At 41.0% G+C, this 56,880-nt stretch carries 62 protein-coding genes and 1 pseudogene (2 of these 63 cut by a window edge); 35 read left to right on the forward strand and 28 right to left on the reverse strand.

All coding sequences use genetic code 11. The features are described 5' to 3' along the window. The 18 genes from pnp to AN389_RS02965 all read left to right on the forward strand — a co-directional run. Positions 1–817 carry the 3' end of a polyribonucleotide nucleotidyltransferase gene (pnp, locus tag AN389_RS02880; RefSeq protein ID WP_055017204.1) on the forward strand. Its footprint begins 1,310 nt before the window's first position, so the window shows 817 of its 2,127 coding nt (coding positions 1,311–2,127); the start codon falls outside the window, past its left edge; its stop codon occupies positions 815–817. Positions 818–957: 140 nt separating this feature from the next. Then, positions 958–1,836, forward strand: a complete 879-nt coding sequence (gene nlpI / locus AN389_RS02885) for a lipoprotein NlpI (RefSeq protein ID WP_055013986.1) — start codon at positions 958–960, stop codon at positions 1,834–1,836. Further along, positions 1,820–2,953, forward strand: a complete 1,134-nt coding sequence (locus AN389_RS02890; protein ID WP_055019212.1) for a hypothetical protein — start codon at positions 1,820–1,822, stop codon at positions 2,951–2,953. The genes nlpI and AN389_RS02890 overlap by 17 nt, the downstream gene beginning before the upstream one ends. 154 nt (positions 2,954–3,107) lie before the next feature. Next, positions 3,108–5,900, forward strand: a complete 2,793-nt coding sequence (locus AN389_RS02895) for a monovalent cation/H+ antiporter subunit A (protein ID WP_055019213.1) — start codon at positions 3,108–3,110, stop codon at positions 5,898–5,900. After that, the gene (locus AN389_RS02900) at positions 5,900–6,253 is read left to right on the forward strand and encodes a Na+/H+ antiporter subunit C (RefSeq protein WP_055013983.1); all 354 of its coding nucleotides are present in this window, start codon (positions 5,900–5,902) and stop codon (positions 6,251–6,253) included. The genes AN389_RS02895 and AN389_RS02900 overlap by 1 nt, the downstream gene beginning before the upstream one ends. Further along, positions 6,250–7,767 (forward strand): monovalent cation/H+ antiporter subunit D, encoded by a 1,518-nt coding sequence (locus tag AN389_RS02905; RefSeq protein ID WP_055013982.1) that lies wholly within the window; start codon positions 6,250–6,252, stop codon positions 7,765–7,767. Before AN389_RS02900 ends, AN389_RS02905 begins: the two co-directional genes overlap by 4 nt. Continuing rightward, complete coding sequence (locus AN389_RS02910; protein ID WP_055013981.1) at positions 7,767–8,303, forward strand: Na+/H+ antiporter subunit E; 537 nt, start codon at positions 7,767–7,769, stop codon at positions 8,301–8,303. The genes AN389_RS02905 and AN389_RS02910 overlap by 1 nt, the downstream gene beginning before the upstream one ends. Beyond that, positions 8,297–8,566, forward strand: a complete 270-nt coding sequence (locus AN389_RS02915; protein ID WP_055013980.1) for a K+/H+ antiporter subunit F — start codon at positions 8,297–8,299, stop codon at positions 8,564–8,566. Before AN389_RS02910 ends, AN389_RS02915 begins: the two co-directional genes overlap by 7 nt. 9 nt (positions 8,567–8,575) lie before the next feature. Then, complete coding sequence (locus tag AN389_RS02920; protein ID WP_055013979.1) at positions 8,576–8,908, forward strand: Na+/H+ antiporter subunit G; 333 nt, start codon at positions 8,576–8,578, stop codon at positions 8,906–8,908. A gap of 284 nt (positions 8,909–9,192) precedes the next feature. Next, a complete protein-coding gene (locus AN389_RS02925; RefSeq protein WP_055013978.1) occupies positions 9,193–9,690 on the forward strand; it encodes a DUF2059 domain-containing protein in 498 nt (165 codons plus the stop codon). A 157-nt stretch (positions 9,691–9,847) separates the two neighbouring features. Then, complete coding sequence (locus tag AN389_RS02930; protein WP_055013977.1) at positions 9,848–10,285, forward strand: MerR family transcriptional regulator; 438 nt, start codon at positions 9,848–9,850, stop codon at positions 10,283–10,285. Further along, positions 10,282–12,525 carry a heavy metal translocating P-type ATPase gene (locus tag AN389_RS02935; RefSeq protein WP_055013976.1) on the forward strand — a complete coding sequence of 748 codons (2,244 nt, stop codon included), beginning with the start codon at positions 10,282–10,284 and terminating at the stop codon, positions 12,523–12,525. Before AN389_RS02930 ends, AN389_RS02935 begins: the two co-directional genes overlap by 4 nt. A 10-nt stretch (positions 12,526–12,535) precedes the next feature. Then, entirely contained in the window at positions 12,536–12,886 is a 351-nt protein-coding gene (locus AN389_RS02940) for a cupredoxin domain-containing protein (protein ID WP_055013975.1), read from the forward strand. Positions 12,887–12,988: 102 nt separating this feature from the next. Beyond that, positions 12,989–13,204 carry a TIGR02450 family Trp-rich protein gene (locus AN389_RS02945; RefSeq protein WP_055017208.1) on the forward strand — a complete coding sequence of 72 codons (216 nt, stop codon included), beginning with the start codon at positions 12,989–12,991 and terminating at the stop codon, positions 13,202–13,204. 535 nt (positions 13,205–13,739) lie between these two features. Continuing rightward, positions 13,740–13,952: a calmodulin-like protein gene (locus tag AN389_RS02950; protein ID WP_004585903.1), complete on the forward strand. Its 213-nt coding sequence runs from the start codon at positions 13,740–13,742 to the stop codon at positions 13,950–13,952. A 422-nt stretch (positions 13,953–14,374) separates the two neighbouring features. Next, positions 14,375–14,575 carry a hypothetical protein gene (locus tag AN389_RS02955; RefSeq protein ID WP_055013973.1) on the forward strand — a complete coding sequence of 67 codons (201 nt, stop codon included), beginning with the start codon at positions 14,375–14,377 and terminating at the stop codon, positions 14,573–14,575. 72 nt (positions 14,576–14,647) lie between these two features. Then, on the forward strand, positions 14,648–14,863 hold the full coding sequence (locus tag AN389_RS02960) for an EF-hand domain-containing protein (protein ID WP_055013972.1): 216 nt from the start codon (positions 14,648–14,650) through the stop codon (positions 14,861–14,863). A 242-nt stretch (positions 14,864–15,105) separates the two neighbouring features. Continuing rightward, on the forward strand, positions 15,106–16,050 hold the full coding sequence (locus tag AN389_RS02965) for a PDC sensor domain-containing protein (RefSeq protein ID WP_055013971.1): 945 nt from the start codon (positions 15,106–15,108) through the stop codon (positions 16,048–16,050). A gap of 52 nt (positions 16,051–16,102) precedes the next feature. Here AN389_RS02965 and AN389_RS02970 read toward each other — a convergent pair whose 3' ends face one another. Next, the gene (locus AN389_RS02970) at positions 16,103–17,725 is read right to left on the reverse strand and encodes a M28 family metallopeptidase (RefSeq protein WP_055019214.1); all 1,623 of its coding nucleotides are present in this window, start codon (positions 17,723–17,725) and stop codon (positions 16,103–16,105) included. 155 nt (positions 17,726–17,880) lie between these two features. Between AN389_RS02970 and AN389_RS20520 the strand changes: the two genes are divergently transcribed. Beyond that, positions 17,881–18,033, forward strand: coding sequence for a hypothetical protein (locus AN389_RS20520; protein WP_162838338.1), 153 nt, complete (start codon positions 17,881–17,883; stop codon positions 18,031–18,033). Between the two features lie 110 nt (positions 18,034–18,143). Here AN389_RS20520 and AN389_RS02975 read toward each other — a convergent pair whose 3' ends face one another. Beyond that, positions 18,144–18,383: an RNA recognition motif containing protein gene (locus AN389_RS02975; RefSeq protein WP_055013969.1), complete on the reverse strand. Its 240-nt coding sequence runs from the start codon at positions 18,381–18,383 to the stop codon at positions 18,144–18,146. A 161-nt stretch (positions 18,384–18,544) separates the two neighbouring features. Between AN389_RS02975 and AN389_RS02980 the strand changes: the two genes are divergently transcribed. Further along, on the forward strand, positions 18,545–18,799 hold the full coding sequence (locus tag AN389_RS02980) for a hypothetical protein (RefSeq protein WP_055013968.1): 255 nt from the start codon (positions 18,545–18,547) through the stop codon (positions 18,797–18,799). A 214-nt stretch (positions 18,800–19,013) separates the two neighbouring features. Beyond that, the gene (locus tag AN389_RS02985) at positions 19,014–20,291 is read left to right on the forward strand and encodes a VCBS domain-containing protein (protein WP_055019273.1); all 1,278 of its coding nucleotides are present in this window, start codon (positions 19,014–19,016) and stop codon (positions 20,289–20,291) included. Positions 20,292–20,366: 75 nt separating this feature from the next. Here AN389_RS02985 and lipA read toward each other — a convergent pair whose 3' ends face one another. The 13 genes from lipA to leuS form a co-directional block, all read right to left on the reverse strand. Further along, positions 20,367–21,332, reverse strand: coding sequence for a lipoyl synthase (gene lipA / locus AN389_RS02990; protein ID WP_004585911.1), 966 nt, complete (start codon positions 21,330–21,332; stop codon positions 20,367–20,369). Beyond that, a complete protein-coding gene (lipB, locus tag AN389_RS02995; RefSeq protein WP_055017212.1) occupies positions 21,329–21,982 on the reverse strand; it encodes a lipoyl(octanoyl) transferase LipB in 654 nt (217 codons plus the stop codon). The genes lipA and lipB overlap by 4 nt, the downstream gene beginning before the upstream one ends. 19 nt (positions 21,983–22,001) lie before the next feature. Further along, entirely contained in the window at positions 22,002–22,280 is a 279-nt protein-coding gene (gene ybeD / locus AN389_RS03000; RefSeq protein WP_055013966.1) for a DUF493 family protein YbeD, read from the reverse strand. A 179-nt stretch (positions 22,281–22,459) separates the two neighbouring features. Continuing rightward, positions 22,460–23,620 carry a serine hydrolase gene (locus AN389_RS03005; protein ID WP_004585914.1) on the reverse strand — a complete coding sequence of 387 codons (1,161 nt, stop codon included), beginning with the start codon at positions 23,618–23,620 and terminating at the stop codon, positions 22,460–22,462. A gap of 308 nt (positions 23,621–23,928) precedes the next feature. Then, the gene (locus AN389_RS03010; RefSeq protein ID WP_055019215.1) at positions 23,929–24,693 is read right to left on the reverse strand and encodes a septal ring lytic transglycosylase RlpA family protein; all 765 of its coding nucleotides are present in this window, start codon (positions 24,691–24,693) and stop codon (positions 23,929–23,931) included. Then, on the reverse strand, positions 24,693–25,799 hold the full coding sequence (gene rodA / locus AN389_RS03015; RefSeq protein ID WP_055013964.1) for a rod shape-determining protein RodA: 1,107 nt from the start codon (positions 25,797–25,799) through the stop codon (positions 24,693–24,695). Before rodA ends, AN389_RS03010 begins: the two co-directional genes overlap by 1 nt. Beyond that, positions 25,796–27,676: a penicillin-binding protein 2 gene (mrdA, locus tag AN389_RS03020; RefSeq protein WP_055013963.1), complete on the reverse strand. Its 1,881-nt coding sequence runs from the start codon at positions 27,674–27,676 to the stop codon at positions 25,796–25,798. Before mrdA ends, rodA begins: the two co-directional genes overlap by 4 nt. 9 nt (positions 27,677–27,685) lie before the next feature. Continuing rightward, positions 27,686–28,156: a 23S rRNA (pseudouridine(1915)-N(3))-methyltransferase RlmH gene (gene rlmH / locus AN389_RS03025; RefSeq protein ID WP_004585918.1), complete on the reverse strand. Its 471-nt coding sequence runs from the start codon at positions 28,154–28,156 to the stop codon at positions 27,686–27,688. 36 nt (positions 28,157–28,192) lie between these two features. Continuing rightward, on the reverse strand, positions 28,193–28,510 hold the full coding sequence (rsfS, locus tag AN389_RS03030) for a ribosome silencing factor (protein WP_024033760.1): 318 nt from the start codon (positions 28,508–28,510) through the stop codon (positions 28,193–28,195). Between the two features lie 54 nt (positions 28,511–28,564). Then, positions 28,565–29,200 (reverse strand): nicotinate-nucleotide adenylyltransferase, encoded by a 636-nt coding sequence (gene nadD, locus AN389_RS03035; protein ID WP_055013962.1) that lies wholly within the window; start codon positions 29,198–29,200, stop codon positions 28,565–28,567. An 11-nt stretch (positions 29,201–29,211) separates the two neighbouring features. Next, positions 29,212–30,249, reverse strand: a complete 1,038-nt coding sequence (gene holA, locus AN389_RS03040; protein WP_055019216.1) for a DNA polymerase III subunit delta — start codon at positions 30,247–30,249, stop codon at positions 29,212–29,214. Beyond that, positions 30,249–30,740, reverse strand: a complete 492-nt coding sequence (gene lptE, locus AN389_RS03045; protein WP_055013960.1) for an LPS assembly lipoprotein LptE — start codon at positions 30,738–30,740, stop codon at positions 30,249–30,251. The genes holA and lptE overlap by 1 nt, the downstream gene beginning before the upstream one ends. Then, the gene (gene leuS / locus AN389_RS03050; protein WP_055013959.1) at positions 30,741–33,329 is read right to left on the reverse strand and encodes a leucine--tRNA ligase; all 2,589 of its coding nucleotides are present in this window, start codon (positions 33,327–33,329) and stop codon (positions 30,741–30,743) included. A gap of 174 nt (positions 33,330–33,503) precedes the next feature. Between leuS and AN389_RS03055 the strand changes: the two genes are divergently transcribed. The 3 genes from AN389_RS03055 (at position 33,504) to AN389_RS03065 (ending at position 36,940) form a co-directional block, all read left to right on the forward strand. Then, positions 33,504–33,962, forward strand: coding sequence for a zinc ribbon-containing protein (locus AN389_RS03055; RefSeq protein ID WP_055013958.1), 459 nt, complete (start codon positions 33,504–33,506; stop codon positions 33,960–33,962). A 77-nt stretch (positions 33,963–34,039) separates the two neighbouring features. Beyond that, the gene (locus AN389_RS03060; protein WP_235575941.1) at positions 34,040–36,463 is read left to right on the forward strand and encodes a Lon protease family protein; all 2,424 of its coding nucleotides are present in this window, start codon (positions 34,040–34,042) and stop codon (positions 36,461–36,463) included. Continuing rightward, positions 36,464–36,940, forward strand: coding sequence for an FKBP-type peptidyl-prolyl cis-trans isomerase (locus tag AN389_RS03065; protein ID WP_055013956.1), 477 nt, complete (start codon positions 36,464–36,466; stop codon positions 36,938–36,940). A gap of 136 nt (positions 36,941–37,076) precedes the next feature. On the opposite strand, the gene AN389_RS03070 is transcribed toward AN389_RS03065, so the two are convergent. Then, the gene (locus AN389_RS03070) at positions 37,077–37,529 is read right to left on the reverse strand and encodes a DUF302 domain-containing protein (RefSeq protein WP_055013955.1); all 453 of its coding nucleotides are present in this window, start codon (positions 37,527–37,529) and stop codon (positions 37,077–37,079) included. Positions 37,530–37,773: 244 nt separating this feature from the next. Here AN389_RS03070 and AN389_RS03075 point away from each other — a divergent pair, with 244 nt between their 5' ends. Next, on the forward strand, positions 37,774–39,909 hold the full coding sequence (locus AN389_RS03075; RefSeq protein WP_055019218.1) for a TonB-dependent siderophore receptor: 2,136 nt from the start codon (positions 37,774–37,776) through the stop codon (positions 39,907–39,909). 29 nt (positions 39,910–39,938) lie between these two features. Here AN389_RS03075 and AN389_RS20770 read toward each other — a convergent pair whose 3' ends face one another. Then, positions 39,939–40,061, reverse strand: coding sequence for a hypothetical protein (locus tag AN389_RS20770; RefSeq protein ID WP_268796240.1), 123 nt, complete (start codon positions 40,059–40,061; stop codon positions 39,939–39,941). 100 nt (positions 40,062–40,161) lie between these two features. After that, positions 40,162–41,586 carry a sugar porter family MFS transporter gene (locus AN389_RS03080; protein WP_055019219.1) on the reverse strand — a complete coding sequence of 475 codons (1,425 nt, stop codon included), beginning with the start codon at positions 41,584–41,586 and terminating at the stop codon, positions 40,162–40,164. Positions 41,587–42,015: 429 nt separating this feature from the next. Here AN389_RS03080 and AN389_RS03085 point away from each other — a divergent pair, with 429 nt between their 5' ends. Both AN389_RS03085 and AN389_RS03090 read left to right on the forward strand, forming a co-directional pair. Beyond that, positions 42,016–42,381 (forward strand): hypothetical protein, encoded by a 366-nt coding sequence (locus AN389_RS03085; protein WP_055019220.1) that lies wholly within the window; start codon positions 42,016–42,018, stop codon positions 42,379–42,381. A gap of 245 nt (positions 42,382–42,626) precedes the next feature. After that, positions 42,627–43,262 carry a hypothetical protein gene (locus AN389_RS03090; RefSeq protein WP_055019221.1) on the forward strand — a complete coding sequence of 212 codons (636 nt, stop codon included), beginning with the start codon at positions 42,627–42,629 and terminating at the stop codon, positions 43,260–43,262. Positions 43,263–43,364: 102 nt separating this feature from the next. On the opposite strand, the pseudogene AN389_RS20635 reads toward AN389_RS03090, so the two are convergent. Next, positions 43,365–43,505: pseudogene (locus AN389_RS20635) on the reverse strand (protein phosphatase); the annotation flags it as partial. 169 nt (positions 43,506–43,674) lie between these two features. Between AN389_RS20635 and AN389_RS03095 the strand changes: the two are divergent. Beyond that, positions 43,675–44,094: an N-acetyltransferase gene (locus AN389_RS03095; protein ID WP_055019222.1), complete on the forward strand. Its 420-nt coding sequence runs from the start codon at positions 43,675–43,677 to the stop codon at positions 44,092–44,094. A gap of 350 nt (positions 44,095–44,444) precedes the next feature. On the opposite strand, the gene AN389_RS03100 is transcribed toward AN389_RS03095, so the two are convergent. After that, the gene (locus tag AN389_RS03100; RefSeq protein WP_055019223.1) at positions 44,445–44,939 is read right to left on the reverse strand and encodes a dual specificity protein phosphatase family protein; all 495 of its coding nucleotides are present in this window, start codon (positions 44,937–44,939) and stop codon (positions 44,445–44,447) included. Positions 44,940–45,029: 90 nt separating this feature from the next. Here AN389_RS03100 and AN389_RS03105 point away from each other — a divergent pair, with 90 nt between their 5' ends. The 3 genes from AN389_RS03105 to AN389_RS03115 all read left to right on the forward strand — a co-directional run bounded on the left by AN389_RS03105 (position 45,030) and on the right by AN389_RS03115 (position 49,312). Then, on the forward strand, positions 45,030–47,267 hold the full coding sequence (locus AN389_RS03105; RefSeq protein ID WP_055019224.1) for an exonuclease domain-containing protein: 2,238 nt from the start codon (positions 45,030–45,032) through the stop codon (positions 47,265–47,267). Between the two features lie 135 nt (positions 47,268–47,402). Then, positions 47,403–48,296, forward strand: coding sequence for a hypothetical protein (locus AN389_RS03110; protein WP_055019225.1), 894 nt, complete (start codon positions 47,403–47,405; stop codon positions 48,294–48,296). 62 nt (positions 48,297–48,358) lie between these two features. Beyond that, complete coding sequence (locus tag AN389_RS03115) at positions 48,359–49,312, forward strand: hypothetical protein (protein ID WP_055019226.1); 954 nt, start codon at positions 48,359–48,361, stop codon at positions 49,310–49,312. Here AN389_RS03115 and AN389_RS03120 read toward each other — a convergent pair. Further along, the gene (locus AN389_RS03120) at positions 49,296–50,642 is read right to left on the reverse strand and encodes a S8 family serine peptidase (protein WP_055019227.1); all 1,347 of its coding nucleotides are present in this window, start codon (positions 50,640–50,642) and stop codon (positions 49,296–49,298) included. The two genes, AN389_RS03115 and AN389_RS03120, sit on opposite strands and share 17 nt — an antisense overlap. Before the next feature lie 140 nt (positions 50,643–50,782). On the opposite strand from AN389_RS03120, the gene AN389_RS03125 reads away from it, so the two are divergent. From AN389_RS03125 to AN389_RS03135, 3 genes are read left to right on the forward strand one after another with little or no spacing between them, the layout of a single operon-like run. Further along, positions 50,783–51,274: an RNA polymerase sigma factor gene (locus AN389_RS03125; RefSeq protein ID WP_055017227.1), complete on the forward strand. Its 492-nt coding sequence runs from the start codon at positions 50,783–50,785 to the stop codon at positions 51,272–51,274. Further along, entirely contained in the window at positions 51,271–52,011 is a 741-nt protein-coding gene (locus AN389_RS03130) for an anti-sigma factor (protein WP_055019228.1), read from the forward strand. Before AN389_RS03125 ends, AN389_RS03130 begins: the two co-directional genes overlap by 4 nt. Before the next feature lie 25 nt (positions 52,012–52,036). Beyond that, on the forward strand, positions 52,037–52,549 hold the full coding sequence (locus AN389_RS03135) for a CC0125/CC1285 family lipoprotein (protein WP_055017229.1): 513 nt from the start codon (positions 52,037–52,039) through the stop codon (positions 52,547–52,549). A gap of 30 nt (positions 52,550–52,579) precedes the next feature. Here the strand turns inward: AN389_RS03135 and AN389_RS03140 are convergent, their stop codons facing one another. Further along, the gene (locus AN389_RS03140) at positions 52,580–53,464 is read right to left on the reverse strand and encodes a DMT family transporter (protein ID WP_055017230.1); all 885 of its coding nucleotides are present in this window, start codon (positions 53,462–53,464) and stop codon (positions 52,580–52,582) included. A 105-nt stretch (positions 53,465–53,569) separates the two neighbouring features. Here AN389_RS03140 and AN389_RS03145 point away from each other — a divergent pair, with 105 nt between their 5' ends. Further along, complete coding sequence (locus tag AN389_RS03145; RefSeq protein ID WP_055019229.1) at positions 53,570–54,094, forward strand: hypothetical protein; 525 nt, start codon at positions 53,570–53,572, stop codon at positions 54,092–54,094. 2 nt (positions 54,095–54,096) lie between these two features. On the opposite strand, the gene rsmS is transcribed toward AN389_RS03145, so the two are convergent. The 6 genes in view from rsmS to dinG are tightly spaced (at most 49 nt apart) and all read right to left on the reverse strand, a layout consistent with a single transcriptional unit that may run on beyond the window. Continuing rightward, on the reverse strand, positions 54,097–54,249 hold the full coding sequence (rsmS, locus tag AN389_RS20125) for a pleiotropic regulatory protein RsmS (RefSeq protein WP_024033713.1): 153 nt from the start codon (positions 54,247–54,249) through the stop codon (positions 54,097–54,099). Beyond that, a complete protein-coding gene (locus AN389_RS03150; RefSeq protein WP_055013926.1) occupies positions 54,233–54,514 on the reverse strand; it encodes a late competence development ComFB family protein in 282 nt (93 codons plus the stop codon). The genes rsmS and AN389_RS03150 overlap by 17 nt, the downstream gene beginning before the upstream one ends. A 49-nt stretch (positions 54,515–54,563) precedes the next feature. Continuing rightward, positions 54,564–55,460 carry a histone deacetylase gene (locus AN389_RS03155; RefSeq protein WP_055019230.1) on the reverse strand — a complete coding sequence of 299 codons (897 nt, stop codon included), beginning with the start codon at positions 55,458–55,460 and terminating at the stop codon, positions 54,564–54,566. Then, a complete protein-coding gene (locus tag AN389_RS03160; RefSeq protein ID WP_055019231.1) occupies positions 55,460–56,068 on the reverse strand; it encodes a primosomal replication protein in 609 nt (202 codons plus the stop codon). Before AN389_RS03160 ends, AN389_RS03155 begins: the two co-directional genes overlap by 1 nt. After that, positions 56,069–56,845 (reverse strand): TSUP family transporter, encoded by a 777-nt coding sequence (locus AN389_RS03165; RefSeq protein WP_055019232.1) that lies wholly within the window; start codon positions 56,843–56,845, stop codon positions 56,069–56,071. Next, positions 56,845–56,880 carry the 3' end of an ATP-dependent DNA helicase DinG gene (dinG, locus tag AN389_RS03170; protein ID WP_055019233.1) on the reverse strand. Its footprint extends 2,040 nt past the window's final position, so only the last 36 of its 2,076 coding nucleotides appear in the window; the start codon falls outside the window, past its right edge — the gene reads right to left on this strand; the stop codon is at positions 56,845–56,847. Before dinG ends, AN389_RS03165 begins: the two co-directional genes overlap by 1 nt.

The following is a 56,880-nucleotide window of genomic DNA, read 5'->3' on the forward strand; positions in this document are numbered from 1 at the left end:
CGGTTCGTCTTCAATGGCATCTGTTTGTGGTACGTCACTAGCACTTATGAACGCGGGTGTACCAATTAAAGCATCTGTAGCGGGTATCGCGATGGGTCTAGTGAAAGAAGATGAGAAGTTTGTTGTTCTTTCAGATATCTTAGGTGATGAAGATCACTTAGGTGACATGGACTTTAAAGTTGCAGGTACTACTAACGGTATCACTGCACTACAAATGGATATCAAGATTGAAGGCATCACACAAGAAATCATGCAAATTGCGCTTAAACAAGCAAAAGCGGCACGTTTACATATTTTAGGTGTAATGGATGAAGCGATTTCTGCTCCTTCTGAAGAATTATCAATGTTTGCTCCTCGCATCTACACTATGCAAATTCCTGCTAAGAAGATTGCTGAAGTAATTGGTAAAGGTGGCGCTACAATTCGTCAACTTACCGAAGAGACAGGCACAACAATTGAAATTGAAGATGACGGTACAATTAAGATTGCTGCAACAGACGGTGAAAGCGCGCAAAACGCAATTACACGTATTGAGCAATTAACAGCAGAACTAGAAGTAGGTACTATCTACACTGGTAAAGTGGTACGTATTGTTGACTTTGGTGCGTTTGTAAACATTCTTCCTGGTAAAGATGGCCTAGTGCACATTTCTCAAATCAGCACAGAGCGTGTTAACAACGTAACTGACCACTTAAGTGAAGGTCAAGAAGTTAAAGTTAAAGTATTAGAAGTAGACCGCCAAGGCCGTGTACGTCTAAGCATTAAAGAAGCAATGGAATCAGCAGCACCTGCAGCTGATGAGTCAAAAGACGCATAATTGCTAAACTTTAACCCGTTAATATACGCGGGATAATAAAAAAGGGGCTGTTTAGCCCCTTTTTTTATGCTTTAATGAAACCTTATTAGACAAGGTCTGTCTTATTTTTATTGCGATATATCTTGGTATTAAGGATTTTAATGATACTCAAACACTTAGCTTTGGCATCTTTTGCTATTTTGTCTTTAAGCGCTTGCCAAACCACGACTGAATCAAAACCTACGCCGATTGTTAATGTGCCTTTTACTGCACCCCTTGCATCCGACTTTAGAAGCGAAATTGCGATTGCACGTTACTCTGAGCTATTAAATAGAGCCGATTTAAGTACCGAGCAACAAGCTAAGCTTTATTATGACCGTGGGGTATTATTTGATAGCCTAGGAATGACCACGTTATCGCGCATTGATTTTAACCGCGCTATAAAACTAAAGCCTGATTTAGCTGAGGTGTATAACTTTTTAGGTATTCAGCATACTTTAATGCAGCAATACGAAAAAGCGTATGAGTTTTTTGACTCAGCCTTGGAGCTTAATGAAGAGCATGAATACGCTTATTTAAACCGTGGTATTGCACTGTATTATGGTGAAAGAGCAAACTTGGCGCAAAGTGACTTTGATGAGTTTTTAGCGCGATCACCAAACGATCCTTACCGAGTGCTATGGCTTTACCTTGCACAGTCGCAAGAGGATAAACAACAAGCATTAGCCGCTCTTAAAACAAATGCCGCAGCACTTGATGAATCGCAGTGGGCGTATCAGTTAATTTCGCTTTATACTGGCGATATGAGTGAGCATACGTTTTTATCGGGTATTAGCGAAGGTGTTAAATCTGAGCAAGAATACGCACAGCGTTTGTGCGAGGCGTATTTTTATTTAGCCAAAATGCACCAAGCAGCGGGCGAGCAGTACTTAGCTGCGGATTACTTTAGATTGGCATTATCCACTAATGTGCATGAGTTTATTGAATATAAATATGCGCGTTTAGAGCTTGAGCTTATGGCTGGTGCAGACGCTAGTTAAATACCTGTGTTATTTAAGTGGTTTGCTATTTAGCCTGCTTATTGCGGGCTCTAGCAACCATTTAAGCAATATTGGTTTTTGGCATGTACTTAATACGAAGGCTGATCCGCTGCAAAGCTATTGGCAATTCCCTCGCTACTTTTCAAATAATATCGCGCATCTTCCCAGATTAACCTTGGGCTTTTTAGCACGTGAAAACATCCCATCAGCCCAATACAATTATTCTTTAAAGCTGATAAAAACAAATAAAAACGAGCAAGCTAAGTTATTTTGGCTACAAAGTATAACTTACATTACCCACGCCCAGCGACAGGATTTAGCTAATCTTCTCTTTGCACGATCACGCTGGGACGATTTACTATTATTAAAGCAGCAAGAATTATTGCCCAAAGGGGATGCGTATAACCACTTAGCACTTCATACTTCAAATCATTACAAACGCATCCCAAACGCTTTTTTAAATGATCTTGGGTTCACGGCTTTAAATACCTTACCGGCTAGTAATAGCTCCTGTATCTACAATGTCGTTATGATAGGCGTTCATCGCGAAGGACTTTATAAATTACAAAGCTTCACTAAACAATTTAATGAAGTACCCGAACCGCAAAAAGGGGTGTTTTGCTTTAGCAAACCGGTTTACGCCGCTGGCGCATTGGAGTGTAAAAACACACTTTCTATGGCCAACTGTAAATGGAAAAATAAAGCTTTGAGAGGCAAGGTTGCAAAACAGTTTGACTACAGTGTGATAATGAGTAAAAACGGTACGGCTAATGTTATGGGCAAACAAATGCAGCTAAGTACCAGCGCTAACTATCATGTTTTTTTACACGAGCTTATGCATTTTAGCGGTTTTGAAGATGAATATACGCTCCCGCAGAGCAAACAAAAGTGGCTATGTTTAAAGCAAGGTTATGTTGCGCCTAATTTATATATTTCACAGGGCGAGCCGCCTCCCACAGGTTGGCACAAAAGTGAGAGCTGCCAGCAAGGGGGCGTAGCATATAAGCCTAGTAAGGATTGGTCTATTATGCAGTATCAACAACTAGGTTTATCAAAGAGGTACAGGGCGTTGTGGCAGAAACAAATACAACAACAAGAAACCTTAACCCTTGATTAAAATTAAATCGAATAGGCTTGCTATCTATAGACAAAATGGCTGTTTATAAGTATAACTGTACGTATTAATGTCGTTTAAAAACAGACAGTAAAAGCATCTTTTCGTGATGTATAAAACGTAAGGATAAACTTATGATTATAAAAGGCCCTACATTATGACTTTGCTCTGGATACCTTTGTTATCCTTAATTGGCAGTGTTATTTCTTCATGCACCGGCAAACTATCCCGTACGCAAGCTGCAGCTGTGACTGTGCTTGCGCCTTTAACAGCTTTAGGTATTACGCTATACCACACTCCCGCTATTTTAGCAGGTGAAACAATTCGTTATGCTGTAATGTGGATCCCCGCACTTGGGCTGGATTTATCATTTCGTCTTGATGGCTTGAGCCTACTGTTTATGTTTATGATTTTGGGCATAGGCATACTGGTCATTACCTACGCACGTTACTATCTGAGTAAAAACGACTCCTTAGCTAAGCTGTATAGTTACTTATTGTTGTTCATGACGGCCATGCTAGGCATTGTTATGTCTAACAATGTTATTCAACTTTGGCTGTTTTGGGAATTAACCAGCATTAGCTCATTTTTATTAATTAGCTATTGGTGGCATAAAACAGAAGCGCGAAAGGGCGCGCGTATGGCACTAGCTGTTACCGGTGCCGGTGGTTTAGCATTGCTGGCAGGTTTAATGTTAGTAGCCGATATTGTTGGTAGTTACGACCTGGATGTAATTTTAGCTAGCAAGGCAATTGTACAATCTCATGACTTATACGAAACTGCACTTGTATTAGTTTTGCTAGGTGCATTTACTAAATCGGCACAGTTTCCATTTCATTTTTGGCTTCCTCACGCTATGGCAGCCCCAACTCCAGTAAGCGCGTATTTGCATTCTGCGACGATGGTAAAAGCAGGTATATTTTTATTAGCGCGTTTTCATCCTGTGCTTTCAGGCACAGATACATGGTTTTTACTGGTGGGTTTGACTGGTTTAGCAACGCTTTTGTTTGGTGCTTATATCGCGTTGTTCAAACACGATTTAAAGGGCCTGTTAGCATACTCAACCATTAGCCATTTAGGTTTAATTACGTTGTTACTGGGCCTTGATACTGAGCTCTCTACTGTAGCGGCAATATTCCATATTATTAATCATGCCACTTTTAAAGCCTCATTATTTATGGCGACGGGTATAATCGATCACGAAACGGGCACGCGTGATATGCGTAAGCTTAACGGTATGTGGCGGTATTTACCTTACACGGCAACACTCGCAATGGTCGCAGCAGCCTCAATGGCGGGTGTGCCATTGCTCAACGGTTTTTTATCTAAAGAAATGTTTTTTGCCGAAACCTTACATCAACAAGTGCTGGGCTCTATGTCGTGGTTAATCCCGGTTTTAGCGACCATTGCAGGAGCGCTCTCTGTGGCGTACTCCTCACGCTTTATCCATGATGTATTTTTTAACGGCGACCCCATAGATTTACCACGCCAACCACATGAAGCTCCACGTTATATGCGATTGCCAATTGAAGTGCTGGTTGTGCTGTGTGTGCTTGTAGGTATGTTTCCACACTTCTCTGTTGATGGAATTTTACATGCCGCATCATTGGCTGTCCTTGGTCAACAAGTTCCAGAGTACGAACTGGCTATTTGGCATGGCTTTAACCTTCCTTTATTGATGAGTGCCATGGCTGTGGTGGGCGGTTTATTTATTTATATTAACCGCAAATACTTATTTCAATTTCAAGCCTCGTTACCACCCCTTAATGCTAAAAAAACGTTTGAGGTAATTGTCCTTAGGGCTATTAATTGGTCTCAAAACAGAGTAAGTAGCATCGAAAACGGCTCATTGCAGCGCTACATTTTTGTAATGCTGGCGGTGGTGCTATTGTGTGCGGGGTGGCCATTGTTTGAGATGCAACAGTTAGCCGGCAGTATGGCGAGTATCCCTGTCGATGTGCACAATGCTATTGGCGCTGGGTTATTAATTATTGGCGCATTGGCTACGGTTATTTGGCATCGTTCTCGTGTAGTTGCTTTATTAATGATTTCTATTGTGGGGCTTATGGTGTCAGTTGCGTTCACTCGTTTTTCTGCCCCTGATTTAGCGCTTACGCAACTCACCGTTGAAGTAGCCACCGTAATTTTACTAATGCTAGCATTGTTTTTCCTACCTCAGCATACACCTAAAGAGTCTAGTTCACTTAGGGTATTACGAGATTTAGGCATTGCATCAACATTAGGTGTAGTTGTTGCAAGTATTTGCTATGCACTTCTTACACGACCGCTTGAATCAATATCTGATTTCTTTATCGCTAATGCTAAAACAGGCGGTGGCGGTACGAATGTAGTAAACGTTATTTTGGTCGATTTTAGGGGCTTTGATACCTTGGGTGAGATCACGGTGTTAGGTATTGCAGCATTGGGAATATTTAAAGTGCTGTCGCGTATTCCTCTATTTATGCCTGCAAGTGATGGTGAAGGGCGACCTTGGGCGCGCGAACGCCACCCTATACTACTTGCCAGTATTTCGCATAGTTTATTACCGCTTGCATTATTAGTATCGGCTTATATTTTCCTACGAGGTCATAACTTACCTGGCGGTGGCTTTATTGCAGGTTTAGTAACGTCGATTGCCTTTATATTGCAGTACATGGCTCATGGGTCAGCTTGGATAAGTGAGCGCTTTGCAGTTAACTATCGCAAAATCATCGCTTCGGGTATTGGTATTGCCTTGTTTACTGGTGTAGGCAGCTGGTTCTTCGATAGGCCATTTTTAACAACGTGGTTTGATTATTTTGATATTCCATTTATTGGCAAAACAGAGCTTGCAAGTGCGATTGTGTTTGATTTGGGCGTATACTTAACAGTAGTTGGAGCTACATTAATGATATTAGCAAGCCTTGGCAACATGACAGCAGATACCCAGAAAAAAGAGGTAAATATTTAATGGAGCTATTGTACGCATCTTGCGTTGGAGTGTTAGTGAGTTGTGGTGTTTACTTACTACTTAGGGCGCGTACGTTCCCAGTGGTGCTTGGACTTACTATGATTTCATATGCAGTGAATTTATTTTTATTTTCTGCAGGTCGTTTAACCATAAATAAAGCAGTCGTGCTTGGAACAGGCACTGATTATGCAGACCCGTTGCCTCAAGCTTTAGTGCTAACCGCCATTGTAATCGGTTTTGCTATGACTGCATTTGTGGTTATTTTAGCAATACGTGGTAGAGCCGATTTGGGTAGCGATCATGTTGATGGGCAAATAATAAAAAGCACGGCCGATAGCAAGGAGCAAAAATGATTCAACATTTAAGCTCTTTGCCTATTCTGTTACCTATGCTGGCAGCAGTCATATTGCTTTTGCCGCCATGTGGTAAAAGCTTACGAATTCGTCGTATTGCCTCATCAGTCATGGCGGTGGCCACGTTTATCGCCAGTGCAATGCTGCTAATCCATGTGTATAACAGTGGTATCAATGTATACGCAATTGGTAATTGGTCAGCGCCTTTTGGCATAGTACTTGTTGCCGATATGCTTTCTACTTTATTGGTTGCACTTACATCCTTTTTAGGAATGGGAGTCATTTTATATGGCTGTGCAGGTGATGATGCTAAAGGTAATTTCTTTCATCCTTTAGTACACTTTTTAATATTAGGTGTAAATGGCGCATTTTTAACAGGCGATCTGTTTAATGTATTTGTATTTTTTGAAGTACTCCTTATTGCCTCATACTCATTACTTATGCACGCAGGTGATAAGCAAAATACGCGCGCCGCACTTCAATATGTAATATTAAACTTAGTTGGCTCGAGCGTATTTTTAATTGGGTTGGGTATTTTATACGGCGTACTGGGTACATTAAACATTGCCGATATGGCTCAAAAAGTATCGCTGCTAACAGGGGACGATGTTTACTTAGCCAAAGCGGGTGGCTTGCTATTGTTAGTTGTATTTGCTTTAAAAGGTGCGCTATTACCTTTGCATTTGTGGTTACCTAATACCTATGCAAGTGCAAAACCTGTCGTTGCTGCGTTGTTTGCGATTATGACCAAAGTAGGCGTATACGCTATGTTGCGCGTTTATACCGTTATATTTGGTGAACAAGCCGGCGAGCTTGAGCATATGGCGCAAACTTGGTTATGGGGCTTAGCTATTGCCACCATAGTGGTTGGTGGAATTGGTGTAATGGCAGCACAAGATTTACGCAAGTTAACGGCAAATCTAGTAGTTGTATCAGTGGGCACGTTAGTTGCTCTAATTGCCTTGCAAAACGTCACAGCAACAGCTGCACTGCTTTATTATTTAGTACATTCTACTCTAGTCAGTGCTGCACTGTTTTTATTAGCTGATTTAATTGCCACACAAAGAGGGAAAGTAGGGGATAGACTTGTTGCTGGCCGCGCTGTAAGTCAACCCTATTTGTTAGGGGCGTGCTTTGTAATTGCTGTATTAACCGTTGTAGGAATGCCACCTCTATCGGGGTTTGTTGGAAAAGTTTGGATCCTCAAAACAACCTTGAATAGCGAGCAAGCCTTACTATTTTGGCCTGTTTATTTAATTACTAGTTTTGTTTTATTAGTTGCACTTTCGCGTGCTGGCACTAGTTTGTTTTGGGAGCGAAAAGCAAAGAAAGGCGAAAGTACTGATGGCGTTAATGCCCACCCATTACAAATTTTAATAATTGTCGGGTTATTGGCATGTTCCCCATTGTTAGTTATTTTTGGTGGTCCTATCAGCGATTATATGCTCAGTGCTGCTACGCAACTGCATGACATTAATGGTGGTATTAATGCCGTAATGGGAGGAGGGAAGTAATGAGATTACAAGCCCGTTATCGTTGGTTGCCAACGCCGTTTCGTAGTTTCTTTTTATTTGTAATCTGGTTGCTACTCAATAATAGTGTATCGCCAGGGCACTTGGTATTAGCAACGTTTTTAGCGATATTTATACCCTTATTGAGTTTTTCATTACGTGACCCACAACCACTAATACTAAAACCTGGGTTGGCTTTAAAACAATTACTTATCGTTCTTTACGATATAGTAGTGGCTAATTTACAGGTGGCCTTGTTAATAGTGGGTCCGGCTAAAAAATTACGCCCTGCTTTTGTAAAAGTCCCTATAGATTTGAGCCATGATATGCCGATTACGATTCTTGCCAGTTGTGTATCACTCACACCGGGTACAGTAAGTGCCGAAGTGTACCCTATCCCAGAATCGCTTAACGAAGGTGAAACGCCCACACAGCGTTATTTACTTATACATGTACTCGATTTAAAAGACGAAGAGGCACTTATCAAACAAATTAAACAACGCTACGAAGCTCCCCTAAAGGAGATTTTTCAATGCTAGATACTGTATTACTCATTGTTTTTTCTATGATTGGCTTATCGCTATTACTAAATTTATGGCGACTTATTATAGGCCCATCGGTCCCAGACCGTATTTTGGCGCTGGATACTATGTATATAAACGTCATTGCATTAATTATTTTATACGGTATTAGTATGGGCACAGGCCTGTATTTTGAAGCCGCATTGCTAATAGCTATGCTTGGTTTTATTAGTACAGTTGCTGTGTGTAAGTATTTACTGCGTGGCGACATAATTGAATAGGATTTTAAAATGATAAGCGAATGGGTTGTATCCATACTGTTATTGTTTGGTGGGCTGTTTATTTTAATTGGTTCATTAGGCTTGATTAAATTGCCTGACTTTTACATGCGATTGCATGGACCAACTAAAGCAACAACCTTAGGCATGGCAAGTATACTTATTGCAGCAATGGTGTTTTTTGCGAATTCAGGGCACGGCTTTAGTGTCAAAGAGATATTGATTACCGTGTTTTTATTAATTACCGCCCCGATTAGTGGGTATATGTTAATAAAATCAGCAATTCATCATAAGCTTAAAGCTAAAGAAGGTACAAAAGGGCTCGATAACGTAGAAGACGATTAGCCCTAGGACATTCATAAAAAGGCCAAATAAACATGTTTTATTTGGCCTTTTTAGTATGGGCATGCGCATTTACGAACTATTTTTTACTCATTAGCTTTAAGTGATTTGCTCTGAGGTTGGAAAAGCGCATTGATAACTAGGCAAAAACTCTCTATTTAGTTGTTCTAAAAAGATTTTTTAATCTATGCAGCAACACGTTTCGCCCCGAAAATGATTAAGTATTATTGCGGATTGATATAAATCATGTGAGTATGGTCTTACTTTTTATGTTTAAGGATATGACAATGGCTAAGGCACTATTACTTTCGTTACTTATATTTTCTGGCAGCGTATTGGCTGACGAGGCCACTAAGCAGCAAAAAATAGATGAGCTGATAAACGTGATGAACATGGATGCTATGGTTGACTCAATGTACGGGCAAGTTGAGGGCATGATGAAAAACATGTCTGCGCAAATGGGTGTTAAGCCCTCTGAGCAAGCTATTTTTGATAAATACTACGCAGATATGACCAACGTACTTAAAACCGAAATGAGCTGGAAAAAAATGCAGCCGATGATGGTTAACGTATACGACAAACATTTTAACGAGCAAGAAATTGCCGACATGCTGGCGTTTTATAAAACTGAAACAGGGCAAAAAATTCTTCAAAAAATGCCTGTAGTAATGCAAGAGTCAATGCAAATGTCGCAAAGCTTAGTACAAGGTGCGATGCCAAAAATTCAGGAAATAGCCGGTGAGCTAAGTGAAGAGCTAAAAGCCTCTCGCCAACAAGAAAATTAATCTCTTTGCACTGCCTCTTTTTAAGCGCGCTCATTAGCGCGCTTTTATTTTATCAGCTCCAGTAATTTTTTAATTATATTTTAATGTGGCCCCTCTATTGACCTGTGTGTCACACATAGGTTTACAATTGAGCTCTAAAATCTAAGGGGGCTAAATTATGTATGTTAAGCAATTAGCGACGTTAATGGGTGTAACGCCTGATACAGTTCGTCACTACACACGGATAGGTCTTTTAACGCCCGCACGGAGCCAAAGTAACGGCTATCAACAATATACAAAAGCAGACCGCCAACGTTTAAAGTTTATTATAAGCGCCCGAAAGCTCGGGTTTTCCCTTAAAGATATACAGCATATCATTGGAGAGTCAGAACAAGGGCATTGCCCATGCCCACTTACACGGCAAATTATTGCAAAGCGTTTAGAAGAAACCGAAGCCTTGTTTCAAGAAACCCTTAAATTACGAGTGCGTATGCAGGCGGCGTTAAAGCAGTGGGAAACATCGGCAGACGGTGCTGTTGTAAGTGATGTGTGTAGCTTAATAGAGACGTTTGTTGACCCTCTTGCAGAGCAAGAAAAAAGCGGAGATGTGCAATGAGTAGCAATAAAACAACAGAGCAAAACTTTATTATTGAAGGGGCTAATTGTGGCAGTTGCGTAGCCAAAATAGAAAAAGCCCTTAATAGTGTGCAAGGCGCAAACAATGTAGAAATGAACTTTGCAGATCGCACGGTACGCGTAGAGGGCAGCGCGCAGCAAAGCACATTAATTAGCGCCGTTGAAAATATAGGTTATGGCGCAAAACCTATGGATAACACATCAGAGCAAGATGCGCTTGATGAAAAAGCCAAGTCAGACGAGGCACATTACAAAAAGCTAATGCGCAACATGATGCTGGCTTTAGGTGTGGGCGTGCCGCTTATGATTTATGGGCTTATTTTTGATATGAGCGTGACAACTACTAACCAGCGCATAGCTTGGGGTGTGGTCGGTATTATCACGTTTGTCGTTATGGCTGTAGCAGGTAAGCAGTTTTATAAAGGCGCGTGGCAGTCATTTAAAAATCATGGTGCTAACATGGATACACTTATTGCCCTCGGAACGGGCACTGCGTGGTTATATTCAATGTGTGTTGTACTTGCGCCTAGCTTACTACCTGAGGTTGCAAGGCACGTTTATTTTGAAGCTTCTTCAATGATAATTGGGTTAATTAGTTTAGGCTTGGCTTTTGAAGTGAAAGCGCGTGGACGTACTTCGCAGGCTATTAAGCGTTTAATTGGCTTACAAGCAAAAACAGCCCGTGTAATACGCGACGGCAAAGAGCAAGATATAGACATTAGTGATGTGCAAAAGGGCGACCATGTACGGGTACGCCCAGGCGAAAAAATCCCGGTAGATGGTGATGTGCTCGAAGGTAGCAGCAGATTAGATGAATCTATGCTCACGGGTGAGCCTATGCCTGTGAGTAAACAAACCGGCGACAAAGTAGTTGCTGGCAGCATTAATAAAAGCGGCACATTATTATTTGAAGCCACACATATAGGCCAAGAAACAACCCTTGCCAATATTATAAATATGGTAAAACGTGCGCAAAACTCTAAGCCTTCAATAGGGCGATTAGCCGATGTTATTTCAGGCATATTTGTGCCCACAGTAATGATAATTGCGATATTAGCAGCCCTTGCATGGCTAAATTTTGGTCCAGCCCCTTCAATTGCTTATGCGGTGGTAGCGTTAACCACCGTGCTGATTATTGCATGCCCGTGTGCGCTGGGTTTAGCAACGCCTATGTCGGTAATGGTGGGAATAGGTAAAGCCGCCGAGTTTGGCATATTAATTCGCAATGGCGAGTCACTGCAAACTACCTCCAAAATTACTACCATGATTTTAGATAAAACCGGCACCATCACCCAAGGTGCACCCCAGGTAACAGATGTTGTAACGTTTAATAACGCAGATGAAAATAACGTAATGCAATTAGTTGCAAGCCTCGAAAGTAGCTCTGAGCACCCTCTGGCAGAGGCTATTATGCAGCACGCTAAAAAACAAAACGTCACCTTGAGTAAAGCGACTGACTTTGATGCGATTACCGGTAAAGGTGTAAGTGGAGTGGTGAATGGGCAAACATTGTTATTTGGCAATAAAGCGCTTATGGATAAATACAAGATTGCTGTTGATGAGGCCTCTGAGCAAGCACATACCTTTGCAAATGATGCAAAAACCCCGATGTACTTTGCCTGTAATAATCAACTAATGGCCTTAATCGCGGTGGCGGATCCGCTAAAAGAAGACTCAGTACAGGCAATTAAGCGCCTGCAAAATAAAGATATTCATCTAGTAATGCTAACTGGCGATAACAAGGCGACTGCACACGCTGTGGCTAAAAAAGTAGGTATTGATGATTTTATCGCAGAAGTGTTGCCAGAGGATAAAGTAAACGAAGTTACTAAACGCCAGCAGCAAGGCGAAATTGTAGGTATGACGGGAGATGGGATCAATGATGCCCCCGCGCTTGCTAAAGCAGATGTCGGTTTTGCAATTGGCACAGGTACAGATGTAGCCATAGAAAGCGCCGATATTACCTTAATGCGTGGCTCACTGCATGGTCTTGCCGATGCTATTGCCATTAGCAGCGCAACAATTAAAAACATTAAACAAAACTTGTTTGGTGCCTTTATTTATAACGTTGCGGGCATTCCTATTGCTGCCGGTGTGTTGTATCCCTTTATTGGTGTGCTGCTAAATCCTGTAGTGGCGGGCGCAGCTATGGCGCTTTCATCACTGACAGTAGTCACCAATGCTAATCGCTTGCGTTTTTATAAACCTAATAAGCGCTGAGGAGTCGATAATGTTAATCATAAATTTACTGGGTGCAGTATTAATTGTGGCCATTATTTATTGGTTTTGGCTTTATAAGCCAAAGCAAATACACAGTAATGACAATACGCAAACCATAATAGTAGATAACGGCGTTTATCAACCAAGCCATATAAAGGTGGCTGCCAATAAAAAAGTAACACTTACATTTGATAGAAAAGACAGTGCACCGTGCACCGAAACGGTGGTGTTTCCGCAGCTTGATGTAAGTGAAAGCCTTGCAATGGGAGAGAATAAAATCACTTTGCCTGCACTCAAAGCAGGTGAGTATGACTTTCAATGCCAAATGAAAATGTATAAAGGTAAGTTAATCGCTGCCTAACCACTAAGTTGCTGAAGTAACATTAATACGGCCTAACTTTTTGTTGAGCTAAACAACGGGTTATGTCGTATTACTGTTATTTAAAGAAAATTAGATTATTTAATGAATAACTTAAACCCTAAAAAATTACTAAACAGTAAGTGGACTGCTACCCCAGCTATTAATAAAGAAAAACACTTTATAATTGTAGAAGTAGAATACGATGAAGAAGGTAATGTAATTGAATGTATTACCGAGTCGGTGTTTTCTAAAAATCAGTACCCAATACGCTGGCGAGATTTAAAAGACACTCAAAAATGGCGTCAAGGGTGGAAGTAGTTAAATTGTTTTTATACTTTAAAAAAACGCCAATTTGTTATCCCCAAATAAATGCTATGCGCATCCTTTTTTTGATCCCTGTTTTTTACTAAATTCGCCATTTGGCAACAAATGCCTGTTTTATTACGGGCTTGCCGTGCTTTTAGAAAATAAACACCAATACTTTACAAATATTATTATATTTCAATTGCTTATAATTTAGGTTTTATAGTGTTTAATTGTTTTAATTAAGCTGTTCAGCTCTAGTTTATTCTTAAACTTCCCCACATTATGTTTTTAGTTAGCCCTTAGCTCATGTGTGGATTTTTTATAAGTTATTGATTTTAAAGGCTTATATTAATTGGCTCATCTAGTTGTTGCTAAAAAGCAACAAAATACCTCTCGAAACTTCATCTATACATGCACTTTTCATATAACTCATTGTTTATCAATTAAAAATAAAAGATGGCACTGAAGTTGTAATAACTAAGCTGTATTAAGCAAAACGTGGGTAACGTTAATTGGTTACTCCACCAACCCTATGAAGGATTTCATTATGAAAAAGGCACAATCAACATTGGTATTAATGGCTTTAGCCTCTTCATCAGCGGCTTTTGCAGTAACTGATTTTGACACACTCGATAAAGATGGCAGTGGCACATTAAGTCCGTTAGAAGCATCTGCTGATGCTGAATTAATGAGTCAGTTTACAAAACTTGATACTGACAAAAACAACGAGCTATCTAAGAGTGAGTTCGACAAAGCATAAGTGAGTGCTTTGAGTAGTTAACGCCCAGTGGCACGTTAATTCTGAGTTGCCAAAGACAACCTAAGTAGGCAAGGGAGCTTACCATAAAGAATAACAAGGACAGTGTAATACACAGGGCATTTTATTATAAACGCATAGCGAAGGAATCGTTATGTAAAAGCGATACCCAACTTTGCTTGCAATAGCGCTGGTATTTTCTGGCACATTTGCAAAGTTTGATACCAACACAAACGGTAAACTTTTTTAAGCAAAGGTTTTACAAGCGCAGACGGTTAATGCGCTGTGGTGTAAGCATAGTTCTGAGTTGCCAAAGACAACCTAAATAGGCAAGGGAGCCTATTAAAAAGAATAACAAGGAAGTGAATTGTAACCACCTCAGCGCAAATTTATACAGGTAATGCATATTATTGAAGGATTACATTATGACTAAGCTCAAAACAACATTTGTACTTATCACCTTGGTGTCATCATCGGTGGTATTGGCAAATACAGAGTTTAAAACACCTATGCAAGGCGAAGGTGATTTAGCAAACCAAAGTGATCATTCAGCAGAACAAATAATGCAGCAATTAAATATGCAAAGCCGAAATGGCGTTACCGAAAATGACTTTTTTGAATATTAACAATTACCCCTTAATGGATCTTCGAAAAGGATTTCTCACCCTTAATCTGGGTATTATGCCTAAGGAACGATTATGAAAACAGTAAATAAAACGCTAGCACTTGTTGCTCTTTTATCATCTTCAGCAGCCTTTGCTGCGGTAGATTTTAACTCTTTTGATGCTGACGGCGATGGCGTTATTAGCAAATCAGAAGCACAGGCTAATGCTCAGTTAATTGAGCTATTTGATAAGTTAGATACAGATGGAAATGGTGAGCTTTCTCAGCAAGAGTTTTCAAAGGTACAATAAAATTAGGCGCATACGTAGGTTTACGCACTAACCAAACGTTTAAAGATCATACTCACCAAGCAGCTAAGTATTTAATACTTAGCTGCTTTTTTGTGCGCCGAATAAAATATAAATGCCGTTTTATCACCAAAAGGGTGCAATTTCAATTATGTTAATTAATAAGCTATTGATTTTAAATAATATATTTAAGTGGTTTTAAACTTGCTTAGTTAACGCTAGAGCAACTGAGTGAGTAAACAATTATGGCGCGAATGAGTTATATAAGTAGCGTTGAGCGCTACCATGAGTATGAGCAAGTAATACACAGCTTGCTTGACTCTATTTTAATGAGTATTGAAGATGGGCTTAACAAAAATCGAGATACGCGTTTTTTAGTAAAGCAATACCCCTTTTTAGAGCTGCAATATTGTTTAAACGAATCTGGGCTTCAGCAAGGCAATAATGTGTGCTTTAAGCGTGCCTATAAAAAATTAGCCGAGCAAGGTAATCAGCAAGATTTAAGTGAGCGCCCTTACTTTTTACAATCTAAACAAACCGACTCGGTGTTCTTTACCGATCCGTATATTTCTATCGCAACTAATCATTTATGTATTTCGGCTATTAAAGAGCTGAAAAAGCCAATTAACCAGCAGCATTTTTTAGTGCTAGACGTATGCTTAACCCAGTTAATTGAGTTTGTAATGGGAGACAGCGCGCGTGCTGGTATTTCGCCTTATTTTAAAGCGGGTTATGGGGTGATTGTGGCGTGTTTATTTACTTTGGTACTCTTTTTACTGAGCATCGTATTTAACGATATATATGCATTATTAACCCACTTTGACTCAGCCTCTGATCCCCTCGAGCCCTTTAGCATTATTATATATATTACTTTAGCGTTGGCCGTGTTTGATTTAGGAAAAACCATTCTCGAAGAAGAGATTTTAATGCATAAGGATATATTTAGGCACTCATCTACACGGCGCACAATTACTCGCTTTATATCTACCGTGCTAATTGCAATATCTATTGAGGCGCTATTAACCATGTTTAAAGCGGCGCTCGGGCAAGCTGAATACTTATTACCGGCCATTGCGATGATGCTTGCGGTGGTAGGGCTTTTAATCGCATTGGCTATTTATGTGTATTTAGGTGCTAAAGCCGAAACCTTACTAATGCGGGCGCGCTCAAAATTAAAATCCTCCAAGTAGGAGGATTTTAATACGATGGGTATAATTGCTATTTAGCTTTAAACATTGCTTACTAATGCGGCTTATCTTGCTCGCGCTTTGTTTTAAAGTCTGAGTCACTCGTCCATGTAGGCCAATCGCCATTGTTGGCAAGTTTTGTGGCTATATCAACAATAAGCTCTATGTCTTGTTTCACACCACCTAATGACCATTGCGGCGAGTAATCGTCGGCTTCTTTATGGTATTTTTGCGCAATGTAATCAGGGTCGGTATCGCCAAGGCTCATAAACAATAAACTAGGCACACCTTGCTTAGCTAAAGAAAAATGATCCGATCTAAAAAACAAACCGTTTTGCGGGCGAGGGTCCATTTTAACAACACGACCTTGTGCTTTTGCGGCTTTTGCTAGGTAGCTCTCTAGGGTGGATAAATCTTTACCGTATTGCAAAATGTAATCAGTGCCATCTAACACGTTCATTCCGTCAATATTTAATAGAGCAACCATTTGTTTAGTGGGCACAACACCACCGGTTGCAAACTCTTGTGAGCCAATGAGGCCAGTCTCTTCAGCGGTAAAATTAGCAAATAAAATAGAGCGCTTAAACGGTGTTTGCTGGTGGATTTGATTCATAATGCGGGCAATTTCAAGTGTTGCCGCTGTGCCAGAAGCATTATCTACTGCGCCGTTATAAATTTTAGGGCCACTGTCGGTTTGTTTGGTACCAAAATGATCCCAATGCGCACCTATTACCACGTACTCATTAGGGGCGTCGCTTCCCGTAATTTGCGCAACCACGTTATGTGATTTGGCATGCGATACTTCATTTTTAAATGAAAGGTTGGCTGTTAAATTAAGCGCTGTGGCTTTAAAGTCATCACTTAAAGCCCTTTGTTTTAAATTTTCATAGTTAAGCTGTGCGGCATTAAAAATTTGCTCTGTAGTATTAAGTGTTAGCCAACCCATAACAGGGAGCTTAGAGGCGTTTAGGTTATTGTCCATTAGGGTGTATTTAGTCCCTGTGTTTGAACTTTCAACCACACCCCAAGGGTAAGCAGCAGGGGCCGTTTCGTGCACAATAAATACCGCTTTGGCACCTTGGCGTGCGGCTTCTTCGTATTTGTAAGTCCAGCGGCCGTAGTAGGTCATAGCATTACCTGTAAATAAAGCATCGTTTTGTGTAGCAAAGCCTGGGTCGTTTACCAATACAATAACGGTTTTACCTTCAACATTAATGTTTTCGTAATCGTTCCAGTTGTATTCGGGGGCATTAATACCGTAGCCCACAAATACAATGTCAGAGTTTCGCACATCAATTAGTGGCTGTAATTGCTCTGTACGGGCGGTAAAATCGTTACCTGCTTTAAACTTTAAGTCGCCTACCTGTAATTGCATGTTTTGATTAGCCGTGACCATGGCCATTTTTACTGGCTGTAAATACTTGCCATTATACGCCCCAGCTAAACCCATAGCTTCGTATTGCTCGCTCAAGTAACCCACGGTTTTTACTTCACCATGGGTAAGTGGGCCGCGCCCTTGAAAGTCATCAGAGGCAAGCGTTTTTATATGCTGTTTAACGTTATTTAGGCTAACGTCTGGGGTATTTTCTAAAGAAGAATGCTCGCTTGCAGGTTCAGAGCAACCAAAGAGAGCGACTAGCAAGCTTAAGCTAGCGCTTTTTAAAAGAGATGATGCCATAGTTTTCTGAATAGTTTTTAAAATTGGCTTTTAATATAAAGGATGCATTAATTTGAGTCGAATATTTATCACTTTGCCTGTTCTATTTTTGAAAAATTGAAAATATTTGGTATGGGGTGTATAAATAATCGACAACAATAAATGGAGCACACACAATGAACCAATCTAAAAAAAGCGGATACCTGTTTATAGGCAGCGGTGTAGCATTTTTTGCAGCAGCTTTGCTCGCACAGCAAGCGATGTTTTTTGCTTTAGCTGCATCCTTTGTAGTGTTAGGTACAATTAGTATAAAAAAAGCGGCACCCTAGGCGATTAATGTTTTAAAGCGTCGCGCTAATATTAATCTGTCCTATAGCGTACCTTAAAACGTAAAAAACCAGCAAATAGCTGGTTTTAATCATATATAGCAAGTAGCTAATTATTCATCTGCGTATTTTACGCGAATTTTGCTTTTATCAACGCTTGTTTGATTAAGAGCTTTAATAGCGCCTCTACTTTCTATGTCATTTGGCATTTCTACAAAGGCAAAGCCTTTTGATAAACCAGTCTCTTTATCAAGCACCAAGTTACAGGTAGTTACTTTACCGTGTGCTGCAAACAACGTGCGAAGGTCTTGCTCTGTGGTAGCGCGAGACAAATTACGAACTAATAATTTCATATATAACCTAAATAAGGGGTTCGCTGTGGATTATCTCAAGTAACTTGCCTTTAACCTAATTTTATTTAGCCTTTTATTTAATTTGGGAGAAAAGAGCAAATATTTACAATGCATAAAAAATATACTAAATTAAAAATAAGTTTAAATTAAGAGGGACGATTATGATAAAAGTACTAGTTTGTATTTCTGCTTTATTGTTAACAGCTTGTAATTCCACCACAAGTTCAAATAATGATACTATTGTTTTGCTAAACGCTGATAAAACAAATGCTATTAGTTATCATAAAACATATAAAGAGTGTCAATCTGCAAAAATTTTGCAAGACATTAGAAGTAAAGCTGAATGGGCTCGCAACTCTGTTGCAAATAGGTCATCACATGTTAGTGGTTTTAAATTAGCTACTTGTGAAGGTTAACTTATAAAAGCCGGTAGATAATCGGCTTTTTCATTTTGTACCTTCCTTGTCCAATAAAGCCACCCTTCCAAGTATACTGCTAAAATCAAGTTATCTCCTTATTAAGTTAAAACCGATTTCGTTATTCCGGTAATAAAGATCTAGTTATTAAAACAAATAATTGGTAAGTTATATTTTACTTTATTTACTTACCATTAACTTGGGTTGGTTGTTTATGTCGAAATTTGGCTTGCGTGTTTTAACTATTTCTTCTGTTTGTTCTTTGGGTATTTTAGCTGTAGGGTGCGGTAGCTCAGGATCAAAAAGTGAGCCTGTGAATGCATCGGTAGTCGCACAAAGCGCTGCAGTAATTAGTGGTGAAATGGCTGTAAGTATTGAAAACACTCGTGATATTGCAATAACAGGAGCGTTATCTATAACCGATGCACAAGCCAGCGAAGCAGTATTTAAAGCACAAAGTAATACCACGACAGTTTATGGTTTATTTAACTTAGCTGAGGATGGGAATTGGTCATATATGCTTAATAGCGACCATGCCGCTGTGATTGCACTAAACGAAAATGAAACCTTACTTGATGAAATAACCGTCGCATCGGCAGATGGCACCGAAGCGAAAGTGTCTATCACCATTATAGGCACTGCACGGGGTGATGATTTTACAGTAACGCAAGAAACAACCCTCAATGCCGATGGCGAAAATACAGGGTTAACTGCTTATACACTAATAGAAAATGTGTTTGGAGAAGGGTCAATAGAATCACCTGATATGTACAGCGGAAATCATCAAGATGTTGTGCATATTATTGAAGATACTGACTCAATAGTAGGTAACCACTTTGTATTTTTAGCGCATCGCGATGAAGACCAAGATAAAGACAAAGGCGCAACCGACCGCCAGCGCAACGAAATTAAATCATATGACAAATCACCCGCAGAAACACTAGCGTTTAAAGACGAAACAGTACAGTACTATTGGAAGTTTAAAGTCTCTAGCGAACTTGAGCTAAGTAGTAAATTCAGTCATTTTTTTCAAATAAAAGCTCGCAATGACAGCAACGATAATACCAATGGCAACGACGACCAGCCTATTATTACGCTCTCTGGGGCACAAAAAAACAGTACAGGTGATCAGTTGCAAGTACGTTATAGCGCAGGCTTTGACGAAAACGGTAACAGCACGGGGCTTGATAAAAACTTGATCGAAACTGACTGGTCACTTATTACTGATGAATGGGTAGCAGTATTCGTACAAGCCACTTTTAGTGAAGCGGGGCAATTTGAAATGACCCTAAGGCGCTTAAGTGACAACGAAGAGCTATTTAGCATTAGCGAGCAAAACATAGATATGTGGCGTGGCTTTAGCGATGATGACTTTGCCCGTCCTAAATGGGGTATCTATCGTTCAATAGTCGAAACCGATAGCCTTCGCGCTGATGAAGAACAAGTACGGTTTGCTGATTTTGTGATTAAAAAAGGCGTTTTAGCGCAGTGATTTATAATTCAGTATGAAAAAAAGCCCTTAGCAATTTAATTGCTAAGGGCTTTTTTAATGCGTTTTAAAAAGCAATTATTTTACTTCTTTACCTGCAGCTTGTTGGTCAGCGTGATAGCTGGAACGAACAAATGGGCCAGAGGCTGCATGCGTAAAGCCAATTTCATCAGCGTATTCTTTTAATGCGTCAAATTCCGCTGGTGGCACGTAGCGTTTAACTGGCAAGTGATGCTTAGAAGGTTGTAAGTATTGGCCAACGGTAAGCATATCTACGTTATGCGCACGTAAGTCGCGCAGTACTTCTTCAATTTCGCTAATTTCTTCACCTAAACCAACCATTAAGCCAGATTTGGTTTTAACTTCTGGATGCGCTTCTTTAAAGCGACGAAGTAACTCTAATGACCATTTATAATCGGCACCTGGGCGCGCAAGTTTGTATAAACGCGGCGCTGTTTCTAGGTTGTGGTTAAACACATCAGGTGGTGTCTCAATTAAAATCTCCAGTGCACGGTCCATACGGCCACGGAAATCAGGTACTAAAATTTCAATGGTAATGGTTGGGTTGTGCTTACGAATTTCGCGAATACAATCGGCAAAGTGCTGTGCGCCGCCATCACGTAAATCATCACGGTCAACCGAGGTAATAACCACGTAGCTAAGCTTCATGTCTTTAATTGTTAGTGCAAGCTTTTCAGGCTCTGCTGCATCAGGTTTTAATGGACGACCATGGGCAACATCACAAAATGGGCAACGACGAGTACAAATAGCCCCTAAAATCATAAAGGTAGCAGTACCGTGGTTAAAACACTCAGAAAGGTTAGGGCACGAGGCCTCTTCACATACAGAGTGCAAGCCGTGCTTACGCATTGCTTGTTTAATACCATCAATACGCTCTGTTGATTTTGGTAAGCGGATTTTAAGCCACTCTGGCTTGCGCAACATTTCAGTTTTTTCTGTTGGTAAAACTTTAACGGGGATCAACGCCATTTTTTCTGCGTCGCGTAGTTTTACACCTGGTTCCATTTTGACTGGTTTATTCATTCGTTTTCAAACCCTTCAGTATGCTTAACCTGTGTTGCATTAAGCTTCTTTATCATGTGTTTTACTAGCCCTTCACCTGCTTGTGCTAAGTTTTGAGGACCGTTTAATTCTTTCGTTTGCACCATGTTCATGCCGGCATAACCGCATGGGTTGATGCGTAAAAACGGGCTTAAGTCCATGTTAACATTTAATGCTAATCCATGAAACGAGCAACCACGACGAACACGTAATCCTAACGATGCAATTTTACTGTCGTTTACGTACACACCGGGTGCATCGGCTTTTGCATAGGCTTTAATATTATACTCGCTAAGGGTATCAATAATGCACTCTTCAAGCCACGTAACAAGCTCACGCACGCCAATTTTTAAGCGGCGCAAATTAAATAATACGTACATCATTTGTTGGCCAGGGCCGTGGTAAGTAACTTGCCCGCCACGGTCTACCTTAATGACTTCTATATCACCGGGGGCAAGTAAATGCTCATCTTTACCTGCTTGGCCTTGTGTAAATACACTCTCGTGCTCTACAAGCCAAATTTCATCTGGCGAGCTGTCATCACGGGTGTCGGTATAGGCTTGCATTTTTTGCCAAATTGGCATGTAACGCTGGCGGCCTAGTTGGCGTACGATTAACGTATTTTCGTTCACGATAAGTCTCAACTATGGCTTAAAGCATGTGGCGTACGTCATCAATGCTGCTGATCACGTTGTAAATTTCTTCTATATGCTTACCGCTGGTAACCGTAGCCACTAAGGTAACAGATTCATAATTGCCTTTACTGCTTGGCTTTACTTTTGGTGCGTAGTCACCAGGGGCAATAGGTTGTAATTTTGCTAAAATTTGCTCCGTTAAGTTTACGTTTGCTAAACCCATAACTTTAAACGTGAACGGACATGGGTACTCAAGGTACTCATCAAATTTAGTATTTTTAACAGGTTGAACCACGACGGTGACTCCTCATACAAAAGTGTGGACTCTATGCAAAGCACGAAGCTTAATACAGATAGGCAATTAGCAGTGTTGCATATATGGGGCGCATTCTAGCATTTTTCAAGCAAAAAAAAACGCCTCATAACAGAGGCGCTTTGTTTAACAACCCAACGATTGTCGGGTTATTTTTACGTTTACATAATTTGTAAACGTAAGTAGTCGTAAATTTTGCTAAAGAAGCTGCCTTCTTCCACTTCTTCAAGTGTAACCAGTGGGTATTGTGCAATGTCTTCACCCTCTAGTTGTAAGAATAAGGTACCTACTTTAGTGCCTTTAGCTAGTGGTGCTTCAAGCGTATTATCTAGCTCAAAGTTAGCTTTAAGGTTTTTATGTTGACCACGTGGGATAGTAATTGGTGTATCTTCTAAAATACCTAACGATACATTTTCTTTATTACCCATCCAAATACGTTGTTCTGCAAAGCTGTCGCCGGCTTTGTAAGGTGTAATTGTTTCAAAAAAGCGAAATCCGTAGTTAAGTAACTTTTTGCTTTCTACTTTACGTGCGCGTTCGCTTGATGTGCCCATAACTACCGCAATTAAGCGCATGTCGTTTTTAGTCGCAGACGTTACTAAGCTGTATCCAGCTTCGGATGTATGACCCGTTTTAATGCCATCAACATCTAGGCTTTCATCCCATAACAAAGAGTTGCGGTTATATTGCTTAATGCCGTTATACGTAAACGATTTTTGCTTATAAAGTGCGTATTCATCAGGTACATCACGTATAAGTGCAGCGCCGAGCGTTGCCATATCACGTGGGGTAGTGTAATGCTCATCTGTATCTAGGCCGTGGCTATTAATAAAGTGGCTGTTGCTCATGCCTAATTTAGCAGCATGGGCATTCATTAAATCAGCAAATGCGCTTTCGCTTCCTGCAATGTGCTCGGCCATGGCTACACACGCATCATTACCTGATTGAATAATAATACCGTGGTTAAGCTCATCAACACTTATTTGCTTGCCGACTTCAATAAACATTTTTGACGATTCAGGAAAGTTTTTAGCCCAGGCTTTTTCGCTCACTGTAACCATATCGGTTGGCGCAATGTTACCGGCGTTAATTTCAGTACCAATTACATAACTGGTCATCATTTTAGTTAAGCTTGCTGGGGCTAGCTTTGTATCAGCTTCGCCTTCAGCAATAACTTTACCGGTTGTAAAGTCTACTAAAAAATAACCTTTTGCATTAATTTGAGGTGGTGCCGGAATAATTTGGGCGCTGGCTGAAAATACGGCGGCTGTGCAAACTAAGCCGCATACACCTTTGAGGATTTTATGTTTAATTGATTTCATCATACTCATTAATGGTTAAAGTTAAAAATTCGCGTTATGTCCATCTTATACCCAAACTAGCCCAAGATGCGAGCATCGTTGGTATTAAAAATTACTTAGGCAAGGCATTGATTGTCAATAATAGTCACTCCATTGTTTAAATCAATAACCTAATCTTAAACGTTTTTAAACCAACACTAAGCACGTTTTACTAGCACCTACTCTCTGTAATGTTTTTTTAAAAGGGCCAACCATTTAAAAAGTAACACCTAGATTTAAGCCCCTGCGCAACGCTTAATTTGCACCTTGGGATGGTTTAGTTATTAGTCTTACTGAGTGTAAAGCAAGAACGCGTTTTGAAATTGGTTTTGTTTTAATTTTTTTAATACGTCTTGTGCATGCTGGGCATCTTTAATCGGGCCCAAATGCAAACGATATATGTTGTCTGCTTTTACTATATTAGTAGGCACTTGATATTGCAGGCGTAATGTAGAAGCTAATGCTTCTATATTGCTAAGCGTACTACCCGCAGCTACCTGTATATATGTTTTACGTGCAGGATTGCTGTCGAGCGTAATCGCCTCTAGCTTAACCTTGGCTGTACCGTGAGTGTGATAGCCTAATTTATAAGCAGCAGCGTACGAAAGATCTATTATTCTGTCATCATGAAACGGGCCACGGTCGTTTACACGTACAATCACCGATTTATTGTTGGCAATATTAGTAACGCGTACAAAGCTTGGCAGGGGTAAGGTTTTATGCGCAGCGCTCATGGCAAACATATCGTAAATTTCACCGTTTGAGGTGTGGTAACCATGAAACTTACGGCCGTACCACGAAGCGATCCCTTCTTCTGTATACCCTTTTTCATCAAGCATTGGCGTATAACGCTTGCCTAATACCTCGTAGGGGCGACTTGCACTGGCACTTTTTTTAACATCCACCACAACGGCATCTTGCATTTCAAGTGCGGTTGGCGCGCGAAGTGGTGCGGCATCGTGCTCCATATGATAACGACTATTAGAGCCGCTACTACATGCGCTTAATATAAATATTAAGGCTGAAATAAATAACAGCTGAGTAGGCTTATTCATTATTTTAAAAGCATCCTTTTATCTGTCGCAATTGACATAATAATGCCAAATCCGGCCATTAACGTCACCATAGAGGTGCCGCCATAACTAATAAGGGGTAAAGGTACACCTACAACAGGCAACAACCCCGATACCATGCCTATATTTACAAAAATATATACAAAAAAGGTGAGGGTTAGGGCGCCGGCCAATAATTTGCCAAACGCATCTTGCGCGTTTACCGCAATGTATAAACCTCGACCAATAATAAATAAGTACAGGCTCAATAAAACACACACACCAAATAAGCCAAACTCTTCACTTAATACCGAAAAAATAAAGTCGGTATGGCGCTCTGGTAAAAATTCGAGTTGTGATTGCGTGCCTTGAAGCCAACCTTTACCTTCTATGCCGCCAGAGCCGATAGCTATTTTAGATTGAATAATATGATACCCCGAGCCAAGCGGATCGCTCTCTGGATCTAAAAACGTTAATACCCGCTGCTTTTGGTAGTCGTGCATACCGTAGTGCCAAAATGGCCATGCAGCCAGTGCGACAACCGAGCTTAAAAAGCCAATTAAACGCCAGCTTAAACCGGATAAAAACAACACAAATATTCCTGAGCTGGCAATTAAAATTGAGGTGCCTAAGTCGGGCTGTTCTTTGATTAATAAGGTAGGCATCATCACTATGACAAAGCCAATAATTAGGTGTAACGGGCGAGGGGGGAGTTGATTTCGGCCAATATACCAAGCCACCATCATAGGGACAGCCAGTTTCATGAGCTCTGAGGGCTGAAAACGAGTAATGCCTAAATTTAACCAACGCTGAGCACCTTTTGAGCTCACGCCAAATAGCAATACGCCGACCAACATGAGTAACCCAACACAATAAAGGGGGATCACTAAGCGTTTAAGTGTCGCGGGAGAGAACTGAGCAAGCACTATCATGCCTATAATAGCGCCACCCATACGGGTAATATGGCGGATCATCATGGCTGAATCTTGGCCGCTTGCGCTATATACGATAGTAATACTGCCAGCCATCATGAGTAATAAAGCAATCAGTAACGGTAAGTCTAGATGCATGCGCATCCATATAGAGCGCTTGTTATGAAGTACGGTCATTGCGCGGTATTCCTAGCAAGTTCTATTGGGTTAGCTGCAAAATAATAATCCATTAGCTCACGTGCAATTGGGGCACCCACCGAGCTGCCGCCACCGGTGTTTTCAACTACAATCGAAACCACAATTTTAGGGTCGTCATACGGAGCAAAACCAATATAAATCGCGTTATCGCGTTGGCGTTCTTTTAATGACTTGGCATCGTAACGCTCACCTTGGGCAATACTCACTACTTGCGCGGTACCAGTTTTACCCGCCGGATCATAATTAGCGCCTTTAAATGCACGGTGCGCAGTACCTGTTACTTTTTTCACGGTATTGTGCATCGCATCGAGCGCAATACGCCAGTTATCAGGGTTATTAAGTACCACTGGCGGCTTTTCTTCGTTATTAATTTGCGTCACTTGGTCTTCTTTTTTAGCCACTTGCGCTAAATGCGGCGGGTGGTTTATGCCTTTATTAACCAATATATTAGTCGCGTTAGCTATTTGAATGGGGGTGGCTGTCCAGTAGCCTTGCCCAATCCCTACGGAAATCGTGTCGCCACGCCACCACGACTCTTTAAAGCGGCCTTCTTTCCACTCTTTTGAGGGCAATATGGCCGTGGTTTCTTCGTGTATGTCTATTCCGGATAAGTCACCAAAGCCAAAGCGGGCCATAAAATTACTAATTTTTGTAATGCCTAAGCGGTATGCTGCATCGTAAAAGTAAGTGTCGCACGACTCTTCAATCGCTTTGTAAACATCTACGTGGCCATGGCCCCATCGTTTCCAATCGCGCCATTTATGTTCAACATTGGGTATTTGAAAAAAACCAGGGTCCCACACTGAAGTACTTTCACTGACAATGTTTTCTTCAAGTGCCAGTATGGCCATATGGGGTTTTACTGTGGAAGCCGGTGCATAGCGCCCTTGAGTGGCACGGTTAATAAGGGGGCGGTCGGGGTTTAGCAGTGCTTTATAATCTTTACTGCTAATACCGTGCACAAATAAATTAGGGTCGTAACTTGGGTTTGAATAAAGTGCCAATACGCCGCCATCTTTGGCATCCATTACTACAACCGCGCCGCGCATATCTTTAAGCGCATGTTGGGCTATTTGTTGTAAACCGATATCTAAGGTAAGTACTAAATCGCTGCCAGGCTGCGGGGGGGTCATACTTAATGTACGAATAACCCGACCGCGATTATTTACTTCAACGCGTTGAGAGCCTACTTGGCCATGCAAAAGCTGCTCATAATACTTTTCTATACCAAGCTTTCCAATATCATGTGTAGCACGGTAATTTGTGGCTTGGTCTTCTTGTTCTAGTTTATTAAGTTCTTTGCGGTTTAATTTTGCCACGTAGCCTAGTGCATGGGTGAGTGTATCGCCATACGGGTAAAAGCGAGCAAGGCGGGCTTCAATACTAAAACCTGGAAATTTATGCTGGTTAACCGCAAACTTGGCCACTTCAGTTTCATCTAAGCGGGCTTTTAGTACTTGCGACTTAAAGCGGCGTGTATGCTTTATATCATCGATAAAGTCTTTTTTTTGCTGCTCGGTAATCGTAATTATTTTGCTAACTTGCTCGAGTGACTCAGCTAAATCGTCGACCTCTTCAGGAATAACCTCGAGGTTATAAACGGGTTTGTTTTCAGCAAGCAGTACACCGTTGCGGTCGTATATAAGGCCACGGTTCGGCGCAATAGGAATGACTTTAATACGGTTATCGTTAGAGCGGGTTTGATAGTCGGTGTGTTCTTTTACCTGAATGGTATAGAGGTTAGAGAGCAAAATTGCCACTAAGCCTAAAACAAAAATAAAACCCACAAATGCGCGCCGTGCAAATAGGTTTGCCTCAGCGGAATGGTCGCGTATTGTGGGTCTTTGCTTAATCATAACAAGGCGTTACTCGCGATGATAAGGATGGTTGTTATTTAAGCTCCAGCCTCGGTATAGGCTTTCGGCAACAATAATACGCACTAAAGGGTGCGGCAACGTTAGGTTAGATAACGACCATTTTTGCTCAGAGGCGGCAATGCACTCAGGGGCTAACCCTTCAGGGCCACCAATAAGCAAACTAACGTCGCGGCCATCGAGCTGCCATTTTTCCATATTTTTAGCAAGCTGGTGGGTATCAAGTGGTTTACCTGTTACTTCTAGAGTAACAATACGATTACCTTTTGGAATAGCGGCTAAGGTTTTTTCACCTTCGGTATGTAAAATGCGTTTAATATCGGCATTTTTACCGCGTTTACCGGCCGGAATTTCTATTAACTCAAGCGCCATATCTTTAGGAAAACGGCGTTGGTACTCTGCAAATCCGGTTTCCACCCACGCTGGCATTTTTGTGCCAACGGCAATCATTTGTATTTTCACGTAATACTTCCAAGCTCAATTAAAAAAGAGTGGCGCTTAGCCCCACAGTTTTTCTAGATCGTAATAGCTACGTGCGTGATCTTGCATCACGTGTACAACTACATCACCTAAATCTACCAGTACCCATTCGCCTTCGTCTTGACCTTCGTAACCTAAAGGTTCTTCGCCAGCATGGCGAGCTTCTTTTGCTACGTTATCAGCAATTGATTGCACATGACGCTTAGAAGTACCCGAACACACAACCATGTAATCGGTAATGTCTGAGCTGTCACGTACGTCAAGTTGTACCACGTCGCGTGCTTTCATATCGTCAATTTTGTCTAGTGCAAAGGCAAGTAGTTGTTTCGAATCCAAGGTATTGTCTCAATTTTAAATTTAATAGCGTGCATTTTAACATGCTAGGGGGTTTTAATCATCACTTTGATAAAGCTGGTGTTGCTTAATGTAGTGACTGACAGGTTCGGGTAATAGTTCATTATTTTTATTGGATTTTTTTAATTGCTCTCGAATAGTGCTTGAGGCGGCATCAAGGGTTTCACCCGGTAAAAAATAAAGCTTACCAAAGTTGTGTGTGGCAAGTTGCTGTGGCGCTTCAGTGTGGGCATTGCTGATATAGCTTTTAAGCGCTTTATTTGGGTTACACGTTTGCCCCGGGCGTTGGTATACAACAATATGGCAAAGCTGTGTAATGGCCTGCCATTCGTACCATTTGTCGAGGTTATTAAACGAGTCCATGCCCATTAAAAAAAGAATGGGCGTATCTGGGTGCTCTGCTCTTAGTTCTTGTAAACTCAACAATGAATACGAGGGCCCACTACGATTAAGCTCTCTTAAATCAAGTGCAAAATGAGGGTAAGGGGCTATAGCGGCATTGAGCATGTTAATACGGTGCGCTGTAGTTATACCCGGCGCAGCTTTGTGCGCGGGTAGAGCACAGGGCATAAAATATAATGTAGATAAGTTAAATGTATTTACACACTGCGAGGCCATATTGAGGTGGCCTAAATGCACAGGGTCGAAGGTGCCGCCAAAAATTGCAATCATGTTAAAAATCTTTAGTTAAGTGCGTGGCAAGGCATTGGAATATCAAGCGGCTGGCAAAACTTAATACAAATATGGGCAAGCGCTTGGTAAGGCGCAATTAAGTTACCTTGTTTGTAGCTTGAATCAAACAGTGCAAGCTCACTGCTTATTTGCTCAAGGGTATTAATATTTAAGCGGTTAATCGCATTTTTCACTGGGCCTTGCTGGTTTTTCCAAATACCATTTTTTTTAAATAACTGTGCGATAGGCTCGCCATTTAAAAGCCCTTGCTGAATAGTAAGCAAACTGGTGAGCTCTTTATTTATAGCCCACAAAATACTCACCACTTCGGTGTTGTCGCTGGCCAGTTTATTAAGTACTTTAATTGCTTGCTTGGCGTGACCATTTAATAGGGCATCGCTTAAGTCAAAAATATCAAACTTGGCTTGATTTAATAGCCCTTGCATCACTAGTTGCTGGGTTATTAAGGCATTACCATGCAGTAGCGAGAGCTTTTCGAGCTCCTGAAAGCACGCTAACAAATTGCCTTCGGTGGCGTTAATTAAGCTCAGTTTTGCTTCGTTTTGCATATTCAGAGAAAGGCGCGCTACTTGGTCATCTAACCAGCGTTTTAAATGGTTTCCTGCAAGCGGGTAGCACGGTACAAATACACCGTGTTTATCGAGCGCTTTAAACCAGGCGCCACGTTGTACGTCTTGGCTGGCTTTAGCCCCTTTTACAATTAAAATGGTGTCGGGATTGATTAAATCGACTATTTTTTTAAAGGCATTACTACCTGGGGTGCCAGGTTTTTGTTGGTTTAAATCAAGCTCAATAATAGTGCGCGCACTAAACAAAGACATGCTTTGATATTGAGCTATAATTTCTTGCCAATCAAACCCTTGCATTAGGGTAAATTTTATTACCTCATCAAAGCCTTGGGCTTTTGCCGTGTCGCGTATTTGCTGCACACATTGCGCTTCTTGAAACGGTTCTTCACCAAACACTAAATAAAAAGGTTTTAAACCTTTATTTAATTCACTCGGTAACTGATTAGCATAACAGCGCATTATAGTTGCGACAGCTCTCTAACAATACGACGACTGGCTTGCTGACGAATTTCGCTAATAAGCAGCTCAAGCTCTTTTGCTTTTGCAAGCGCATGATCGGGGTCGTCTTGGTAGTTACGATAAAGCTCAAAGCGTTTTTCAATGGCTTTCTCGCCCGGGCGTTTAACAACATAGCTAACCCCGTAGGCAAGCTCGTATTCAGCCACCTGACCATTTTGAAACAACGATAAGGTTTGGCGCTCAATGCTTTCTTTGCGTAAGTACAGCTGGGCAACATTTTTAGCCGAAGGCGTCAGTTCTACGTTACTGGCTTTAAGCTCTTTTTCAAGGTTTAAAAATAACGATGATTTTTCATCATCACCTTTAAGTGTAAGCGTTTTAAGGTTATCAGGCAGGCTAGAGGCTTTCTTTAAATGAAAGCCACAGCTAGATAACACAAAACACATTAGCACTAAGGCTAATGTGTTTTTAAGGGTGTTAAAGCTAACCATTTAGTTAGCTACCACATTAAGTAGTTTACCCGGTACGTAAATAATTTTACGAATGGTTGCACCATCAGTAAATTTAGTTACGTTAGACTCAGCAAACGCAAGTGCCTCTACCTGCTCTTGTGTGGCATCGGCGGCTACAGTTAGCTTAGCGCGTAGTTTGCCATTTACTTGTACGATGATTAATTTTTCATCTTCAACAAGGGCAGACTCATCAACTTTAGGCCATGCTGCATCTAAAATGTCGCCCTCTTTACCAAGATCTTGCCATAACTGGTGTGATAAATGCGGTGTAATTGGCGCAAGCATAATAAGTAGGGCTTCTAAAGCTTCGTTAGCAATGGCAACATCTTGCGTATCGTTTAACGGCGCTTTTAATAACTTATTTGAGAGCTCCATAATGGCAGCAATTGCAGTGTTAAACGTTTGACGACGCTCAATATCATCGCTCACTTTTGCAATGGCTTTATGTAGCTCACGACGCAGTACTTTTTGTGGGTTACTAAGCGCTGATTTATCAAGTGCTTGGTAGCCAACTGTTTTCACATCTACTGCGTATTTCCAAATACGTTTTAAGAAGCGGTGCGCGCCTTCTACGCCTGAGTCTGACCATTCAAGCGTTTGCTCTGGTGGTGCGGTAAACATCATAAATAAACGCACAGTATCTGCACCGTATTGGGCAATTACTTCTTGTGGGTCTATACCGTTGTTTTTAGACTTAGACATTTTGCTCATGCCCGATGAGAACACAGGTTCACCATCTTCTTTGTGCCATGCTTTCGTTACGCGGCCTTTTTCGTCAGTTTCGGTATTTACATCGCTTGGCGAAATCCATACGTCACCGCCTTTTTCATCTTTACGGTAGAACGTTTCGGCAAGTACCATGCCCTGACAAAGTAAGCGATCGAATGGCTCGTCTGAATTTACTAAACCAAAGTCACGTAATAACTTATGGAAAAAACGCGAGTACAATAAATGTAAAATAGCGTGCTCAATACCACCTATGTATTGGTTTACTGGTAGCCAGTAGTTAGCTGCTGCTGGGTCTAGCATGCCTTCGTCATGACGCGGGCTACAGTAACGTGCGTAGTACCAAGACGACTCCATAAAGGTATCAAAGGTATCTGTTTCGTGTGTTGCTGGTACGCCATTTACCGTTGCTTTTGCCCATTCTGGGTCTGCTTTGATTGGCGAAGTAACGCCATTCATAACTACATCTTCTGGTAAACGTACTGGCAGCATTTCTTCGGTGGCGGCTAATTCGTTACCGTTTTCGTCGCTCAGCATTGGGATTGGTGAGCCCCAGTAACGCTGGCGGCTAACACCCCAGTCGCGTAAGCGGAAGTTAACTTTGCGCTTACCTACACCCAGTGCTTCTAGTTTGTCGGCAATAGCGTTAAATGCGCCTTCAAAATCAAGGCCATCAAATTCGCCAGAATTAACTAACACACCTTTTTCAGTGAATGCTTCTTCTTTTAGATTTACTTCAAGCTCTGAGCCTTCAACCGGTGCAATTACTTGTTTTATGTCTAGGCCGTATGCTGTGGCAAATTCATAGTCGCGTTGGTCGTGTGCAGGTACTGCCATAACCGCGCCTGAGCCGTAATGCATTAATACAAAGTTAGCAACCCAAATTGGTACTTGCTCGCCCGTTAATGGGTGAGTCGCGTAAAAGCCGGTTGCAATGCCTTTTTTCTCCATTGTGGCCATGTCTGCTTCGGCAACTTTGGTGTTTTTGCATTCTTCAACAAACATTGCAATTGCATCGCTGTTTTTAGCGGCTTCTTGTGCAATAGGGTGGCCACCGGCAACGGCTAGGTAAGTTACACCCATAAAGGTATCTGGGCGGGTAGTGTATACGCTAAACTTTTCGTTGTTGTCGGTACGTGTAAACTCAATGTCTAACCCTTCAGAGCGACCAATCCAGTTGCGCTGCATGGTTTTAACTTGCTCAGGCCAGTCTTCTAGCTTGTCTAAATCGTCTAAAAGCTCTTGTGCGTAGTCGGTAATTTTAATAAACCACTGTGGAATTTCTTTTTGCTCAACCACTGCACCAGAGCGCCAACCACGGCCATCTATTACTTGTTCGTTAGCAAGTACAGTTTGATCAACCGGATCCCAGTTAACCGTCGACATTTTTTTATACACTAGGCCTTTTTCGTAAAGCTTAGTGAAAAACCATTGTTCCCACTTGTAATACTCTGGGTGACAGGTTGCAATTTCACGATCCCAGTCGTAACCAAAGCCTAGTTGCTTAAGTTGTTTACGCATGTAATTAATGTTTTCGTATGTCCACTTAGCTGGCGCTGTTTTGTTTTTGATAGCGGCGTTTTCTGCAGGTAAACCAAACGCATCCCAACCCATTGGTTGCATTACGTTTTTGCCTTGCAGGCGCTGGAAACGAGAAACAACATCACCAATGGTGTAATTACGCACATGACCCATATGCAGTCGGCCACTTGGGTATGGGAACATAGAAAGACAGTAATACTTTTCTTTGCTCTCATCTTCGGTGACTTTAAATACCTGGTTTTCTTCCCAGTAACTTTGGACTTTTGACTCTATGTCTTGCGGGTTATATTGCTCTTGCATCTATGATTCCAGACTTCTTGCAAACTAATAAAAAATTGCCGATAGGATACCCCAAATAAAAGCCTAATCACAGCGTATAAGCACGGTTTTGTTAAAATCTCACTTTCAGTGCAGGTTAACCTATACTTATCTATGTTAAAGGCCAACACGCCCTTGATTTTGATGGAGTATAAAATGGCAGATTATAAAACATGGCTTAACGAGCTCACCACGTGGTTAAAAGATGTAAAAGATCACGAAGTAAAAGATGCAATGACCCGATTTGTTGAATCTGAGCAAGCACTTAAAAACCTAGGAAAAGAAAAATACGGACTCTATAAAAGTTATTTGCAGCGTGACATAGAACACGTTCAAGAAAACGAATCGCACTATAATTCGCTTGCATGGCAAGAGCTTAAAGAGTCGCTATGGTATGAACTTTCGCACATAGAAGACAAAACCCAGCTTGAATGGCAGTCTCTTAGCCAAGATTTTAAGCACAATGGGGTGTACCACGCTGGCGAATGGATAGCCATGGGCACATTAGTATGTAAGAATTGCACCCATAGTTTTGATATTTATCACGCTACACAAATTACACCGTGCATTGAATGTGATGGTATTTATTTTAGCCGTAAGGCATTACAACCCTAAATATATGTATTAAGTGGCTTGTAGGCCACTTAATTCGCCCAAAGCCAGCGAGTATGTTGGTACAAAAAGAAGTTAGAATGACGAAAAAACTGCTGCCATTATCTGTTTCACAGCTCGCTCCGAGCATTTCTACTAATCACGTTAGCACGTGTATGAGCAATCCATACCCAGAGCAACTTACCTTTATAGGGCAACAACGTGCCCAAAGTGCCCTCGACTTTTCATTAGGAATGGATTTACCCGGTTATAATGTGTATGTAATGGGTGAGGCCGCCCATGGCCGATTTACACTCGTAAAAGACAAACTTAAACAACACGCAAAAGATCGCCCCACACCTAACGAGTGGTTGTATGTTAATAACTACGACGACCACCGCGAGCCGATTGCGCTATTTATGCAAGCGGGGCAAAGTAAGCAATTAAGTGACGACATAGACTCATTTTTAGATGAAGTACTCGACACCTTTCCGGCAGCTTTTGATAACCCAGCTTATCAACGCAAAAAAAAGTCAATCGAGAGCGAGTTTAACGATGCTTACGACAGCGCTATCACCGCAGTAGAAGAAATGGCGCTTGAGCAAAGCGTAGCGCTAATAGAAGAGAAAAACGCCGTAGGTTTTGCACCTTTAGTTGATGGTAGGCAGTTAAGCGATAACGAATTTGCCGCTCTAGATGAAGCGCTCCGCGATGAGTTTTTTGAAAAAATAGAAAAACTAGAAGATGCCTTAATTGAAGCGCTAATTGAGCTGCCACGCTGGAAACGCGAATCAAAAGAAAAACAGCGTAACCTTAAAAAAGCCACAGCCGAGCAAGCAACTAAGCCGCTATTAAAAGACTTAGAGCATAAATACGCTGCACATATTGGTGTTCTGCGCTACTTAAAAGACATTCGCGTAGAAATAATTGACGCAGTACTTGAATGGCTAGACGACGAAGATGAAAGCGAAGAAAGCAAAGAAGACTTTGATCGTAAAGGCATGCTTACCGACTTTTTTGCGCCTAACATTTTAGTTGAATTTAAAGAAGACGATGCCGCACCTGTGGTGTATGAGCCAAACCCAACCTTTGGCAATATATTTGGCAAAATTGAGTATTCAACATCGCAAGGCTCGCTTATAACTAGTTACCGCTCTATACAGCCTGGTGCATTGCACCGTGCAAATGGCGGCTACTTAATTATGGATGCCGAAAAAGTGATGGCCAACCCGCAAGTGTGGGATGGATTAAAGCTTTCGCTTAAAACTCACCAAATTAAAAACGACCTACCATATCAAGACAGTTCCGTAGGCAGCAGTTTTACGCTGCGCCCGCAATTAATTCCTCTTGATGTAAAAATTATTTTATTAGGCTCGCGCGATTTGTATTACACCATAGGTGAGTACGATGGAGAATTTGCAGAGCTGTTTAGAGTACTTGCCGACTTTGATTACTATTTACCTAGTAGCGATAAACTTCAGTACCAATTTATTACTAAAGTGAGTGAGTACTGCCAGCAAACGTTAAAGTGCACAACCACAGAGGCCGCCATGGTGCGGTTACTTAAATTTAGCTACCGCCAAGCAGAGCACCATAATAAATTATCGGCGCGTTTTGCCGATGTACTTGAGTTGGTAGCTGAGGCCAGCTTTTACGCCAAGCAAGATAAGCAAACACTGATTGATGCGCATCATATTGATGAAGCCATTGAAGGTAAGCAGTACCGCACCGGCCAAATAAGCGAAAACATGCTAAGCGATATAAAAGAAGGCCACACGCTTATAGCCACACAAGGCCAAGCCATTGGTAAAGTTAACGGCTTAACAGTGCTGCACATTGGCGATACATCGTTTGGTACACCCGCGCGTATTACCGCCACCGTATACGCTGGCGCCGATGGTGTAATAGATGTAGAACGCGAAGCCGAGCTAGGTAAAGCAATTCACTCAAAAGGTGTAATGCTACTTACCGGTTATTTAGGTAACAAATACGCCCAGCACTTTAGCTTAACGTTAAGCGCTAATATAGCTATAGAGCAAAGCTACGGTTATATAGATGGCGATAGCGCCTCACTTGCTGAGTTATGTGCGCTTATTTCGGCTATTACCAGTTTACCAATTAGCCAGTCTATAGCCCTTACAGGCTCTATTAACCAACACGGTGATGTGCAAGCCATTGGTGGTGTAAACGAAAAAATAGAAGGCTTTTTTAAGCTGTGTAAAATGCGCGGCTTAACAGGCGAGCAGGGCGTTATTATTCCTAAATCAAACCAAGTTAACTTAGTACTTGATGATGAAATACTTGAAGCGGTTGAGCGTGGTAAATTTAATATTTACGCAGTAGAAACGGTAGACCAAGCACTTAACTTATTAATGGATATTGAGGCAGGCGATATTATTGACGGGCAATACCCAGAGGGTTCTGTTAATGGTATTGCTTTAGCACGCTTAAAAGACATAGCCGACATAGTTAATGGCGATAGCGAAGAAGATAAAGAAGCCGATGAAGATGAGGACAAACACTAAATGATCAATATAATTTTAGCGGTGATCATCGCTATATTTTGTTTTTTAATTTTTCAAAATAGTAAAAAAGCAAAGCAACAAGCTGGCATTAACGCGCAAATTGAAGCCGACTACCTTGTCGCTAACGCAAAATTAGAGGGCGTAATAGAAACCGCTTCAGGCCTACAGTACAAAGTGCTGCACAAAGGTGAAAGCGAAAATACACCTAACCCTACTAGTAAAGTAAACGTGCATTACCATGGCACGTTAATAGATGGCACCGTATTTGACAGCTCAGTAGAGCGTAAAACGCCAATAAGCTTTGGTTTAAATCAGGTTATTAAAGGCTGGACCGAAGGCTTACAACTTATGAGCCCAGGCGATAAATACATATTTTATGTACCGCATCAGTTAGCCTACGGTGAAAAGCGAGTGGGCAGTATTCCACCCGCATCACTGCTTATTTTTGAAGTAGAGCTTTTGGCTATAGAGTCTTAACTCAGGCGCTGAGTGTTATAAATTTTATAAAACCCGCTAACTTATCAGCGGGTTTTTTATTACGTGTATTTTAAGTTATTTAATATTAATACTTATTCGCTTAATTAAGTATTATTGTTCATTGGTATCACTTTGATTATTTGGCCACCGTTGCCATAGAAAGCTTATTAAGTACCACAGCTATTTTGTTAAGTGTTTCTTCGCAGCCTTTTATATTATGACGTTCTTGCAAATAAGTGGGGCTATTATAGGCAAGCCAAACTTGGCCATTATTATCTTGAGATATATGAACTTTTTGCGGTAAATCTATCGCCACACTTTGCTGGCACTGCATCAGCGGTGTACCTACCTTTGGGTTACCAAAAAGAATCACTTCACTTGGCGCCAATTCCATATCAACATTTTGAGCATTTTTTTGATGGTCTACCCGTGCAAAAATGGTTATCCCTTTGCTATTGGCTATTTTTTCAAAACGGTTAGCCGTTTCCTTTACAGAATAATTACTTTGAAAATGCACTAAGCTGTCATTGGCACTCACCACGCATGTGGGTAATAGTAAAATAATACCTAAAACTAGTCGGTTTAACATAGTTTGCTCCTCATAAAAACGGCTTATAAAGCGTATGAAAAATACACACTATCTGAGTTCTTTATTTGGTTCAACACTGCGCAAAGGGGATTTGTGTAAAACATCAGCACACACATTTTTAAGTACCTACTTTAGTTGCGATTAATTCGAAAAATAAGGATGAATATGAAATTATTTGCATTGCACATGGTAATGATAGTCGTTATCATTCGCGGCGTTTTATACACCTCTTTCCAGGATCAATATGTTTAACCAAAAATACTTGGCGCTGAGTATTGCTGCGTCTTTTTCTGCTTTTTCTAATGTGGCATTTGCCAAGCAAAATAACGAAATTGAAACAATAGAAGTAACAGGGCGCGCTCAGCAGTTCTACCTTGAAACCGAAAGTAAAATTGGGACTAAAACGGATTTAGATCTTATTAAATTACCGCAATCTGCGCAGGTATTAACCGAGCAGCTTATTATTGACCAAGCCGCGCGCGATATCACCGATTTATACCGCTCAATAGCTGGGGTAAGCGAGTACAGTTATTCGGGTGTTACTTTTCGTGGTTTTAGAGATGATACCAATGTATTTTACGATGGCGTACGTGGTGACCCGTACTCGGGCTTTGGCGTACCGCAATTATTTAATGTAGCGCGTGTAGAAGTATTAAAAGGCCCAGCCTCTGCGTTATATGGTGGCGGTGAGCCTGGCGGTATGATCAACTACGTAACTAAAAAGCCAAGTTATACGCATAGTAAAGAGCTAAAACTAACGCTTGGCAATTACAACACACATGGCGCATCACTCGATATGACCGGCGGTTTAACCGACACCATGGCATACAGAGTAGGTGGTTATTACGAAGAGCAAGACAGCTTTCGTAATAATGCAGATTCAAAAAACAGTGAGTTTACCGGTGGTTTATTATTTGATTTAACCGATTCAACCACGCTCACCACCACTGTTGATTACATCAAACAAGACTTAGGCGGTAACCGTTTACGTGGTGTACCGGTAGATGACAACGGCAACTTTTTGGTTGACCCTAGTTACAACGCAAATGAAGCATTTGATTACCAAGACATGGAAGCGTTAGTGCTGCAAGCTGAGCTAAAGCATTACTTTAATGCTGATTTTTCTGTAAGTAGCACACTGCGTTACATGGATAACGAACGCGACCAAGCCTACCATGAGTCGCAAAGCTGGGTAGATGTAAACGGCGATGGTGAAGCAAACATTGATGACGAAACCATTAAACGCGAATACCGTAAGCAATATCGCGCCAACGAAGAAACAAGCTTAACCACCGACTTTGTTTACAGCTTTGAGCAAGACCAATTAACACACCAAGTATTATTTGGCGGCGACTACCACATAGTTGATACCGAGTACGATTACTTACGCGCCCGCTATGAAGCAGACGGCGTGGCTAATTTAAACATATTTGACTTAAATTACGGCGAAACCGACCCAAGTACTTATAACCTTACCGACATGAACCGCGATGGTGTTGAAACCGACCGTTTTGGCGTATACGTACAAGATGTTGTAAGCATTAACGATCAGTGGACCGTGATTGCCGGCCTGCGTTACGATTACTTTAAAGAGCTAAATAAAGAAACTGGTTACAGTTACTCTGATAACGATGTAACGCCGCGAGTGGCTGTTACATACCAACCCGTTGAAAATACATCGGTATACATAAATTACTCAGAAAGCTTTAACCCCGCATCGTCGGGCGACCAAGAAGATGTAGAAGGCGAGGGTGACTTAACCCCAGAGACCGGTAAACAAACCGAAATTGGTATGAAAAACCAATGGCTTAATGGCAAAATTATGAGCACCTTTGCTATTTACCAAATTAATAAAGAAAACGTAGTAATGAGTAACCCTGACGACACGGGGGCGGGCGATGGCATTGCAGCGCTTTTAAATATTGGTGAAGTAGAAAGCCGTGGGTTTGAAACAACGCTGGTGGGCGATTTAACCGAGTACTGGACACTCACCGCAAACTACGCCTACAACGATACACTAGTTGTTGAAGGTGTAACGGGCGATACCATTTCAAGCACCTACGGTGACGGTACTCGCTTTGCTAATGCGCCGCGTCACCAAGCTGGTTTATGGTCGCGCTTTGCGCTTGATAGTATCGACTCGTCTATAGCATTTGGTGCTAATTACGTAAGCGAGCAAATAAGCCAAGATGGCCAAAAAGTAAAACCCTTTACCGTATTTGATATGAGCTGGACTACTCGCTTTGACGATGTTTTATTAAGCGTAAATCTTAATAATATTTTTGATAGAGAATACGCTGTAAGTGGCTTTAGTGAGCGTAACGGCCACTTCCCAGGCAGCCCACGTGAAATAGTAGGCCAAGTAACCTATACATTTTAAAGCAATTTAAGCGCGAGCTTATCTCGCGCTTATTTTTTATCGCTATTAAAATTAGCCGCTTCTTGCACTGTGTTAATAGCTGTAATAGGGAAGGGGATCACAATACCTTCTTGGTCGAAAGATCTGATCACCGCAAGGGCATTTAGTTCCATTTCTTATGTGCAGCTCAAGTTAATTAAATTTTGAATGATACCTATTGTGTTAAGTTTTTAGGCTATTTAGCACGCTAGAATGATTAAATATTAAAGTCGACTACATAGACTCAAGTGTTTTACCTCGGGTTTCTGTAATGTATTTAGCCACAAAAAATATGCTAATAAGTGCCGATAACGCATAAAAGCCGTACGCACCTGCAAGGCCAATGTTAGCCAACATAATAGGGAAGGTCATGGTAATGGCAAAGTTAGCAATCCACTGTGCGCTTGCTGCAACAGCAAGCGCTGCGCCGCGAATACGGTTATTAAACATCTCACCTAATAACACCCACACAACAGGGCCCCAGCTTAAGCCAAAAAATACCACAAATAAGTTAGCCATTATAAGCGCAAACGTACCCATGTTATCGCTAAGAGCAAGTTTGCCTGCTTCATCAAGACCTGCGCTGCCAAATATATAAGTAAGCGCGCTTAAGCTGATAAACATACCAATACTGCCTACTAATAGCAGTGGTTTACGGCCAATTTTGTCAACAAGGGCAATAGCAATAAAGGTCGATACAATATTAGTCGTACCCGCTAATACATTTATAAATAACGATTGCGACTCGTCAAACCCAGCGGCTTGCCAAAGCTCAGAGCCGTAATAAAACACCACATTAATACCTACAAATTGCTGAAACACACTCAGCGCAACACCCGCCCATACAATCGGGTGCACTTTTTTACTGCCATCAATAAATAAATCGCGAATACTCGGCTTTTTATCGCTTTGCAAAGAGCCTTTAACATCACTTATTTGCGAATCAAGGTTGTCGTTCGAAATTTTACTAAATACCGTTTTTGCATCGTCCAATTTACCTTGCGCCACTAAATAACGAGGCGACTCAGGAATAAACAACACACCCACTAAAAACAGTATTGCAGGCACCAGCTCAGCCCAAAACATCCAGCGCCAAGCGGCTATATCAAGCATTAAAATATTTTGCGCGCTGCCAGCTGCATCAGCAATTAAATAGTTACTTAAAAACGCAGCAAATAAACCCAATACAATAGCAAGCTGTTGTAATGTGGCTAAACGACCACGAAGCGCGGGTGGTGCAACCTCTGCAATATAAGCTGGCGCCAATACCGATGCAGCACCAATACCTAACCCACCAAATAAGCGGTAAAAAATAAATTCAGCCGAGCTTTCGCTAATGCCTGAGCCAAACGCGCTAATAGCAAAAATAATCGCGGTGATGATCATAATTGCACGGCGGCCAAACTTATCAGCCAGCGGCCCCGCAGCAAGTGCCCCCACGGCGCAGCCTAATAATACCGAGGCTACATTAAACCCCGTAGCCACACTGCTTGAATTAAAAGCATTACCGAGTGCCGACACCGTGCCGTTAATAACGCCCGAGTCAAAACCAAATAAAAAGCCACCAATAGCAGCCACGGCAGAGATAAAAATTACGTAAAAAAGAGAAGAATTTTCAGCTGTGTTGGCTGAGTGGGAAGGCGGTGTGTGCGTTGTCATTATATGCCCTGAAATATAAATTGAATATAAAGGAGCATAATATCGTAAAGCGCTATGGCTGAATACATTTGTGCAGGTATAAAGGGTTTGGCGAGTATAAATTAAGTTGTTTTTAAAGGCTTTAATTTAAAGGTATTAGCTTAAAGGCGTTAGATTGGATACCTTTAACTTAAGTACTGCCTTTTTTGAATAGCGCAGGCTGAATTTTAATAAATATTATGCTTTGTATAGTAAGTGCCTGTTTAGCCAATATTACTGCTCTCACCCTTTTGGTGTGTTTTTGCAATTACATAAACTGATATGAGGTTTAGCAATTGTTTACATGTGGTTATTTGGTGGTTAAGGTTAATAGATTATAAAATAGGGACATTTGTCGGTTTATAATCCGTCAAATGTCGTAAATTAAATTGTCATATCTATAGAGATACCATGTCTGTAATTCGTAGCTCAGTTTTTCAAATCATTTTTAAATCAATGTTTTTACTATTATTTAACTGTATCGGATTCTTTGCAATATATGCTGGCGCTCTTTTATTCCTTAGCGAGAGCAATACTTCGTTATCGCCAAATGAACAACTTTTGGCGTTAATTCTCGCTTTGGTTACAACATCTATTTTTGCTTGGTGGATGGTACTTAGCTTTCGCCAATACGAAATCAAAATAGACAGTGAAGTAATCCTACTTAAAGGATTATCTGGCTGGAAAAAGATTGACAAAACTTTTCCACTCTCCGATCTTGACGGGGCAGAATTAGGAACGGATTTAGCTTTATTCAAGGGAAAAAATTGGTGGTGAAACTTTCAATGGTTTCTATAGCATTTGACAATCATTCGCTAAATAAAAGTATTACAAAAACCTTACCAGCTCTTGAATTGGGTAAATAAATATAACAAGCCAATCCAGCAGCGGCTGATAGAGGCATTATACAACCGAGTGTTATGTACTTATGAAATTTTCATTAGTTGACGGATTTAAGCAAGCTCCTCTGCCCAAGATGAAAGGGGTATGTATATATTGTGGTAGTCCAACCGTAGCAAAGTGTGGTTCATTGGGCGCACAAGGTAAAATGTAGTTGTGATCCTTGGTGGGATAATGAATCCCAATGGCATCGAGATTGGAAAAATCATTGGGAAGATCATAATCAAGAAATAGTATACTTTGATAAAAGTGGTGAAAAGCATATTGCAGATGTCGTTAATGAGCAGAATATTGTAATTGAATTTCAAAACTCCCCAATGTCTGAAGCTGAGTTGAAATCAAGAGAGGATTTCTACGGGGATATGATTTGGGTAATTAATGTTCGTAATCTAGCGAAAAACATAAAATTACGTGCGATGCTTCCTGATCCTCTGCATGAATCAATGGAAGATATATCTATTCATTCAAGTAATCATAAAACTCATTTCGTTTATTCTTTTATTTCTGAGTATCGAGGTCCGAATGAGTTAGTAGAAATACATAGCTCAGATAAAATAGATGGAATAATTAAATCCACGCATGTAGGACACTTCCTCTTTGATTGGAAAAGGCCTAGATATGTTTGGTTTAAAGCAACAAAACCAGTTTATTTGGACTTTGGACAAGGTGTCATCTGGCAATTAATGCGTTTTAACAATTATAGTAGTTTCTGTATTAAGGCATGTATTAAAAATGATTTCTTGGCAAAGTTTAAATGAGTTACATAACAAGTGATCAATCTTATCAGTGCTAATTCATTACAGGCTATAAATAGAATTATTGGCACTATTTATAGTGCTAAATCTTCCCCAACCTCTGTCTTACACCTCAAAGTTCTCAAAGTACTCTTTTTGTAGCTCTATAGTCAGTGCTTTTGGGCGAATGTCTTGTACTAGGTTGTATACCTCTTCTTTTGTATAACCTGCCGATCTTAAAATAAGTGCAGTGAGCCCTGTGCTGCCATATGGATATTGCCCATTTTCTTATACATTAAAAGTTGAATATATCTCCTGAAAGCTGGCTAAAACTAAACAACCAATTAACACTCGTAATATATAGCGCAGTTGAGCTTATTCAATTAAAGTGACTACTTAGTTTTTTGAGTATTAATTCTTTTTGGAGGCTAAGTGAATGCTAGAGATTGTTGCTACTAAGGACTTAAAGGCTGCCGCACACTTTACGTTTAACAATATGAAACCCTATTACGAAATGTATGCGGTAGATTGGGATGTAGAAGACGTTTATCAAGCAACCAAAAACCTCAAAAATTTTGATATTTTGTGTAAGGGTGAACACATAGGTGTTGTACGCTTATCGTTTGAAGAAGGGCGATGCCAGCTTCGCGACATTCAAATTGCAGCTACTTATCAAAACAAAGGTTATGGTGCTCATGTTATTGCTAAAGTGGTTGATGTGGCTCGTCAACAAAGTGTCAAGTTCATAGATCTCAAAGTATTTCAGCGTAGCCCTGCATTTAAGTTATATAGCCGCATCGGATTTGCAGTCGATAGAAAAGACGATCGTTTTTACTACATGAGTTTTCAAGTCTAATAGCAACTGTATTACCAATCCTTAAAACAGCTCACTTAATTAAGCTGATTGGTATCAAAGAGGCGCAAAGCACTTAGCTTTCGCGATTCTTTAGCTAACTTTAGTAAAGTGCGACTACCTTATGCAGGCATTAGTTTTAAGGAGAGTGAGGTGTACTTAACTGCCGTCATCGACAATTTGCTATGTGGTCTGCTCAAAAATTTAAAAGTACATTTAGGCCTGCAGGTTTTGGCTCATTCCTATTTGGTGTTTTTTTGGTTTACATAATTACGATTAGTTACCGTTAATAAGTGGCTAAGCTTATAAAGGGTAACTAAGAATGAGCGTTAACATATTCCCCAGTTTCTCCCTCATACCTCAAAGTTATTAAAGTACTCTTTTTGCAGCTCTATAGTCAGTGCTTTAGGGCGAATACTTTGTACTAAGCTATATACCTCTTCTTTTGTGTAACCTGCCGAATTTAAAATAAGTGCAGCCACCAACCCTGTGCGACCAGTGCCGCCTTTACAATGTATGGCAATGGTTTGTTTTTGCTGTATGGCTTGAAGTATGTCGGTTTTGTGGGTGTTCCAGCTTGATGTAAAAGGCTGTTTGGGTGCTTCGTCGTCATTTATAGGTAAATGAAACCAGGTTATACCGTGCTTTTTGCACTCACTATTAATGCTTTCTACGTTGTTTTTTTCAAGCTCCTTTTGCGGCATAAGCGATAGCAGCATGTGAGTGTCAGCGGCTTTTAATGTGGCAATTGAATCCGCTAGGTTTTGTGTTTTTGTACTAGGGCAAGGCGTAAAAATAATATTTGCGCCGTTATTGAGTGATAAAACATCGTATGGGTGCGCGTTCATGGTAAGTCCTTTATTTTTTAATGAATTTACTTTTATACGATCACTATAGCGTGTTTTAGTTGCAAGTTTAAGATTGAATAATAAGCACAAATGCTAGATACTGTTTTTATATACAGTTGTGACGATGTTATGAAAAAAGAATTACCAGCAAAATACTATTTAGCGCATTTTAGAGAGCTTATTGAGTTTGTAACAAGTAAATGTATGCATTTACTTGAGCCCAAACACAGCCAATTTATTAGTAAAATTAACCAGCTTGATGAGCAAAGCCAATGCATGTTGGCACGTGTGTATTCGCGCAAGCCTTATTTAGTGCAGGCGCAATCGCTCAATTATGAAGAAATAACCTCGCCGCATCAGGCTATTTATACGCTAAAAACAGCGGGTATTTTATATGAGCCAAACGCGCAGCATTACAAGCTACTTATAGCGCATTTAACTAAGCCCATGCTGGTGGAGTTGCTCAGTAATTACAGTGAGCAAGTAAGCTTTAAAAAAAGCGCAGCTAAAGGGGAGTTGGTCACTATTGCGTGCCAATTTTTTAGTGGGCGCGCAGATGATTTAGCCCCTTTATACAGCCAGTATGTCATTAATAACCGAGAAGATTATTACGAGTATTTTGAGTTTTTATTTGCAGGGCGCTTAAGTAGTGGCGATGTAAATCATCAAAACCGCTTTGTTATGCGCGATTTAGGGTTAACCGCTACCCGCGAAGGGCACAGCGAGAGCTTGTCGCGCTTTAATACACTCGCTGAGGCGCAATCTAATTATGTTTTAAACCGTTACCGTTTAGCGTTTAAAAACATTGGCAAAACAGCCGGTAATACAAAAGCTGAAACCTTGGATGATAAAACACCTTACACCGAGCTTGCGCATTTAGTTTTAGCGCAACCGGCGAACGGTGCACAAGCGCACGATATTAAAAACAAGCTGCTGGTTAGGCTGTATAAACAACTTAAAAATACCAATAGCGAACTTGCCTTTAGCCTACTAGAAGACTGCACCGATTACGCCGAAGCCCAAGAGATTCAAATAAGAGAGCAATACCGTTTAGGTAATAAAGAGTGGGTAAAAGCGCAGCTAGAGCAAATAATAGAAAATCCGCTCACCGACGACCTACTGTACTTTGCGGACGACTTTTTAATGCGTAAGTTTAATAAACAAACGCGTTCGCGCTTAAGCACTATGCTAGCCGACACCCAATGTGTACTTGAAATTGACGAAATTTACCGAGGGGATGTAGAGCAAGGCGTAAATGAGCATTACACCGCAAAAGGGTTAACGGTTTTTAATACCGAAAACACCTTATGGCAAAGCTTATTTGGTTTAGTATTTTGGCACGAGTTATTTATAGAGTCGCCATACCCGCCGTGTAATGAATTTGATATTTACCCGCAAGTTTTGCAGCTTGGTAATTTTTATGAAGCACAAAGCACGCAAATTAACGCACGTTTAAAAAGCTGTAGCACTAATCAGGCGCTGCTTAATTTGGTATGTAAGCATGCCGCGCAATACTTTGAGCAGCCCAATGGGTTATTTAGGTGGCGCAGCAATTTATTAGAGCCACTAGAGGCGCTTATTTTAAACAGCCCGCTTGAGGCGTTAATTGCGCACTTAACGGCCATGAGCAAACATTATTTACAGTTAAAAGACGGCTACCCCGATTTAATGGTTATTAATAATGGCCAAGTACATTTTGAAGAGGTAAAAGCCCCGGGTGATAAGCTTAGGCGCAACCAATTAACCACCATTGATAATTTAAAAAATGTAGGTTTTACAGTACATATTGCTGCAGTTAAGTGGTTTGTAGACCCAAACCGTATTTACAGTGTGGTTGATATAGAAACCACGGGCGGCTTAAAAGGCGGTAACCGCATTACCGAAATTGGCATTGTTAAAGTGCAGCACGGTAAAGTAATAGATACCTGGACGACACTTATTAATCCGCAGCGCCATATCCCAAGCTTTATTACTAAACTAACCGGCATAAGCGATGGCATGGTTTACAACGCGCCTGTATTTGCCGATATAGCACAGCCACTACTAGATAAACTCGCAGGCAGTATTTTTGTAGCCCATAACGTAAACTTTGATTACGGTTTTATAAAAAAAGAATGCGAGGTTGCAGGGCACTTTTTTAAAATGCCAAAAATGTGCACCGTGGTTGAATCGCGCAAAGCGTTTAAAGGGTTAAAGTCGTATTCGCTAGGTAACCTTAGCGCGCATTTTAATTTAAATTTAACCAGCCATCACCGCGCATTGGCCGATGCTACCGCCACTGCCGAGCTGTTATTGCTGATCCAAAACAGCGAAACGCACACGCAGTAAACGAGTAACTTATATTTAAGAATATGAAAATTAAGTAATTAATTAACGTTATTATAATTTTTATTTATTTTTGGAATAAAGGTTTTTTGTAAATCGTCTTCTTTATGTCAATCCGACAAACTAGAGGACAAAACAATGACTAAATTAAATAAAATTGTAAGCGTAATGATGTTAAGCGGTGTGTGTACTTTTACAGGTGCAGTGCACGCCGCTGATATTGAAATATCTCAGTCAACGTCGGCGCAGCAACAAACATCTACATCTATTGCGCTTTCACAAAACGGTTTAACAGCCAGTGGTAGCAACGAGTCAAACGTATCTAATGATACACAAGTAACGGCTAATGACTCGCAAAACACAGACTCAACGGCGAATAATACGCAGACTCCAACGCAAGAAAGCAGCGAGGCCGTAGAGCCTGCAAATTTATTAGTTGCATCTGCAAGCGGATCTTTAAATAATGCATTAAATGCATCGGCCTCGTCTTTAAATGCCACAGCCAATTCCACAAGCAATACCACAGTCAATACAGCGCTTGATACAACAGCGCAGTTAACCTCATCGGCGGGTAACTTAACAGCCGCTGCGAGCCAGTCGTCATTACTTTCTGTTACCTCTGAACAAGCTGCACAGGAAGGCACTACCGATACATCAACAGGTGCCTCTTTACTTTCAAATGTGAATAGCGCTAGCGATTCAGTAACACAAGCTGATACAACAAATGCGCTTAATGCGGGTGAGCTTACAAACCAGTTAGCAATTACTAATACGGCTGCAAACTCAGTGAGTTCTGCACTGCAAGTGGGTGATGCAATTAATACCAGTAATGAAGTAGTAAGCAGTGTTCAGCAATCTTTAATTGCCAGTGTGCAAGGCAGTACGGTTAGTAGTTTACAAAGCACGGTACAGCAAAGTGTTAGCGGGCAGGTGAGTGCGGCGGTCACTGATCAAATTAGTAACGATGTAGCACTTAGCACCGCAAGTGAAGTAGTAACCAACATTACTAACGATTTAGACCTAGGCCTTTAATACGCCACGTGTTTGCAAAAATGCCGAATAGGGAAACCTATTCGGCCTGTTGGAGAATAAATATGAAAGCAGTTATTACCGCCACATTGTGTGTTTTTAGTGCCCAAGCGGTGCTTGCACAAACCAACCACGTTAAAACACCTGAGCAAACTAAACCCTTTAAAAGTAGCTTTGAGCTAAACGCAGATGCTGAAGTTGGGGTATTAAGTAACTCGGCGCTCTCTGTCCAGGAACTTGACGATATTTCGTCGCAAAGCGACAGCGGCATAAAAACCGCAGCCGGTGTTAATGCAAAATGGCAATTAACCAAAGGCGCTAAATTAACATCAAGCTATAAGTTTGAACAACAAGACTACGATGAGTTTGATCAATACGATTTAGGCCTGCATCAATATGGTCTAGATGGCAGCTACAGCTTTAATAACCATGAGGTAGGGGGTCGTTACGATGGTGCAAAAGCAAATGTAGATGGCGAACCATTTTTACATTTTAATCAAGCCAGTGTTTATTATGGTCATTTTTTAAACCCGTATACGTATTTTCGTATGAGCATAAAAACCAAAGCTAAACGTTTTACTACTGCAAAAGCACGTAATGCCGACGGTGTAGGCGGCGATGTAGCGCTTTATCATTTTATAAATAATGGTCAAACCATGCTAATGGCAGCGCTAAGTGCCGATAAAGAAAACGCCGACGACAACCAATACGACTTTAACGGCTACGGTTTTACTACTAAAGTTACGCACAAATTTACGGCCTTTAATATGGCTAACAAAGTGGGGGCAGGCTGGCGTTATCAAAATAAAGATTACGATGAGCAAACTACGGATGATTTTTTTGAGCAAATACCGTCGCGAGATGAGCATCGAAATGTAGTTAATGCGTTTTATAACCTAGCTGTGTTTGAGCACGTAACACTCATAGCTGAGGCTGAATATGGCGATTATCAATCAAAGCTTAGTAGTAATACCTATACGCAGTCGGTTTTATCGGCGTCAGTTAAAGTGCACTTTTAGGTGGGTAAATGGCACCATAACCAAAGGTGGTGTCTTTGCCTTGCTCGCCTAAATCGACGGCCAGCGATGTAAGCTCGTTAAGTGCTTTGGTTTTATTATTACCATGCTTTAACAATAAACAACTTAATGCCGCGCTTACATGCGGCGCCGCCATTGACGTACCCGACTCCCTACCAAATTTTCCATTGCCTTGGCTTGTAACAACATTTACACCAAGGGCTGCAAAGTCTATGTAATCACCTTTATTTGACCACCTATAAATTTGGTTTTGTGAATCAATAGCACTTACCGCTATCACGCTTTTATATGCACCTGGGTATAATGGCTGCGACGCCGGCCCTTGGTTACCTGCAGCAGCTACAATTAACACGTTTTGTTTTATTGCAGCAGTAATACTTGCTTCTAAAACTGCGTTATTTGGCCCTGTTAGGCTCATATTTATTACGGGTATTTTATTACTAACTAGCCAGTTAAGTGCTTCTACTATGGCAAATAATGTAGCCCCTTGTGCATAGTCAGATTGCCTATAAAACACCTCGGCACTGTAAAGCTTGGCACTGCCTAAAAGCGGGCTAAGTTTTGCGCCTTTACCTGTAATTAGCCCTGCAATGGCGGTGCCGTGTAAATTTGGCGAGCTTAATCCTTGTGGTAAAAAGCTTTGCGTAGTGATATTTGCGCCTTTAAATGCACTGTGTTTGGTATTAATGGCGCTGTCGATCATGCCAATTTTTACACTTTGTGTGCAGTAAGGCGCAACAGGCTTATTTTGCGTTACTTTTAAGGTAGGCTCGCCTGTTTGCGCTTGGTAAATGTGGTTTCGGTCAAGTATTACAGACTTATCTAGGTTAAGTGCTTTTAATAACTCACTTTTAGAATTAAGACCTTGGGGGGCGTTAAAGCGCACTAAGCTCATATTAAGTGCGTTGTAATTTTTTACCGACACAATAGTTACATTTTGCTGCTTTAGGGCATTAAGTTGTTGGCTATTTGCCATTAATAACCATTGTCGCTCTATTGCTCTAAAGCCGTTTTCAAGCTCTACCTCAACAAATGCAGTGTTTTGGCTATTTATATTAATGTTAAGCACATTAGGTAAGCTGCTAATAGGCTCACTTATCTGCGCTTTTAGTTCATCAATCGAAACTTGTGGTACAGGCACTGGAAGCGGCAGGTGCTGTGCTCGCTCTATAGTTTGCTCAATACGCTGCTCTATAGGGTTTAACTGCCCAAGCACCTGATCAACTTTTACTATATTAGCTGAGCTCGTTGCGCTAAATACGCAAAGCGAAGTGGCTATTATGTGTTTAACGCGTGTGTTTTTAATATTCATAGTGGGTTACTTCTATTAAATTTATCATGCTGCTTAGTTAACGTTTAACACATAGAAATATTTCATTATTCAAATTATTTTGATTATTTGGGAATAAATGTTTTTTTGAATCGTCTTCTTTATAAAAGGGGTAAAAATCAATGAACGAAACTCTAAAAACCTTATTGCCCATGCTTAGGCGCTTTGCCTATTCGCTAACGGGTAGTAAAGCAGATGCAGACGATGTAGTGCAAATAACAATTGAAAAACTATTAGTAAAAGGTATTCCAGATGACGTTGAGCCTGCTAAATGGGCGTTTAAAATTTGCCGTAATGTGTGGATAGACGAGTACCGCTCACGCAAAGTAAGGCAAAATACGGCTCAGGCCGATATATTACCAGAGCCAATTACAAGTAATGAGCATCAAACACTCGAAAACAAACAAATGCTTAAAAATGTAAATACAGCACTTGGGCAATTACCCGAAGAGCAACGGGCCATTGTATCGCTGGTGGCAGTGCAGGGCATGGCCTATAAAGAAGTCGCACAAACGCTCGATATACCTATAGGCAGTGTAATGAGTAAATTATCGCGCGCACGCAGTACACTTTATAATTTAATAAAACCCGACTTTAAAAAGGAGCAAGTATGAACATTAACGACGAAACACTTAGCGCCTTTTTAGACTCAGAACTCAGCGAGCACGAAATGGAGCAAGTGCGTAAAGCCCTCGAAACCAATGATGAACTAGTCATGCGACTTGCAGAGCTAAGCGAAGTAGACATGCTAGTGAAAGAGCACGCTTCAAGTATTGATGACGCCCCCCTTAGTGACTCATTAGCTAAAACGGTTGCAAAGCTTGATACAGCAACAACAAAAAACACGTTAAATAGCAATGTAGTAACGTTAACGCCTTGGCAAAAGGTTAAGCAATCGGCTAATAAAAGCTTAGCAATAGCTGCAAGCGTTGCCGTGGTATTTGGGATAGCAATGACGAGTTACTTACAACCCAATGAGTCGCAAAATTTAGTAGCCAGTAACATAGCTTCAGCCCTTAATACACAGCTAAGTAGTGGTAAATATGAGCAAAGTGATGGCTCAGTATTTAGCGCGCAGCTTAGTTTTAAAAATCAGCAAGGTGAGCTTTGTAGGCAGTATGCACTAAGCTCAAACAATACAACGCAAACAAGCATTGCTTGTAAAACACAAAGCGGTTGGCAAATTAAAGCGCAAACAGTCGCGCAGCAAAGTAATAACGGCGCGCAATATCAAACAGCGTCTAACAACAATGAGTTAGATGCTGTTATAGACAGCATGATCAGCGGCGTACCACTAGATAGAGCGCAAGAGCAGCAAGCAATTAGTGTAAAGTGGCAGTTAAACCAATAATAGTTTTTATAAAACGAGGTGAATGATGAAAACATCTATTTTAATTATCAGTATTTTACTTATGGCGGGTTGCGCATCAAAACCCGACTACCGCCCAGCTAATAATGGCTCACAAGGTTATAGCGAGCAAAAAATTAGTGACGATCAATACCGCGTCGAGTTTAAAAGTGTATCAAACAACGTAGCCGATGCCGGTGACTATGCATTATTGCGCGCGGCTGAGCTTACCCAAGCACAAGGCTACGACTGGTTTGTTGTAACAAATAAAGAAACCTTTGTTGAGTCTAAATCGCAAGCGCCCGCATCATCTATTAGTGCATCACACAGTCAGCAATATGAGCGAAACTGTGGTTTTTTAACCTGCGAAACACGTGTACGTCCGAGCAATAGCGTAGGAGTACAAGTGAGCAATAATGATAAACGCAAAGAAGTACACACCCTGATTGACATTAAAATGGGCAAAGGCATTAAACCCAGCGACAACAGCTATAGCGCTCAAGACTTAATTGAAAATTTAAGCAAAAAGGCTCAAAAGTAAGCGTTTGGTAAAAGTTCTTGATATAAGCACTTAGCTTGTTTTAGCTAAGTGCTTTTTTCGTGGTAAAAAACCAGTAACCAGCATAGTGCCCATAATAACAAATAATGCGCCGAGTAACGTATTTGGCCCTATTTGCTCATCTAAAATTACATGCCCCCAAAAAATGCCAAATAACGGAATTAAAAACGTGACCGTTAAAGCTGAAGTTGGGCCTATATCGTCAATAAGTTTAAAAAATAAAATATAAGCAAGTGCGGTACACACCACGCCAAGGGCTAACACGCCAAGCATAACGTCGGTACTAGGTACTTCGCGAATAGGCATAAAAAGTATAAGGGGTAGTACTATAAAACTGGCTGCCCACATAGAGCCGTGTGCGTTATCGAACGGGGCAAGCTTAGGGGCATTTTTTGTATAATGTGATGCAATGGCATAACACAGTGAAGCGCTTAGCGCTGCTGCAATCGCAATAAGTGAATGAGTATTTAATACAAGATGATTTTGCCCAACTAAAATTGCCACGCCTATTAAACCAAGCATCAAACCTAAAACCATACTTTTAGTCGGTTTGATTTTACTCCAAATAATACCTACCACTGCGCCCCAAATAGGGGTTGTTGAATTTAAAATCGATAAAGTAGAGGCGCTAATAGTTTGCGCTGCGTATGCAAAAAGTAAAAAGGGAAGGGCAGAATTAAGCGCACCAATTATAAAAAAGTGCTTGGTGTGCTTAGTAAACGCCAAGTGGCGTTTTAAATACAGCGCCACTATAAAAAGGGTGAGTGCGGCAAAGCCGACTCTAAATTCTATTAACACCGCTGGGCCTAGGCTATTTGCCGCCATTCGCATAAATAAAAATGAGGCGCCCCAAATTGCAGCCAGAAAAAATAACCGAAGTAAACTTGCTAAGCTCATGATAGTATTTTAATTATACAAATTAATTTATAGAGTAACAGGCTTGGCAATAACTGTAAGCCAGATTCGGTACTCGCATATAAAAATAATAAAAAAGGAATAGTCATGAGCCGGTATTTACTGATCACAGCAATAATGGGAGTGGGTTTATTAAGTGGTTGTGGGTCTACGCCTGTTAATTTATACGATGACACCACCATGAAAAAACATGAGTACAACGGCATAAAAGCATATAAAAAAGGAGATTTTAAACAAGCTTTTATGTACCTAAAAGACCCTGCAGCGCTTGGTTATAAAAGTGCGCAATACACATTGTCGTTTATGTTTTTAAAAGGGCAGTACTTAACACAATCCACTAACATGGGGATGGGGTGGCTAGGGGTTGCAAAAGAGGCTGGAGTTGAAAGTTGGCAGGCGCAATACAATACGTTTTTTAACGCGGCTACTTCGGCGCAACAGCAACAAATAGACGAAACCGTTGCGTTGTACATAAGCCAGTATGGTAGTAAAGCACAAAAAATGACGTGCCGTCGCTCGACTACCCCAAGACGCACGTTTGGCGAAATTAAAATAGACTGTAACAAACACGAGGGCACTGTGACTAAATACGATGTGCAAACACAAGAGTAATGCTAAGCTGTAGCTTGTTTTTGCTCAAAGTCACTTTTTACAATTTCGAGTGCTTTTAACACATCCTCTGGAGCAACCTCGTGCTGCTCCAGCAGCATAATTAAATCCACCGCAAGTTTTACATGTGTAGGGGCGTTATCAAGTGGGCTGGTCATTTAAGTCTTTCTTTTTTGAAATTTGAGTAATGGCTACATCAATAGCGGTTTGTACGCGCTCTTCCATGTGAATACGTTCACTTTGCGGTAAATAAAATGCCATATCTACATCGTAGCGAATATAGCGAGGGGGAAGTTGATTGAGCACCGTACAACAAAAATCGGCCATTACATCTTCACTGTAAACTTTATCTAGTTTACGTTTAATGATCTCTTCAACCACAATTTTTTCGTAAAAGTTATGTATGTCGTCGTGCAGTCGCATCGTGCTAGCGCCTTTTATGGGGTCCGTTTATTTGAGTGTATACTAAGCACTAAAATAAATCGATAGCCGCTTTAAATAGTTGTTTATGCACATTTATTAACGACTCTACGTTGCGTTGATAGCCCCCACCAAGCGCGCACATAACAGGTAAATTGTTCTCTTTACAAAAATTGAGTATAAAGTGATCGCGCTTGTAAACACCTCCAAGGGATACATTAAATAGACCAAGCTCGTCTTTTTTGTAAATATCAGCCCCTGCGTTATATAAAATAATATCGGGGTTATGAATACGCACGCAAAATTCGAGAGCTTGTTGTACCGTTGTTAAGTATTCGGTGTCTGAGGTGTTGGCAGGCAGAGCGAAGTCGTAATCGGATTGCTGCTTTAAGCGCGGAAAGTTTTGCTCGCAATGAATAGAGCAAGTAATAATAGCGTTATTATGTTGCGTAATTTGAGCCGTGCCATCGCCTTGGTGTACATCACAATCATATATTAATACGGTATCGACTTGGTTTGTGTTGATTAAATGCGCGCCAGCCACAGCTAAATCGTTAAAAATACAAAAGCCACTGCCGTAATCGCTATATGCATGATGATAACCACCACTTAAATTAGCGCAAAAGCCATGTTTTAGGGCGTATTCGCTGCCTTGAATACTTGCCCCAACTGAAAGCAGCGTACGCTCTACTAATTCGCGTGAATACGGGAAACCCATTTTTTTAATTGCTTTATTACTGAGCGTGGCGTTTAAAAAATCATTTATGTAGTCTTGGCTATGGCACAGTGCGAGCTGCTCGGGCGTTGTTTTGGTTGGTGTATTAAACTGTGTAGTACCAAAGCCTAAGCGTTCTATTTCTGCTTTTAGCATTTGGTATTTTTGAATAGGAAAACGGTGGCGCTCAGGAAGCGTTAAAGCACTGTAGAGCGGGTGGTAAAAAAGCAGCATTAGCGTAATTGTTGCTTTTCGACTTGTTGAATTTTATCTTCGGTGGCCGAAATAGCTTTACGGCAGCGGCCTAAACGCGCATGCGTGGTTAAAATTTCCATATTAAGTTTTTGTGCTTGCGCTGGGCTGGCTTTTTCCATTTGTAGTTTACGCTCTTCAATCATTAACACTAAGCGTCGTTCAAACTCGTGGTTTTGTTTAAGCTCGTCGTATAGCTCATGCGATGATTGCATAATTTTTTTTACGGCTTGCTTATAAACCGTATTTTTTGGCCTAGGTTTGTACTGGCTTTTGTTTTCTTTTGCCCAAATAGGAGTCGATTTAATAACATTAAATACAGCGTGTACTTGATTACCTATACGCTCAAGTGCATAAGCATAAGCATGGCGGTGTTCACTGGGTGGTAAGCTGGTAATTTCGTCTTCAATTTCTGTTACGTAGTCAGTTAAGTTCATGCTTTTAGTACTAAATACGCAGCGGTCAAATAAACTAGGCTGCGCCTGCATATAGCGGTTTTTAGAAAACAACTTTGCGCTATCAAATTGCTCAGCTTGTTGTTTAAGCGTAGCAACTTGTTGGCGTAATTTATCTAACGCGTGTGTTTGCATTTACAAATAAGCCTCGTAAATCAGTTTTAATGCTAGCAGTATAACCATAGTGTTAAAAACAGGGCGAATAAACTTACCGCCAAAGCGAATGGCTGAGTGAGCGCCAATCCAAGCACCTAACATTATAAAAAAGCCCATGATTAGGCCTAATAAAAAGTTTACATGACCAAGTGCCACAAAGGTAATAAGCGATATAAAATTAGATACAAAGTTCATTGAACGGGCTAATCCACAGTTAAGCAGCAAGCTCATTTTATAAAATAAACTATTAGATGCGGTCCAAAAAGTACCAGCGCCTGGGCCTGCTACGCCATCAAAAAAACCTAACGCTAAACCCTGCAACCACTGCTTTAGTTTAAGTATTGGGGTTACTTTTGGTAAATCATCCCCTTGTGTGGTGCTTAAGCTACCAAACAAGCTATAACAGGCCACCATAATAATAATGATAGGCAAAAGCTTATTTAAAAATTCAATACTTAAATGATCAACTATTAACGTACCAATCACAGCGCCTATGGCGGTAGCAAAAATGGAGTTTGCCCAAAACGTAGGACTAAATAGATTTTTTTTATAATACGTGTAGCTGGCCGTTAATGAACCAAAGCTAGCCGCAAGTTTATTGGTGCCTAGCGTTACATGCGGTGGCAAGCCTGCGGTGAGTAGTGCGGGTACGGTAAGTAACCCACCGCCGCCGGCAATTGCATCAATAAAGCCAGCAGCAAGGGCCGCGGCACATAAAACGGCCAGTGTTGTGGGATCTAGTGCAAGTTCAAACATTAATAATCTATTTGTCTTTTAAAAGGTGGTAAGGT

This window comes from Pseudoalteromonas sp. P1-7a (assembly GCF_001401855.1).
Classification (GTDB): Bacteria; Pseudomonadota; Gammaproteobacteria; order Enterobacterales; family Alteromonadaceae; genus Pseudoalteromonas.

What these genes read in the sequence shown, in the direction of transcription:
- nlpI (WP_055013986.1), top strand. Translation starts at nt 958, where the DNA reads ATGATACTCAAACACTTAGCTTTGGCATCTTTTGCTATTTTGTCTTTA.
- AN389_RS02895 (WP_055019213.1), top strand. Translation starts at nt 3,108, where the DNA reads ATGACTTTGCTCTGGATACCTTTGTTATCCTTAATTGGCAGTGTTATT.
- AN389_RS02900 (WP_055013983.1), top strand. Translation starts at nt 5,900, where the DNA reads ATGGAGCTATTGTACGCATCTTGCGTTGGAGTGTTAGTGAGTTGTGGT.
- AN389_RS02905 (WP_055013982.1), top strand. Translation starts at nt 6,250, where the DNA reads ATGATTCAACATTTAAGCTCTTTGCCTATTCTGTTACCTATGCTGGCA.
- AN389_RS02910 (WP_055013981.1), top strand. Translation starts at nt 7,767, where the DNA reads ATGAGATTACAAGCCCGTTATCGTTGGTTGCCAACGCCGTTTCGTAGT.
- AN389_RS02915 (WP_055013980.1), top strand. Translation starts at nt 8,297, where the DNA reads ATGCTAGATACTGTATTACTCATTGTTTTTTCTATGATTGGCTTATCG.
- AN389_RS02920 (WP_055013979.1), top strand. Translation starts at nt 8,576, where the DNA reads ATGATAAGCGAATGGGTTGTATCCATACTGTTATTGTTTGGTGGGCTG.
- AN389_RS02925 (WP_055013978.1), top strand. Translation starts at nt 9,193, where the DNA reads ATGGCTAAGGCACTATTACTTTCGTTACTTATATTTTCTGGCAGCGTA.
- AN389_RS02930 (WP_055013977.1), top strand. Translation starts at nt 9,848, where the DNA reads ATGTATGTTAAGCAATTAGCGACGTTAATGGGTGTAACGCCTGATACA.
- AN389_RS02935 (WP_055013976.1), top strand. Translation starts at nt 10,282, where the DNA reads ATGAGTAGCAATAAAACAACAGAGCAAAACTTTATTATTGAAGGGGCT.
- AN389_RS02940 (WP_055013975.1), top strand. Translation starts at nt 12,536, where the DNA reads ATGTTAATCATAAATTTACTGGGTGCAGTATTAATTGTGGCCATTATT.
- AN389_RS02945 (WP_055017208.1), top strand. Translation starts at nt 12,989, where the DNA reads ATGAATAACTTAAACCCTAAAAAATTACTAAACAGTAAGTGGACTGCT.
- AN389_RS02950 (WP_004585903.1), top strand. Translation starts at nt 13,740, where the DNA reads ATGAAAAAGGCACAATCAACATTGGTATTAATGGCTTTAGCCTCTTCA.
- AN389_RS02955 (WP_055013973.1), top strand. Translation starts at nt 14,375, where the DNA reads ATGACTAAGCTCAAAACAACATTTGTACTTATCACCTTGGTGTCATCA.
- AN389_RS02960 (WP_055013972.1), top strand. Translation starts at nt 14,648, where the DNA reads ATGAAAACAGTAAATAAAACGCTAGCACTTGTTGCTCTTTTATCATCT.
- AN389_RS02965 (WP_055013971.1), top strand. Translation starts at nt 15,106, where the DNA reads ATGGCGCGAATGAGTTATATAAGTAGCGTTGAGCGCTACCATGAGTAT.
- AN389_RS02970 (WP_055019214.1), bottom strand. Translation starts at nt 17,725, where the DNA reads ATGGCATCATCTCTTTTAAAAAGCGCTAGCTTAAGCTTGCTAGTCGCT.
- AN389_RS20520 (WP_162838338.1), top strand. Translation starts at nt 17,881, where the DNA reads ATGAACCAATCTAAAAAAAGCGGATACCTGTTTATAGGCAGCGGTGTA.
- AN389_RS02975 (WP_055013969.1), bottom strand. Translation starts at nt 18,383, where the DNA reads ATGAAATTATTAGTTCGTAATTTGTCTCGCGCTACCACAGAGCAAGAC.
- AN389_RS02980 (WP_055013968.1), top strand. Translation starts at nt 18,545, where the DNA reads ATGATAAAAGTACTAGTTTGTATTTCTGCTTTATTGTTAACAGCTTGT.
- AN389_RS02985 (WP_055019273.1), top strand. Translation starts at nt 19,014, where the DNA reads ATGTCGAAATTTGGCTTGCGTGTTTTAACTATTTCTTCTGTTTGTTCT.
- lipA (WP_004585911.1), bottom strand. Translation starts at nt 21,332, where the DNA reads ATGAATAAACCAGTCAAAATGGAACCAGGTGTAAAACTACGCGACGCA.
- AN389_RS03005 (WP_004585914.1), bottom strand. Translation starts at nt 23,620, where the DNA reads ATGAAATCAATTAAACATAAAATCCTCAAAGGTGTATGCGGCTTAGTT.
- AN389_RS03010 (WP_055019215.1), bottom strand. Translation starts at nt 24,693, where the DNA reads ATGAATAAGCCTACTCAGCTGTTATTTATTTCAGCCTTAATATTTATA.
- rodA (WP_055013964.1), bottom strand. Translation starts at nt 25,799, where the DNA reads ATGACCGTACTTCATAACAAGCGCTCTATATGGATGCGCATGCATCTA.
- mrdA (WP_055013963.1), bottom strand. Translation starts at nt 27,676, where the DNA reads ATGATTAAGCAAAGACCCACAATACGCGACCATTCCGCTGAGGCAAAC.
- nadD (WP_055013962.1), bottom strand. Translation starts at nt 29,200, where the DNA reads ATGATTGCAATTTTTGGCGGCACCTTCGACCCTGTGCATTTAGGCCAC.
- holA (WP_055019216.1), bottom strand. Translation starts at nt 30,249, where the DNA reads ATGCGCTGTTATGCTAATCAGTTACCGAGTGAATTAAATAAAGGTTTA.
- lptE (WP_055013960.1), bottom strand. Translation starts at nt 30,740, where the DNA reads ATGGTTAGCTTTAACACCCTTAAAAACACATTAGCCTTAGTGCTAATG.
- leuS (WP_055013959.1), bottom strand. Translation starts at nt 33,329, where the DNA reads ATGCAAGAGCAATATAACCCGCAAGACATAGAGTCAAAAGTCCAAAGT.
- AN389_RS03055 (WP_055013958.1), top strand. Translation starts at nt 33,504, where the DNA reads ATGGCAGATTATAAAACATGGCTTAACGAGCTCACCACGTGGTTAAAA.
- AN389_RS03060 (WP_235575941.1), top strand. Translation starts at nt 34,040, where the DNA reads ATGACGAAAAAACTGCTGCCATTATCTGTTTCACAGCTCGCTCCGAGC.
- AN389_RS03065 (WP_055013956.1), top strand. Translation starts at nt 36,464, where the DNA reads ATGATCAATATAATTTTAGCGGTGATCATCGCTATATTTTGTTTTTTA.
- AN389_RS03070 (WP_055013955.1), bottom strand. Translation starts at nt 37,529, where the DNA reads ATGTTAAACCGACTAGTTTTAGGTATTATTTTACTATTACCCACATGC.
- AN389_RS03075 (WP_055019218.1), top strand. Translation starts at nt 37,774, where the DNA reads ATGTTTAACCAAAAATACTTGGCGCTGAGTATTGCTGCGTCTTTTTCT.
- AN389_RS20770 (WP_268796240.1), bottom strand. Translation starts at nt 40,061, where the DNA reads ATGGAACTAAATGCCCTTGCGGTGATCAGATCTTTCGACCAAGAAGGT.
- AN389_RS03080 (WP_055019219.1), bottom strand. Translation starts at nt 41,586, where the DNA reads ATGACAACGCACACACCGCCTTCCCACTCAGCCAACACAGCTGAAAAT.
- AN389_RS03085 (WP_055019220.1), top strand. Translation starts at nt 42,016, where the DNA reads ATGTCTGTAATTCGTAGCTCAGTTTTTCAAATCATTTTTAAATCAATG.
- AN389_RS03095 (WP_055019222.1), top strand. Translation starts at nt 43,675, where the DNA reads ATGCTAGAGATTGTTGCTACTAAGGACTTAAAGGCTGCCGCACACTTT.
- AN389_RS03100 (WP_055019223.1), bottom strand. Translation starts at nt 44,939, where the DNA reads ATGAACGCGCACCCATACGATGTTTTATCACTCAATAACGGCGCAAAT.
- AN389_RS03105 (WP_055019224.1), top strand. Translation starts at nt 45,030, where the DNA reads ATGCTAGATACTGTTTTTATATACAGTTGTGACGATGTTATGAAAAAA.
- AN389_RS03110 (WP_055019225.1), top strand. Translation starts at nt 47,403, where the DNA reads ATGACTAAATTAAATAAAATTGTAAGCGTAATGATGTTAAGCGGTGTG.
- AN389_RS03115 (WP_055019226.1), top strand. Translation starts at nt 48,359, where the DNA reads ATGAAAGCAGTTATTACCGCCACATTGTGTGTTTTTAGTGCCCAAGCG.
- AN389_RS03120 (WP_055019227.1), bottom strand. Translation starts at nt 50,642, where the DNA reads ATGAATATTAAAAACACACGCGTTAAACACATAATAGCCACTTCGCTT.
- AN389_RS03125 (WP_055017227.1), top strand. Translation starts at nt 50,783, where the DNA reads ATGAACGAAACTCTAAAAACCTTATTGCCCATGCTTAGGCGCTTTGCC.
- AN389_RS03130 (WP_055019228.1), top strand. Translation starts at nt 51,271, where the DNA reads ATGAACATTAACGACGAAACACTTAGCGCCTTTTTAGACTCAGAACTC.
- AN389_RS03135 (WP_055017229.1), top strand. Translation starts at nt 52,037, where the DNA reads ATGAAAACATCTATTTTAATTATCAGTATTTTACTTATGGCGGGTTGC.
- AN389_RS03140 (WP_055017230.1), bottom strand. Translation starts at nt 53,464, where the DNA reads ATGAGCTTAGCAAGTTTACTTCGGTTATTTTTTCTGGCTGCAATTTGG.
- AN389_RS03145 (WP_055019229.1), top strand. Translation starts at nt 53,570, where the DNA reads ATGAGCCGGTATTTACTGATCACAGCAATAATGGGAGTGGGTTTATTA.
- rsmS (WP_024033713.1), bottom strand. Translation starts at nt 54,249, where the DNA reads ATGACCAGCCCACTTGATAACGCCCCTACACATGTAAAACTTGCGGTG.
- AN389_RS03150 (WP_055013926.1), bottom strand. Translation starts at nt 54,514, where the DNA reads ATGCGACTGCACGACGACATACATAACTTTTACGAAAAAATTGTGGTT.
- AN389_RS03155 (WP_055019230.1), bottom strand. Translation starts at nt 55,460, where the DNA reads ATGCTGCTTTTTTACCACCCGCTCTACAGTGCTTTAACGCTTCCTGAG.
- AN389_RS03160 (WP_055019231.1), bottom strand. Translation starts at nt 56,068, where the DNA reads ATGCAAACACACGCGTTAGATAAATTACGCCAACAAGTTGCTACGCTT.
- AN389_RS03165 (WP_055019232.1), bottom strand. Translation starts at nt 56,845, where the DNA reads ATGTTTGAACTTGCACTAGATCCCACAACACTGGCCGTTTTATGTGCC.